Raw genomic sequence first — 56,550 nt, 5'->3', positions numbered from 1 at the left:
CGCTCATCCGCCCGGTGGCGCCCTGCCCGTGATCGTGATGACCGGCAATGCGACGGTGGAAAGCGCGATCGAAGGTTTGCGCCACGGCATCTGGGACTACCTGCTCAAGCCGGTCAACATTCCGCGTTTGCGCAGCTTGCTCGCACGCATCCCGCGCCCGTACGAACTGACCGAGGAAGTGCAGACGCTACGCGCGTCGCTGCGTCAACTCGGCCGTTTCGGCTCGATGCTTGGCCGCAGCGGTGCGATCCAGCACGTCTACGACACGATCGAACATATCGCGCCGACTGAAGCCGCCGTGCTGATTTCCGGCGAAACCGGCACCGGCAAGCAAATCGCGGCGCGCACGATGCACGACATGAGCCGGCGCCGCAAAGGTCCGTTCATCACGCTCGACTGCCGGAGCGCGAACAGCGCGGCCGCGCAACGCTCGCTCGAAAGCCAGCTGTTCGGTCACGAACGCGGTGCGTTCAACGGCGCCGAGCAGCGCGAACCGGGCCTGTTCGAACAGGCGAGCGGCGGCACGCTGTTCATCGAGGAAATCGCCGAATTGCCGCGCGCCCAGCAGGAAGCCCTGCTGCGCGCGCTCGACTCGCAGACCTTCATGCGGGTCGGCGGCACGAATCAGGTGGTGACGGACTTCCGTCTGATCGCGTCGACGCGGAAGGCGCCGCGCGCGGCGGTAGCCGACGGCAGCCTGCACGAAGACCTGTCGCTGCGCCTCGAAGCCGCCGCCGTCACGCTGCCGCCGCTGCGCGAACGCGGTGAGGATCCGGCGTTGATCGCCCAGGCGGTCGTCGACGAGTTGAATCACGAAGGCTTGACGCGCGGCACGGCGGAGGTCGCCAAGCAGGTCGCGCCGAATTTCCTGCGCGAGTGTCTCGCTTATGAATGGCCAGGCAATGTGCGTGAGCTGCAGGAGCGTGTGCGGCGCGCGTATCACGCGTCCGGCGACGTGCTGGAGTCGTTGCGCGCCGACGAGGCCGGCTCGGCGAATGGCCGCGATCTGAACGGCAGCCGCGTGCAGGTCACCGTGGGCACACCGCTCGCGGACGTCGAGGAAATGCTGATTCGCGCCACGCTCGATGCCGTCGGCGGTACGCGTCACCGGGCGGCGTCGCTGCTGGGCATCAGTCCGAAGACGCTGTACAACAAGCTGCAACGCATGCGTTTGAACTAACAGCCGCAGCGATCGTTTGCGGTTCGCTTTGAGCAAGAAAAACGGCGCCTTCAAATATGAAGGCGCCGTTTTTTTTGCGGCACTTGCCGAGTGGCTACGCTGCCCTATGCAAATGCGCTACGCAGCAGCGCCTGCGCTTGCAGATATTGCGGATCGGCGACCAGCTTGCTCCACTTCAACGCTTTGCCGCGCGGCCGCATGCGCTGCAAGCGCCGTTGCGATTCCTTCGACGGCGTGAAGCGCAGCGCATCCAGCACCTTCTCCGCTTCGGCCGGCTGATTGCAGATCAGCACCATGTCGCAACCGGCCTGCAGCGCGGCGGTGGCGCCTTCGGTCAAGGTGCCGCCCTGTCGCGCGGCTTCCATCGACAGATCATCGCTGAAAATCGCGCCTTCGAAGCGCAGCTTGCCGCGCAAAATGTCTTGCAGCCAGACACGCGAGAAACCCGCGGGTTTCGAATCGACCTGCGGATAGATCACATGCGCGGGAATCACCGCCCCCAACGACAGGCCGAGCCAGTCGTACGGCGCCACGTCGTCGCGCAGAATCGCCTCGAGCGGACGGTCGTCTACCGGCATGGCGACATGCGAATCCGCCTGTGCGAAACCGTGCCCCGGAAAATGCTTGCCGCAATTGCTCATGCCGGCCAGCGCGAGCCCGTGGTTCAGGCTCTTGGCAAGCAATGCCACCACACGCGGATCGCGGTGGAACGAGCGGTCGCCGATCACCTGCGATTGGCCGTAGTTCAGATCGAGTACCGGCGTAAAGCTCATGTCGATGCCGCACGCGCGCAGTTCCGTCGCGAGGATATAGCCGATGGCCGTCGTCACTTTGGTCGCGTGCAGCACGTCACTGTCCCACAACGTGCCGAGCTTGCCCATTGCGGGCAGCACGGTGAAACCGTCGGTGCGGAAGCGCTGCACGCGCCCGCCTTCGTGATCGACGGCGATCAGCAAATCGTCGCGAATGCCGCGGATCGAATCGGTCAGCGCAATCAGTTGCGCGCGGCTCTCATAGTGGCGCGCGAACAGGATCACGCCGCCGGTCATCGGATGGGCAAGGCGGCGTTTGTCGTCGTCGTTCAGCGTTGTGCCGACCACGTCGAGCATCACCGGTCCGGGAATGGTTTTCATCGATTAGCGTTGGAAAAAAGCTTTGGAGCAAGGAGAGACGCGGCAGACTCTCGCCGCGTTCAAGGTATTTTTTATTCGGCGGCGGTGTCGGGCGTACCCGCTTGCGCGGTTTCCGCAATCACGAACGACACCGCGTAGTCGCGTTCGTCACTGATCGTCACGCGCGCCGTGATGCCGCGCGCGTCGAGCCACTCGGCCAGTTCGCCGGACGCGACCACCATCGGCTCGCCGCTCGGCTTGTTGAGCGTTTGCAGCGCGCGCCAGGTCATCGGCCAATGCATGCCGAGGCCGATCGCTTTCGAAAACGCTTCTTTCGCCGAGAACCGCGTGGCGAGAAACGCAAGACCACGCGTCGCCGAACGCGCATGACGCGCGTGATAGACACGCAGTTCGTCCGGACCGAGCACCTTCTCGGCGAAGCGGCCGTTGGTGCGCGTCATGACCGCGGCCACGCGGCTGACCTGGACGATGTCCGTGCCGATCCCGTAGATTGCCATGGGCGGGCCGCCGTACTACGCGCGCGCGCCGAGACGCGCGGCGACCATGATCGCCTTCATCTCGCGCACTGCGTTATCCCAGCCGGCGAAGATCGCGTGCGCGACGATCGCGTGGCCAATATTCAGTTCGTCGATGCCTTCGATCGCGGCGATCTGCTGGACGTTCGTGTAGTGCAGACCGTGGCCGGCGTTGACCTTGATGCCGAGCGTCCTGCCGAATTCCACGGCGCGCACCACGCGCTCGAATTCACGCTGCTGTTCGGCGGGATCGTGGGCTTCGGCGTAGCGGCCGGTGTGCAGTTCGATCACCGGCGCGCCGGCTTCGTGCGCGGCGCGAATCTGCGTTTCGTCCGGATCGATAAAGAGCGACACGCGCGAGTTCGCGTCGGCAAGTTGCTTGCACGCGGCGCGCACGGCTTCGAACTGGCCGGCGACGTCGAGCCCGCCTTCGGTCGTCAGTTCCTGACGCTTTTCCGGCACGAGGCACACGTCGTGAGGCTGCACTTCACAGGCGATGTCGAGCATTTCCTGCGTGACCGCGCATTCGAGATTCATGCGCGTCTTCAGGAGCGGGCGCAGCTTGCGCACGTCGGCGTCGACGATATGGCGGCGATCTTCACGCAGATGCAGCGTGATGACGTCCGCGCCGGCCTCTTCGGCCATCAGCGCGGCGCGGATCGGATCGGGATACGAGGTGCCGCGCGCGTTGCGCAGCGTAGCGACGTGATCGATGTTCACGCCCAGATCAATCACATTCGGCGACGTAAGAAAGAAGCTCATAAGTTCTGCAAGTCGATCAGGATCTGGCGCGTCGCGAGCGGCGTGCCGCCAAGGTAGGTGTTGAGCAGAAAGCGCATCAGCGTTTTGCTTTGCGCCACGGTCTGCGCTCGATGGTAATCGTCCTGCTCCATGTCGAGCAAGGTTTGACCCGCGATCACCGGCCAAAGCGCTGGCAGATCGTCGGAGGCTTCGCGCACGCCGCGCTCCGGATCGAACACATAGCGGCCTTCGGCCAGCACCGCTTTGCGCGCGACGGTGCGATCCAGCGCCATCGCGTAGCCGGTTTCGCGCAGTAGCACGCGCTCGAACGAACGCAGCACCTGCACGGGCGGTTCGTCGTGCGCGAGACGAGTCATCGTGACGACGTAGTGATGGAACAGTTGCGGATGCGGATCTTCGCGCGCGCAGAACTTGACCAGCAGTTCGTTCACGTAGAAGCCGCACAGCAGCGCGTCGCCGGCCAGCGGCAACATGCCGCCGACCCATTCGGCGCCGGTCAGCGTACGCACCTCCGACTTGCCCGACCACGACAGCGCGAGCGGCTGGAACGTCTGCAGCACGCCGCGCAGCGCGGAGTGCGGACGCTTCGCGCCCTTCGCAACGAGCGCGAGACGGCCGTGATCGCGCGAGAGCACGTCGATGATCAGACTGGTCTCGCGATACGGATAGCTATGGAGAACGAAGGCGGGCTGCTCCGCGATCCGGTAGTCGGAGGCGGAGGTGCGCGGCGCGCGGCGAGTTGGCGTTTTACGTGGCTCGCCCTCGGCGCCCTGCGCGCTTTTTGTCGATGAAGATTTTCGGGTGCTACGCGCGGGTTTGGACGGCTCGCGTGCCGGCGCGGCCGGCTCCGAATCGTCCGGGTCCGCGTCGGAATTCAGCGTCATCCACGCGTCATTCGTACCCATACGCACGAAGTCCGGCTTCGTTGTCGGCCCAGCCGCTCTTCACCTTGATGAAAGTTTCCAGATACACCGGCCCGTCGAACAGCTTTTCCATATCGAGGCGCGCTTCAGTGCTGATCTGTTTCAGCTTGGCGCCCTTCTGGCCGATGATCATCGCCTTATGCGTATCGCGGTCGACCATGATGGTCGCGAAAATGCGGCGCAGACGCCCCTCGGTTTCAAACTTGTCGATCAGCACGGTGCTGGTGTACGGCAGTTCGTCGCCGGTCCAGCGAAACACTTTTTCGCGCAGGATTTCAGCGGCAAGGAAGCGCTCGCTGCGATCGGTCAGGTCGTCTTCGCCGTAGATCGGCGCGCCTTCCGGCAGGAACGGCTTGACGGTCGCCATCAGACGTTTGATGTCGTCGGGATGTTTCGCAGACAGCGGCACGATTTCGGCGAACTTGTGCAGCGCGCTCACCTGCTGCATGAACGGAAACAGCGAATCCTTATCCGTCACGCGATCGAGCTTGTTCGCGATCAGCAGCGTGGGCACCGACGGCGGAATCAGGTCGAGCACCTTCTGATCGTCCGGGCCGAAACGGCCGGCTTCGATCACGAACAGGATCGCGTCGACGGAAGTCAGCGTGGACGTGACCGCGCGATTCAGCGAACGGTTCAGCGCGCCGCTGTGCTTGGTCTGAAAACCCGGCGTGTCGACGAAAATGTATTGCGCGTCTTCGAGCGTGTGGATGCCCGTGATGCGATGGCGCGTGGTCTGCGCCTTGCGCGACGTGATACTGACTTTCTGGCCGACCAGCGCATTCATGAGCGTGGATTTGCCGACATTGGGACGGCCGACGATTGCGACCATGCCGCAGCGAAAACCAGTGGGAGTGGGAGTGTTCATATTCGGGCTACGGCAAGTTCAGCTCGACGCGCGGGAATGGCGCGCCGATGGCAATCAATGGCCCGCGTCGGCGACGCGCGTTTGCACCGCGTCGGCTACGCCGGGTTCGTGTTCGGTCGGCGCCGCCGCTGCGCTCGGCACGGGCGCGGAGGAAGCCGGGGTCGCCTCGCGGCCGCGGTGTTTATCGACGCTACGGACGGCTGCGGTTTCTGGCCTGGCGTCTGGTTTGCCTTCCGACTGCACGTCGGGTTTGGCTTCGGCAGATTTCGCCTGGGCGAGTTTGGCGTCGGCGGGCTTCGTCTCCGGCAGCCTGGCTTCACCCTTCTCGGCAGTTTTGTCTGCCGGTCTGTCGCTCGCGTCAGCGGCCGTCTTGTCTGCCTTCTCGGCACGCTCGGCTTTGTCCTGTCCGCTGTACTCCACGTGCGCGGCGCGAATCACCGCCAGCGGCGCGAGTGCGGCCGCGAACGCGGGGCGTTCTGGCACCGGTTCCGCCGCGGCAGCCTGCGCGCGCGATTCACCGCGCCCCGCTCCGCGCTCGCTCTTGCGATCCGGACTGCGCAAATCCAGCGCAGCTTGCACGCCCGTTACACCGGGCACGATCTCCGGCTCGGCGTGCTTCGCCGCGCGAGCGCCTTTCGAGCGCTTGGGCTTGGCGACCACGGCGGGCGCCGCAGCCATGACCTCGTCGAGCGCTTTCTTGGCCGCCGCCTGCTCTGCCGCGCGGCGGCTGGCGCCGGAACCAGAGACTTTCACCTCCAGCTTAGGCACCGTGCATTCGACTTCGAATTGCTGATTGTGCGCCGCACCATGCGTCGCGACGACTGTATAAGTCGGCAGCGCGATCTTGTGGCCTTGCAGATACTCCTGCAGCAGCGTCTTGGCATCCTTGCCCAGCGTGCGCGGGTCGATGTGATCCAGAATCGGCACGTAAAGGCGCTTGATGACCGTCTGGGCGGCGTCGAAGCCGCCGTCGAGGAACACTGCGCCCAGCACCGCTTCGAGCGTGTCAGCGAGGATAGAGGGCCGGCGGAAGCCGCCGCTGCGCAACTCGCCTTCGCCAAGCCGCAAGCCTTCTGAAATATTCAGGGCTTGAGCAATTTCGTAAAGCGACTGCTGTTTGACCAGATTGGCGCGGACGCGCGACAGGTCGCCCTCGTCCAGTTTGCCGAAGCGTTGGAACAAAAGCGCAGCCACCGCGCAATTTAGAACAGAATCGCCGAGAAACTCGAGCCGTTCATTATGCGTGGAACTGTGACTGCGGTGCGTTAAAGCCTGGCGCAACAATTCCGCATTGCGAAATTCGTAGCGCAGACGGCTTTCCAACGGAGATAGGGGCATGGGCAGAGTATAACGCGGGCGCCAGACCCGGCGAAAACGCGGGGCGGCCAGCGGAAAAAGCGTGGTGAAGCGACGTTACCGCGGGATCTTAAAGTAGCGTGATAACACGCCGCGGCTCACGTGGCCTGGTGAAGGCCGACTGCGAGTCAACCACGCGGCGTGTCGTGCAATCAATGCACACGAACTCAGTTGAACGAGCCGATGCGTTTCAGATTGCTGAAGTTCATCCAGATGAAAAACGCGCGGCCGACGACATTCTTGTCCGGCGCGAAACCCCAGTAGCGGCTATCCGCGCTGTTATCGCGGTTGTCGCCCATCATGAAGTAGTTGCCCGGCGGCACCTTGCAGATCACGCCGCGTGCGTTGTACGTGCAGTTGTCGCGATACGGATAATCTTCGGCGCCGACGATGAACGGCGGCACGGCGGGATTGTTCAGAATCGCGTTCTTGCGGCCGTCCAGATCCTCTTCGAACTGCTTCGCGTAACCCATGCGTTCGTCGTCGAGGTAATCGGGAAGCGGTGTCTCCGGCACCGGCTTGCCGTTGATCGTGAGCTGCTTGTCCTGATACGCGACGGTGTCGCCCGGCAAGCCGATCACACGCTTGATGTAGTCGACCGATTCGTCTTTCGGGTAACGGAACACCACCACGTCGCCGCGTTGCAGCGGACGGCCTTCGGTGATCTTCGTGTTGGTGATCGGCAGACGGATGCCGTAGTCGAATTTATTCACGAGGATGAAGTCGCCCACCAGCAGCGTCGGCACCATCGAACCCGAAGGAATCTTGAACGGCTCGACCACGAACGAGCGCACCACGAACACCACCAGAATCACCGGGAAAAAGCTCGCCGAATACTCGAGCCACCACGGTTGGCGCAGCTTGTCGTCACGCAGACGTGCGCGCGTTTGCGCCGCGTTTTCGTCGGCGAAACGCTCGCCGATGCGTGCCTGCTGGCGGTCGAACTCGGCGACCGCGGCTTCCGCCGCGCGGCGCCGTTGCGGCACGAAAACCAGTTTGTCTGCGACCCATGCGACGCCCGTCAAAATGACGAGCACAAAAAGAATCAGCGCAAAATTCATAGAGTTCCGTTGTTCGTCTTCGTTGTTCGTCTTATTTGTCTTCGACACGCAGGATCGCGAGGAAAGCCTCTTGCGGAATCTCAACCGATCCCACCTGCTTCATTCGCTTCTTGCCTGCCTTTTGCTTTTCCAGCAGCTTCTTCTTACGTGAGATATCGCCGCCGTAGCATTTTGCCAGCACGTTCTTACGCAACGCTTTAATGTTCTCGCGCGCAATAATATTCGCACCGATGGTGGCCTGAATCGCCACGTCGTACATTTGACGCGGAATCAGCTCACGCATTTTCGACGCCACTTCGCGGCCGCGGTACTGGCTTTGCGAACGGTGCACGATGACCGACAGCGCGTCGACCTTGTCGCCGTTGATCAGCATGTCGACCTTGACGACGTCTGCCGCGCGGTATTCCTTGAACTCGTAATCCATCGACGCGTAGCCGCGCGAGATCGACTTCAGACGATCGAAGAAATCGAGCACGACTTCGCCCATCGGAATTTCGTAGGTCAGTTGCACCTGGCGGCCGTGATACTGCATGTTGATCTGCGTGCCGCGCTTTTGCGTGCACAGCGTGATCACCGAGCCGACGTAGTCTTGCGGCATGTACAGGTTCACGGTGACGATCGGTTCGCGCACCTCTTCGATCTTCGACGGCTCCGGCATCTTGGCCGGATTCTCGACCATGATGGTCGTGCCGTCGCGCTGCAGGACTTCGTACACGACGGTCGGCGCCGTGGTGATCAGGTCCATGTCGAACTCGCGTTCAAGACGTTCCTGCACGATCTCCATATGCAGCAGACCGAGGAAGCCGCAACGGAAACCGAAGCCGAGCGCCTGCGACACTTCAGGCTCGTACATGAGCGAGGCGTCGTTCAGCTTCAGCTTTTCGAGCGAATCGCGCAGCGCGTCGTACTGGTTTGCTTCGACCGGATAGAGACCGGCGAACACCTGCGGCTTCACTTCCTTGAATCCCGGCAGCGGCTCGGCGGCCGGACGGTTCACGAGCGTGACGGTGTCGCCCACCTTCGCCGCAGCCAATTCCTTGATGCCGGCGATGATGAAACCCACCTGCCCGGCCGACAGCGACTCCAGATTCTTCGACTTCGGCGTGAACACGCCGACATGCTCGACCGGATACTGCGCGCCGGTCGCCATCATGCGGATCTTGTCTTTGGGACGCAGCGTACCGTTGACGATACGCACCAGCATCACAACGCCGACGTAGTTGTCGAACCACGAGTCGATGATCAGCGCCTGCAACGGCGCTTCCGGATCGCCCTTGGGCGGCGGCACTTTGGCGATCAGCGCTTCGAGCACGTCTTCGACGCCGAGGCCGGTCTTGGCGCTGCAATGCGTGGCGTCGGTTGCGTCGATGCCGATCACGTCTTCGATTTCGGCGATCGCGTTTTCAGGGTTCGCGGCCGGCAGATCGATCTTGTTGAGCACCGGAATCACGTCGACGCCGAGCTCGATCGCCGTGTAGCAGTTGGCCACGGTTTGCGCTTCCACGCCCTGGCTCGCGTCCACGACCAGCAACGCGCCTTCACATGCGGACAGCGAGCGGCTGACTTCGTACGAGAAGTCGACGTGGCCCGGCGTGTCGATCATGTTCAGGTTGTAGACTTGCCCGTCACGGGCTTTGTATGTCAGTGCGGCGGTTTGTGCCTTGATGGTGATGCCGCGCTCGCGTTCGAGATCCATCGAATCGAGCACTTGAGATTCCATCTCGCGGTCGGACAGGCCGCCGCAAATCTGGATGATGCGATCGGCGAGCGTCGACTTGCCATGGTCGATGTGCGCAATGATCGAGAAGTTACGAATATGATCCATTCAGTGCCGATCAAGCAAAAAAGGCGCGCTCGGACAATAGCGGAGCACGCCTTGTAAGTAGGTGAAAAACCTATCTATTTTAGCCGAAAAGGCTATCGCCCGGCGCATCTTGCGAAGCTCGGGCGGAAAAGACGGCTCAGCAACCAGGTTGCATGGGACCAGAGTAAGGCGCTAAAGCGACAACTCGGGTCGACAGGAGAGACGTGAAGCTCGATGTGAACGGCGCGGCGCTGGCGCTGTGTTCGAACCCTTGAGTCGAACTCAAGGCCTGGCCGCAACCCGGGCGGCGAGCGCGGCACGAACCCGCGCTTCGTCGAGGCGATAGTGACACAGTTCGACGCCGTCGCAGACCAGAACCGGCACCAGTTCGTTGTAACGGGCTTCCAGAAAGGGATCGGTGTCGACGTCGATCACCTGGACCTGTGCGCCGAATTCGGCCAGCAAGGGCTCGAGCGCGGCACGCAGGTCGTCGCAAAGGTGGCACCACGCGCGCCCGTAGAGCGTGAGCGGCGCCGCCTTCGTCATTTCTGGACGCTGCGCGGCCGGACCGGCACGAACTGCGTGTTCTCGCCGCGGCGAACCAGCAGCGCGACCATCTTCTGCGGATCGAGGTGCGAACTCACCTCGTCGAACTGCTTCGCACTGGTGATGTCCGTATCGCCCACCCGCAGGATGATGTCGCCCTTCTGCAAGCCGACACGCGCTGCGGGACCGTCCGCGGCGTCGATCTGCACGCCGTTGCGCAGCTTCAGCGCCTTCAACTGGTCGGCGGGGATATCGCTGACGGCCACACCCAGCGCGTTGGTAGCGCGCTGCTTCGGCGGCTGCGGTTTTTTCTGATCCGCCTTTGCCGATTTGTCCGGCTGCATTTCGGCGATCGTCACCGGCAGATCGCGCGTCTGGCCCTTGCGCCAGATCGTGATCGTCGACTTGGTGCCCGGTTTTGTGTCGCCAACCATGCGCGGCAGGTCCGTTGCCGTGTCGACCGAATGGCCGTTGAACTTCAGGATAATGTCGCCCGGCTGCACGCCGGCTTTGTCCGCCGGGCCGCCCGGTTCGACGCTGCTGACCAGCGCGCCCTGCGCCTTCGGCAGGCCGAGCGAGTCGGCCACGTCTTTGGTCACTTCGCCAATCGCTACCGCGATCCGCCCGCGCACGACCTTACCCGACGCCTTCAGCTGATCGGCCACGCGCATGGCTTCGTCGATCGGAATCGCGAACGAGATGCCCATGAAACCGCCCGTGCGGCTGTAGATCTGCGAGTTGATGCCGATCACCTCGCCCTGCATATTGATCAGCGGACCGCCCGAATTGCCCGGATTGACGGCCACGTCGGTCTGGATGAACGGCAGATAATCGCCCGTATCGCGCCCCTTGGCGCTGACGATGCCGGCCGTCACCGTGTTCTCGAGACCGAACGGCGAACCGATCGCCACGACCCACTCGCCCACGCGCACCTTGTTCGAGTCGCCGATTGTAATGGTCGGCAGATTGGCGGCGCTGATCTTCACGACGGCGACGTCGGTCCGATCGTCCACGCCGATCAGCTTCGCCTTGAACTCGCGCTTGTCGGTGAGTGTGACGTAAATGGTGTCCGCGTCGTCGATGACGTGCGCGTTGGTCATCACGTAGCCGTCCGCCGACAGAATGAAGCCCGAGCCGACGCCGCTGTTCTGCTCGGCATCGCTGTTATCCGGCAAGTCCTGACTGCCGCCACTGCCGCCGTTGTCACCACCACGCGGCGAACCCGGCGCACCGGGGGATTGCGGCGACTGCGGCAACGGAATGCCGAAGAAGCGCCGGAAAAACTCTGACATGTCGCCGTCGTCCATACCCGGCGGCAAACCGCCGCGAGCACCGCTGTTCGACACGCGTGTAGTCGTGCGAATGTTGACGACCGCCGGGCCGACCTTGTCGACCAGATCAGTGAAGTCGGGCAGATTGGCGGCCGGAGCCGCCGACGCCGTATGCGGTACGAGCGGCAAACAAGCCGCCACCACCGCGGCCGCGAGGAATTTGCGCACCGAGAAAGTCGTCATATCGTAGCAAGCCGAGGGATTCAGGATTCGGAGGATTACTTCGGAGCTTTGTATTCTATGGCAGACGCAAATTGCTGCAATGTGGCCTGGGGCACTTCACCAAGCAGAGTAATCCAGAAGTCGCCGCGACGCTTGACGAGCACGTGTGTGGCGCCGCTGCTGCCCGCGCCTTCCTTGCGCGTGTTGTTTTCGACCGGTTCGACGAATACCGAAATGGCTGCGAGGCCGTCGGAGAACACCGCCTGGTCCACCGGAATGGTCGGCTGACCCGGATCGCGCGCGGCCATGGGACGGCGCAGTTCACGAATCTTGCGGAAGCCCGGCACCGTCGGCGTGATTTGCCAACCTTGCGCGGCCATGTCCACCGGCTCGACCGGCGGACGCACCACGGTCCACCCCGCCGTATTACGAATACCATTGACGATGCCGGCCTTGTCGACCGGCACGCCGATGCGAATCTGGGAAAACGACAGTTGCTCGAGCACCTGACCATTCGGGTCAAGCGTCTGGGCACGCAGCAGAAGGCCGGTTTTCTTGTCGGCCCACAGCTTGTACGCAAAGCGATACGCGTCTTTCGGATCGAGTTCGATCACTTGGCTGTCGACGCCCGCGACGCGGTCGTCGCCGAGCAGCTTGGGCTCGTAAACCGACAACACCTGCTCGCCGCTCACCGCTAGCAGCGCCGGAAATGAATCCTTATTCTGACGCTTCTCGACGACGCACAAGTGCCGCTCCGGCACGAACGTGTAGAGCTCTTCGTTATGACGCAGCATTTTTCGCGGCTTGCCGTCGAGGCTTTCGAGTTGCTCGAATTCGCCGTCCGCACGGGTCGCGTAGTGCGCGATCCGCGACGTCTGAACGAAATTGCCGCGCTGGTAGACGAACGCGCCCTCGTAATTCTGCTGTTGCGCAGCCTGATGGATGCGATCGAGCAGATCCGCGGCCGTGCGACGGGCAACGAGCGGGTCGTCAGTTTGTGCAAAGACCCGCGGTGTAGCGGACAACAATACGGCTGCGCAGAACAGAAATGCCGGCAGCCGCCCCCAGATAGTCGTTTTATTCAACCGCGGAGTCTGCATCAAACTATTGGCCTTGCGTAGAAACGGCGGCAGCGCGAATCAGCGGCATCGAGCCCGGCATGACCGGTTGTTGCGCGAATTGCTGGTGAGCTTCCAGATACTGGTCGAGACTTGCGTCGCGAATGATGTTGGCGTCTTGCGCGACCGGCTGGACCGCCGCCGGCGCCATCGCCACGCGTTGCAGCGAGTCGCCATGCTGAACCGAGGCCAGCTGCGACGCACCCGGACCGCTCGGCACACCTTGCAGTTGCGGCACGACGATCCACGTCAGCGTGGCGGCCGCAGCCGCGACGGCAAACGCCGGCACGACCCGGCGACGCAACGCCAGCAAACGACGCGCAACCGGCATGGCGGCGGGCGCCAGCACGTGCGGTTCGTTGTCGAGGCGCGCGGCGAAACCGCTGAGAAACGCGCTGCTCGCCGCCGGGCTGATCGCCAGATCGTCGGAACGCAACGCGTCGCCGATCAGGTGATAGCTCGACCAGGCGGCGCGATCCTCGCCGTTCAGCCCAGAAATAAATGTGTCCAGATTCAGATGCTCTTCGCCGAACAGCTCACCGTCGACAAAAGCGGACAGACGCTCGCCGCGCGAGCTGGCTTGCGATTGCATCGAGACCGACCCCATGATGCTCCCCATCTTACAAATACCCCGTAGTGACACCACTAATCCAGATATTGCACCCGCGCCCCATCTAGCAGCGCTGGTGGTTTACCAGCGCTTGCCTTCGGGTGTGTCAAGCAACGGACGCAATTTTGCCGCAATGGCTTCGCGAGCGCGGAAAATTCGCGATCTGACTGTGCCGATTGGGCAACCCATCATCTCAGCGATTTCCTCGTAACTCAAACCTTCAATTTCACGAAGAGTAATGGCGGTGCGCAACTCTTCCGGTAAAACCGCCATCGCAGCATTGACCGTCTCAGCGATCTGCTTGCTCATCAACATCGACTCAGGCGTGTTGATATCCCTTAGTTGGTCCGCGTCCGAGAAAGTTTCAGCTTCTTCAGCATCTGCTTCGGTCGAGGTCGGCGCGCGTCGCCCTTGGGTGGCAAGGTAGTTCTTTGCCGTGTTCACGGCAATCCGGTACAACCACGTATAAAAGGCCGATTCGCCGCGAAACTGCGGCAACGCCCGGTAGGCCTTGATAAAGGCGTCCTGAGCGACGTCTTCTACCTCGGCGGGGTCCCGCACGAGACGCGAGATCAGCCGGAGAATCTTGCGGTGGTATTTGGAGACCAGTAGCTCGAACGCGGCCTTGTCGCCCTTCTGGACGCGTTCGACCAGCACCTGATCAATTTCTTTTTCGCTCACCTGATAAATCCGTTAACTATAGGGCGCATGGCGGGGCACCATTGTAGCGTTCCCATCATGAGGGCACGTTACGCCGGTAACAGCGGTTACAGTCGTTACAGTCAGGCGCCGGCGCCACGCCGGCCCAGCACCGCCAGTTCCCGGAAGATGGGCGCCGGGAGTGCGTCGGCGGCTAGCAGCAGAGTGCGTGAGCGGCCCTGCTCCGGCAGCAGCGCCAGAATCAGCAGGCGGCCGCTCCACTGTGAACAACCGGCAATACGCCCCTGCGCCAGCAGCGCACCCGTCCGGCCCCAGACAGACAGTCCGTCCGGCCCGATTTTCAACGCGACGGGCTGCGCGTGCTCATGCCGGAGCGCGCAAAGCGCGAGCCATGCCCACACGGCGAGCGTCAACGGAACGGCCTGCCACGTGCCAAGGCGCGACGCGAGACAAGCAAAGACGGCCGATGTCGCCGTCAGAACGAAAACCCCTAACGCAGCCCAGACGGCGACGGAGCGCCGCAGCGCAATCCGCTGCGGCGCTCCGTCGGGCTGGGCCGATTCAGGGGAAAGCGCCGGCACAGCCGGCGCCGTTGACTGACGCGTCACCAACTATCGGGCGATCAGGCGCGCTTGAAGACCAGCGTGCCGTTCGTGCCGCCGAACCCGAACGAGTTCTTCAGCGCGACGTCGATCTTCATCTCCCGCGCGGTGTTGGCGCAGTAATCCAGATCGCAGGCCGGATCCTGATTGAAGATGTTGATGGTCGGCGGCGACACCTGATGATGCACGGCCAGCACGGTAAACACCGACTCCAGACCGCCGGCGCCGCCCAACAGGTGACCCGTCATCGACTTGGTCGAGTTCACCACCATGTCTTTGGCGTGATCGCCGAACGCGCGCTTGATGCCGGTGGTTTCAGCCAGATCGCCGAGCGGCGTGGACGTGCCGTGCGCGTTCAGGTAATTCACCTGATCCGTGTTGACGCCCGCGTTCTTCAACGCGGCCAGCATGCAGCGGCGAGCGCCGTCGCCGTCTTCCAGCGGCGCGGTCATGTGATAGGCGTCGCCGCTCATCCCATAGCCGCTGACTTCGGCGTAAATCTTCGCGCCGCGTGCTTTCGCGTGTTCGTACTCTTCGAGCACCATCACACCCGCACCCTCGCCCAGCACGAAACCGTCGCGATCCTTGTCCCACGGACGGCTCGCGGTTGCCGGATCGTCATTGCGTTGCGACAGCGCGCGCGCCGCCGCAAAGCCGCCGATACCGAGCGGCGATACGGTCGATTCCGCGCCGCCCGCGATCATCACGTCGGCGTCGCCGTATTCGATCAGGCGCGAAGCCTCGCCGATACAGTGCAGGCCGGTGGTACACGCCGTCACGATCGCCAGATTCGGACCCTTGATGCCGAACTTGATCGACAGATGGCCAGAGATCATGTTGATGATCGACGCCGGCACGAAGAACGGCGAAATGCGGCGCGGGCCGCGATTGAGCAGTTCGGTTTGCGTCACTTCGATCATCGGCAAACCGCCGATGCCCGAACCCACCACCACACCGATACGCTCCGAATTCTCGTCGGTGACTTCGAGGCCGCTGTCCTGCATCGCCTGGATGCCTGCAGCCACGCCGTAATGGATGAACGTATCCATGTGGCGCGCTTCCTTACCGGGGATGTAGTCCTCGATATTGAAGCCCTTCACCTCGCCGGCGAAACGAGTCGAGAAGTTCGACGCATCGAACTTCGTGATATTGGCAATACCCGACTTGCCGGCGACCAGATTGGCCCAGCCGTCGGCAACATTATTGCCAACAGGCGAAATCAGCCCCAGGCCTGTAACAACAACACGACGGCGGCTCACGGTAACCCCTTTTTCATAGATGACAAAAGCAAAAGCCACAGCGGCCACAGGAACCTGCCCTGTATGCCCTGTGGCTGTTTAACTCGGCAATCGCGCGAAACTCTGCGCTGTCGACATCGCTAGCTCCTGCTTGGCAAAACGCGCGGCAAAAAGCACCAACCCTGCTGGCGTCGGCAACCGACACGGCAGGGCGTCATACGCCGCCAACGCAGAAACGCGGGCGCGAATGACCTTAGGCCTTGACGTTCGCGCGAGCGTAGTCGATCGCTTGCTGAACGGTGGTGATCTTCTCGGCTTCTTCATCCGGAATTTCCATGCCGAATTCGTCTTCGAGGGCCATCACGAGTTCAACGGTGTCGAGCGAGTCGGCGCCGAGGTCGTTCACGAACGAAGCTTCGTTCTTGATCTCAGCTTCTGCAACGCCCAGTTGTTCTGCGACGATCTTCTTGACGCGCTGTTCGATATTGTCCATTACCCCTCCAAGGGAAAAGAAGTTCAAAAATACAGGTGCGCGCATTTTATCAGGTTTGACCCGGCAAAAAAGCGGCGCATCGGGTTGCTGTCAAGGCATACGCCTTACGCATTTACAAACGCATCAAGGCGCGGATAGTAACCGAATTTGGTTACGACATGTACATTCCGCCGTTCACATGCAGTGTCGTGCCGGTGATATAGCCGGCTTGCGGCGATGCCAGAAACGCCACGGCGTGCGCGATATCTTCCGGAGTGCCGAGGCGGCCCAGCGGAATCTGCGTTTTCAGCGCCGTTTGTTGCTCTTCCGGCAGAGTCTTGGTCATGTCGGTGTCGATGAAACCCGGCGCGACGCAGTTGACCGTGATGCCGCGGCTGCCGATCTCGCGTGCGAGCGCGCGCGTCATGCCCGCCACGCCCGCTTTCGCGGCGGCGTAATTGATCTGCCCTGGGTTGCCGGCCGAGCCGACCACCGACGTGATATTGATGATGCGGCCGCCCTTCGCCTTCATCATGGGACGCAGCACCGCGCGCGACAGACGGAATACCGACTTGAGGTTGGTGTCGACCACCGCGTCCCAATCGTCGTCCTTCATGCGCATGGCGAGCTGATCCTGCGTGATGCCGGCGTTATTCACCAGCACGTGCAGCGCACCGAATTCCTTCACCGTGCCATCGATCAGCGCTTCCGCCGCAGCCGCGTCGTTGACGTTGAGCACTGCACCGCGACCGTTCACCCCGGCTGCGTTAAACGCTTCGCTGATGGCGGTCGCCCCGCTTTCGCTGGTCGCCGTGCCGATCACCGTCGCGCCCTGGCGCGCCAGTTCCATGGCGATCGCACGGCCAATGCCGCGCGAGGCGCCAGTGACGATTGCAATCTGCTTGTCGAGAGTCTTTTCCATCTGTCAGTCCGGATGCCCTTCGGAGGGCTGATTGAGTCTGATGCGAAGTCCTGCCGCCGTCGCGGAGCGTCTGCTGCCAGGCGCGGCGCGACGTTGCGTTCAGCCTGCTTTCACGAGTTTGAGCGTTTCTTCAAGCGAAGCCGGATCGAAGATCGAAGCGCCGACCAGATTGCCGTCGATACGCTTGGTCAAACCCGCAAGGACCTTGCCCGGGCCGCATTCGATCACGTGCGTGACGCCTTGAGCCGACATGGCCTGCACGCTTTCGACCCAACGCACCGCGCCGGCCGCCTGGCGCACCAACGCGTCCTTGATCTTGGCCGGCTCATTGACCACCGCGACATCGACGTTGTTGATGACCGGAATCGCCGGCACCTGCACCTCGACGCTCGCCAGATACTCGCGCAACTGATCCGAGGCGGGCTTGAGCAGCGATGAGTGGAACGGCGCCGAGACCGGCAGCGGCAACGCGCGCTTGGCGCCCTTCGCCTTCGCGACTTCGCAGGCCTTTTCAACCGCAGCCTTGTTCCCTGCGATCACGACCTGCGCCGGCGCATTGAAATTCACCGCTTCGACCACGCCCGCGACCGACGCCTCGGCGCACACCGCGCGCACTGCGTCATCGTCGAGACCGAGAATCGCGGCCATGCCGCCTTCGCCAACCGGCACCGCCGTTTGCATGGCTTGCGCGCGAAAACGCACGAGCGGCACGGCATCGCGAAACGCGATGGCGCCCGCCGCGACCAGCGCGGTGTATTCGCCGAGGCTATGGCCCGCGACGATCGCGGGCTTCGGGCCGCCTGCCTGCAGCCAGGCGCGATACATTGCGTAAGCGGCGGTCAGCATGACCGGCTGAGTGTTAGTGGTGAGGTTCAGATCTTCGACGGGGCCTTCGGCGATCAGTTTGCCGAGATCCTGGTTGAGCGCATCGGAGGCTTCCTGAACCGTCTCACGCACGATCGCGTGATCGGCGAATGCGTTGAGCATGCCGACCGACTGCGAACCTTGCCCAGGAAAAACGAACGCAAATTTCATATCGTCCCCAAAATCGATTTAGTCAGATGTGGGTGGCGCGCCCGGTTGACGGCGAGCGCGCTCATACGCAGCCGAGCGCCGCGAATAGCGCTCGCCGCAACGTCGCCGCCATTAGTAGCGGATAACCGACGCGCCCCACGTGAAGCCGCCGCCGACACCTTCGATCAGCACGTTCTGGCCGCGCTTGATGCGGCCGTCGCGCACCGCGACGTCGAATGCGAGCGGAATGGACGCAGCCGACGTATTGCCGTGCTCGCCCACCGTGACGACCATGCGTTCCTGCGGCAAACCGAGCTTGCGACAGGTGCTTTGCATGATGCGGATATTCGCCTGATGCGGAATCAGCCAGTCGATCTGTTCAGCCGACAGACTAGCCTTCTCGAGCGCTTCGACCGCGACTTTTTCCAGCACGTTGACGGCGAGTTTGAACACTGCCTGCCCGTCCATATGCAGGAACGCGCTGCCCGCCACGACACCGCCGTTCACGTTGCCCGGCGTGCAGAGAATGTTCGAGTGGCTGCCGTCGGCGTGCAATGCGCTGGCCAGCACGCCCGGTTGTTCGGACGCCTGCAGGATCACCGCGCCCGCGCCGTCGCCGAACAGCACGCAGGTAGTGCGGTCGTTGAAGTCAAGAATGCGCGAGAAGGTTTCCGCGCCGATCACGAGCGCCGTGCGATGCTGACCGCTGCGAATGAAGCTGTCCGCGGTGGCCACCGCGTAGGCAAATCCGGAACAGACGGCTTGCACGTCGAATGCCGCGCCGTGGTTCTTGATGCCGAGCTTGTTCTGCAACAGGCACGCCGTGCTCGGAAACACGAAGTCCGGCGTGGAGGTGGCGACGATGATCAGATCGATGGACTGCGGGTCGATGTCCGCTGCCTCGATCGCGCGTTGCGAAGCGATGAGCGCGAGGTCGCTAGTCGTGACATCAGGGTCCGCAAAGTGGCGCGCATGAATGCCCGTGCGGGCGACGATCCACTCGTCGCTCGTCTCGACACCTTGCTTGGCGAGACGTTCGGCCAGATCCTGATTGGTGACGCGGTTGGGCGGCAGATAGCTGCCGGTGCCCAGCACGCGGGAATAAATTGTCGATTGAGCCATTATGCCTTCGAGGATTGCGCAGCGTAGGGCTCGGCTGGCTGGCCGGCGATCGGGCTTGCGTGACCCGCACCGCTCGCGTCGCGCGCCGCCTGTTCGAGAGAACCCGCGTTCTCTTCCATCGCTCGCGCAAGGCGTTCCAGCACGCCGTTTTTGACGGCATCATACCCGCGTTTGATAGCCCACTCAAACCCGTAAGCATCCGCCGAACCGTGGCTTTTGATCACCAGCCCGCGCAGGCCGAGCAACGCAGCGCCATTGTATTGCCGATGATCGACGCGTTTCTTGAAGCGCATCAATACCGGCAAGGCGAGTACCGCCATCACCTTGGTGAGCCACGAACGGCCGAACTCTTCCTTGATGATGTTGGACAGCATTTGCGCGAGGCCTTCCGACGTCTTCAGCGCGACATTGCCGACAAAACCGTCGCAGACGATCACGTCGACCGTGCCTTTAAAGATATCGTTGCCTTCAACGTTACCGTGAAAGTTAAGTGTACTCGCGCGCAGCAATTCGCCGGCACGTTTGATGGTGTCATTGCCCTTGATGACTTCTTCGCCGATGTTGAGCAGGCCGATGGTAGGCCGATCCTTGCCCTCGAGCGCGGACACGAGCGCGTGCCCCATCTCCGCGAACTGCAGCAGATGCTGCGGCTCGCAATCGACGTTGGCGCCCAGGTCGAGCATCATCGTGTAGCCATTGGGATTGGGCAGTGCCGACGCGATGGCCGGGCGTTCGATGCCCGACAGCGTTTTCAGCACGTAACGCGAAACCGCCATCAGCGCGCCGGTATTGCCGGCGGAAACGCAGGCTTGTGCCTCGCCTTCCTTGACGCGGTTTAGCGCCACGCGCATGGAGGAATCTTTTTTCTTGCGCAGCGCGACTTCGACCGAATCGTCCATGGCGACGATCTCGGAAGCGGGTACGACGGTCAGCGCCGGCAGGTCCTGAGCCTTCAACCTCTTCAGCTGCGCACGAATCGCACTTTCGATGCCGACGAGCAGCAGCTCAGCATCGGGATGCGATCGAACGAAGTTGACGGCAGCGGGAACGGTCACGGACGGGCCGTGGTCGCCTCCCATGCAATCTATCGTGAGCTTTACTGTCATGGAGTGCGACGAATTTCAGACGCCCTGCATGGGATCATAGCAAGCGCCGGAGCGCCAACTGCGATCGACACAAAAAAGCGGCAATTGAATGCCGCCTTTTTGCCGAGCCGGGAAAATGTCAAGCGAGCCGATCGCCACGCGAAACGCCACAAGGCGCAACGCAGTGAAACGATTAGTCGTTCTTCGTCTTGACGACTTTCTTGCCGCGATAGTAGCCGTTCGGGCTAACGTGGTGACGCAGATGCACTTCGCCCGTGCTCGGTTCCACGGCCAGCGGCGCTGCCGTCAGGAAATCGTGCGAACGGTGCATGCCGCGCTTCGACGGCGACTTCTTGTTTTGTTGAACTGCCATGACTAACTCCTAAAAATTTTTCGGATTCTAACACAGCCCGACTCGGTGTCCGCCACTGGCCGAGTGGCCAATGCGCCCGCATCGCGCTCCAATGCAACTGTTCAATGCTTTTTGTCCGGCTCGCCGCGCTTGAGACTCTGGAGCGCCGCAAACGGATTGGGCCGTTCGGGCTCGCCGTCCTCACCTGCTTCGTCCAATGCGCCCTCGTCGCCCTCGCCTTCGGCACCGGCCACACCAGAGACCAGGCTCTCGTGCACTTCGGGACACATCTCGTGCTTGGGCACGAGCGGCAAGGAAAGCAGCAATTCTTCTTCGATCAAGTCGATGAGATCGAAGTGGTTCGAACCCACGATCACTTCGACTTCATCCTCGTCGAGCGGAAACTCTTCGGCTTCCGCCTCAGTGTTGACGATCCGGTAAGTTGCATCGACGTTGAATGCCTGCTGGTACGGTGTCATGCACCGCTGACATTCGAGCCATGCAGCGCCGTGAATCGCCATCCGCAAATAAGGCTGGGGACCCTCGGTGCCGTCGTCCTGCAATTCCGGCTGCGTCGCCCCCTCGGCTTGCCAGGTGAACGCGGTATCGCGGTCTGGCGCTTCTGCCGGGACTTCGTTTAACATGCGCGGCAGTTGCAAGACGCGCACGACTCCCGCGGCCTGACGCCCACTCCGCGCAAATTCGAACAGATCGATATCGTGCGGGTCGGACAGACCTGCAGGGTTGCCAGGATGTTGAGTCATGTGCGCTCCTGCGTCGGCAAGGATTTCGCCGTATATAACCGCGAGGTATAACCGATTTGCGAGACAGCCCGTAAGACTCATGTGCTTGCCCGCAGTGATCACTGCATGGCACGCACCGAGACTCGCCTAGCGCAAGCATACCGATGAAAAGCCCGAAATCATATCCGTTTTGTCTTTTCGAGTCAAACACTTAAGCCCGTACGCGCGCGAGCTTCGCGCAAGCTGGTACGCCCCGCCTCCCTAGCCGTCGATTAACCCATGTCCGATTCTCCCAATCGCCCGCCACGCCTGATTCTGGCGTCGAGTTCGCCTTATCGCCGCGAACTGCTCGGACGCCTGCGCGTGCCGTTCGATGTCGTCGTGCCCGCAATCGACGAGACGCCGCTCGCCGGCGAAACGCCGGAAGTCACTGCGCTGCGGCTTGCGCAAGCCAAAGCTCGCGCGGTTGCCGGCGGACTCGGCGCCGGCGAAGCCGCGCTCGTGATCGGCTCCGACCAAGTCGCCACGTACGACGGCCTGCAGATCGGCAAGCCGGGCTCGCACGCCAAGGCGCTCGCGCAATTGCAGGCGATGCGCGGCCGCGAGGTGCTGTTTCATAGTGCGCTGTGCCTGCTCGACAGTCGCTCCGGCACCGTGCAAGCCGTCGACGTGATCACCCGCGTGCATTTCCGCGATCTGCCGGATGCCGCTCTGCAAGCCTATTTGCTGGCCGAAACGCCGTACGACGTCGCCGGCAGCGCCAAATCCGAGGGGCTCGGCATTGCCTTGCTCGAAGCCATCCATTCCGACGATCCGACCGCGCTCGTCGGCCTGCCATTGATCGCACTGTCGCGCATGCTGCTCGCAGTGGGTTATCCGTTATTGGGGGCTCAATGAGCGGTACGCTCTATCTGATTCCAAATACATTAGGCGAAGGCGATACCGAGGCTCTCGACGCCGTCCTGCCCGCGCCGGTTCGCGCCCGCGCCGCGTCGCTTCACTATTACATTGGCGAAAACGCGAAAACCACGCGCGCTTTCCTGAAAAAAGTCGGCACGGAACGGCCGATCCAGGAAATCGAGATTCGCGAACTGAATGTGAATACGCCGGCCGGCGAGATCGACAAGCTGCTAGCGCCGCTCCTGGCGGGCACCGACGCGGGTCTGGTTTCCGAAGCCGGCTGCCCGGCCGTCGCCGATCCCGGCGCCCTGCTGGTACGCCGCGCGCATGAACGCGGCGTGAAGGTCGTGCCGTTCGTTGGCCCGAGTTCGATACTGCTGGCTTTGATGGCGTCAGGGCTCAACGGGCAGAGCTTCGCGTTCCATGGCTACCTGCCGGTTGACGCCACGGAGCGGGCCAAGCGTCTGCGAGATCTGGAGCAGCTGTCGCGCAAAGGCAAGCAAACGCAAATTTTTATCGAGACGCCGTACCGCAACCGCGCATTGCTCGACACACTGCTGGCGACCTGCGCGCCGTCCACGCTCGTTTGCGTGGCAGTGGATTTAACGCTGGAGACGGAAACGATCGCCAGCCGCACCGTGGCCGACTGGAAGAAAAAACCGGCGATCGATCTGCACAAGCGTCCGGCTATTTTCCTGATCTTGGCCGTTTGATTGGGTCGGACAATGACACGCAAAAAAGCGCCGCGCGATCGTCGAAACGGGGACCGCGCGGCGCCTCTTTAATTGTCACCAGTAATTCACCGCAAATTCATTTTCCCACCGAGTGCCATGGCGTGAACCGCGCCGCTACCAACCGCCGCACCGAACTTGCGCGCAACGCGGTCCGTAATGCTCTCTTTTACGGTGTAATCGACGATATCCGGCGCTTTGAACAGATCGCGGGCCACATAATCCGCGTCGCCCAAACCGTCGGCAAGGCCTAGTTCGACGCTCTTCTGGCCAGTCCAGAAAAGGCCAGAGAACATGTCGGGCGTTTCACGCAGGCGCTTGCCGCGCCCCTGCCGAACCGCTTCGACGAACTGCGCGTGGATCTGATCGAGCATATCCTGAGCATGTTCGTCCATCTTCGGCGTTTCAGGCGAGAACGGATCGAAAAAGCCCTTGTTCTCACCAGATGTGTGCAAGCGCCGCTGAATCCCGAGCTTATCCATCAGGCCGGTGAAGCCGAAGCTGTCCATCAGCACGCCGATCGAACCGACGATGCTCGCCTTATCGACATAAATCTTGTCGGCGGCTGCGGCCGCATAGTAGCCACCCGATGCACACATGTCGCCCACGACCGCGTAGAGCGGAATTGAAGGATATTTCGCGCGCAAACGGCGAATTTCGTTGTAAATGATGCCCGCCTGCACCGGACTGCCGCCCGGACTATTGCAGTGCAAGATCACGCCCGCCGTGCCCGCATCATCAAACGCGCTTTGCAAGGCAGTGTTGATATCTTCCGCGTTTGCGTTCGTATCCGCCGATATTTCACCGTCAAGCGTCACCATAGCCGTGTGACGGCCGGTGGCGGCGACCTTGTCGCCGGAGAAGTCGATGGCCACCCATATCGCCAGTAGCACGACGACCAGAAAAACAAAGCGGAAAAAAATCTTCCAGCGCCGCGCCGCGCGCTGCTCATTGATCGCCGCGAGCGCGATACGCTCGAGCGCGGCGCGTTCCCAGCCCGGCTCATCGGCAGGCGTGCGGGGGCGGCCATTCAGGGACGGTTCCTTCGGCTCGGGAGTCAAATTGTCGGACATGCAGTGCAGTGGAAAGATCGTAGAAGAGAAAAATCAGGGTATGGCCGGGCGCAGTTCGCCGTCCGGCAGCCAGAAAACGGCTCGGCCTTCCGGCGTATCGCGTTCGTCCACCTGAACCGGCCGCAACCTGCCGCCGCGGCACGGACCGCCGACGCATTTGCCCGTATCAGGCGCGTAAATCGCGCCATGTGTAGCGCACATCAAGTATAAACCGGACGATTCGAAGAACTGCCCTTCGGCCCAGTCCAGCTCCATCGGAACGTGCGCGCAGCGGTTCAGGTAGCCGTAAGCGCGGCCATCGTAGCGGACGAAAAATACGACGACGTCGCCGCCACCGAACTTCGCCGCACGGCGCACGCCCGCGCCGCCGTCGAGCAGTTCGTCCGATGCGCAGACGCGAACCGCCTCCTCCGGCGCTTGCGTGGCAGCGGTGCTCATGCGTTCTCCCGCAGCCAGCCGGACAGCGCACTGACGCTCGACGCAACGAATTTCGGCGACAACGCGCTCAACGAATCCGCAGGATGCGCGCCATAGGTGACGCCGATACCCGCCACGCCCGCGTTAATCGCCATTTGCAAATCGTGCGTCGTATCCCCGACCATGACCGTGCGCGCATTGTCCTGGCCCAATTCGCGCGTCAATTCGTGCAGCATCGCCGGGTGCGGCTTCGAGAACGTTTCGTCGGCGCAGCGCGTGCCGTCGAACAGGCTCGTCAGGCGCGACTGATCCAGCGCGCGGTTCAGCCCGACGCGGCTCTTGCCCGTCGCCACGGCCAGCAAATAGCCCTGATCGCGCAGTTCCTGCAACATCTCGCGCACACCGACAAACAGCTCGGTGGTCTGATCCTTCACCAGATAATGGAAGCGGTAGCGCTCGGCCAGCCGCGGATAGTCCGACGGATCGAGCGTGGGCGCGGCGATCTGCAGCGCGTCGCGCAGGCCGAGGCCGATCACATAGCTGGCCGCCTCGTCGGCGGGCACCGGCAGGCCAAGGTCGCGGCACGCCGACTGAATGCTGCGCGTGATGTGCGCGGTCGAATCCATCAACGTCCCGTCCCAGTCAAAGACGATCAGATCAAATTGCTCTCTAGCCATGCGGTGCCGTCTCCGGGTGTGACCCATTTCGTAGTTCGTTGAGTTGCGCAATGAAGCTGCGGCATTCGGCCGGCAGCGGCGCCTCGAACTGCAGCGGCGCGCCGGTTGCCGGATGCGCGAGCTTCAGCCGGTAAGCGTGCAGGAACATGCGCTTCAGGCCCGGCTTGGCGTTGGCACGCGCCAGAGCCTTGTTGAGCGCAAAGTCGCCGTACTTGGCGTCGCCGACAATGGGCAGTTCCAGATGCTGCAAGTGGACCCGGATCTGATGCGTGCGCCCGGTCTTCAGTTCCGCCTCGAGCAACGCGTATTCCGGCCAGCGGTCGATCAGATTGAACACCGTATGCGACGCGAGACCGTCCGGCTGCACGCGCACGCGGCGCTCGCCGTCGGCCGTCAAGTACTTGTGCAGCGGCTCCTTGAGCGCGCGGCGGCGGCCCCAGTCGCTCGCCCAGTCGCCGTGAACGCAAGCATAGTAGCGCTTGTCCATCTTGTTCTCGCGAATCTGCTCGTGCAGATTGACGAGTGCCGAACGCTTCTTGGCGAGCATCAGGATGCCGGACGTTTCACGATCCAGCCGATGCACCAGTTCGAGAAACTTTGCCTGCGGACGGGCCTCGCGCATCTGCTCGATCACGCCGAACGCGACACCGCTGCCGCCGTGCACCGCGACGCCGGCCGGTTTGTCGATGACCAGCATGTGGTCATCTTCAAAAATAATCTTGAAATGGGCGGCCGGGACCGGCGCCTGGGAGGCCGTTTCGCTCGGCTGAGCGACGCGGATGGGCGGCACGCGCACCAGATCTCCCAGTTCGAGACGGTACTGCGCATCTATCCGGCCCTTATTCACACGCACTTCCCCGCTGCGCAGGATGCGGTAAATATGGCTTTTCGGCACGCCTTTACAGACGCGCAACAAAAAGTTGTCGATGCGCTGTCCGGCCGCGCTGTCATCGATTTCGATCATCGAGACCTGGTCGCTTGCGACCGATTTCTGGGATATTTTGCCTAACTCTTTCATTCTGAATATAATTTGCCCAGCAGTCTGCGGCGGCCGGCGCAGTGTCCGGAATTCGGGCGGATTGCGCAGGTGCAAGCGATAAACCGTTATTTTACTTGCGCCGGGGTCTGGTTGCTCACCCTGAAAATGAGATGCAACAAGTTGCACGCACGAAGTCAGCACCCGGCAGGGACGGCGCCCACAGGCGCGTTCGGTCAAGGTCGGCTTCGACGGTAACGGAATTTTGGTAAAAAAGAATTTAACTTTCAGCTTCGGTATCGGGCGGTCTGACGCCCTGCTGTACGAAGCTGCAGGTTGCGAAAATACGGCGTGCGCCCAAGGCGTCTTGTAGAAAATACAAGACATGGCGACGTCAAAATGAGGCGAGACACCCCCAGCAGGAAAAGACGCGCCGACTGCGCGAACTTCCCGCTGCGGCACGACCGCAGCCTTCGACCCTCCGGTCACGCGCCCAGTTGGCGCACCGGCGCGAGCGGACGAAGGCTTATGAAGGTCGGCCGGCAGAACCCGCGGCGTGTCGGGTCGTTATTTGAAGCCGTGTTCGCATGTGCCCTGCGGCACCGTGCCCATTTTTATGGGCCGGGCCCTCTCAGGCAATTCTCCCACCAGCTTTCCCGCTCCAGCGTGCTTGTGAAAACACAATAAGGCGCGGCATGCCGCTGCCCGCTTCGCCCTCGCGACTGACAACCGCGCGGCGGAGGGGCAGGCTAAGCCGCTCTGGAGCCGTTCAATGAAACGAATGTTGTTCAACGCGACGCAGCAGGAAGAACTGCGCGTCGCCATCGTCGATGGGCAAAAACTCATCGATATCGACATCGAAACCGCCGGGCGCGAACAGCGCAAAGGCAATATTTACAAGGGCATCATTACCCGCATCGAGCCGTCGCTCGAAGCCTGTTTCGTCAACTACGGCGAAGACCGCCACGGCTTCCTGCCGTTCAAGGAAGTCGCCCGCCAGTATTTCCGCGACGGCGTCGACATGCGCTCCGCGCGCATCCAGGACGCGCTGCGTGAAGGCCAGGAACTGATCGTTCAGGTCGAAAAAGAAGAGCGCGGCAACAAGGGCGCGGCCCTTACCACGTTCATCTCGCTCGCCGGCCGCTATCTGGTCCTGATGCCGAACAATCCGCGCGGCGGCGGCGTGTCGCGCCGGATCGAAGGCGACGACCGGCAGGAACTGCGCGAAACCATGGCGCAGCTGCAACTGCCGGAAGGCATGAGCATCATCGCGCGCACGGCCGGCATTGGCCGCAGCGCCGAAGAACTGCAGTGGGACCTGAACTACCTGATGCAACTGTGGCGCGCGATCGAAGCCGCGTCGCAAAGCGGTTCGAGCGGTCAGCCGATGCTGATCTATCTCGAATCGAGCCTCGTGATCCGCGCAATCCGCGACTACTTCCAGCCGGACATCGGCGAAATTCTGATCGACACCACCGAAATCCATGACCAGGCCCGCGCCTTCATGGACATCGTGATGCCGGATAATGTCAGCAAGGTGAAGCGGTATCACGACGACGTGCCGCTCTTCTCGCGCTTCCAGATCGAGCACCAGATCGAGACGGCGTACTCACGCACCGTGCCGTTGCCCTCGGGCGGCGCGATCGTGATCGACCACACCGAAGCGCTGGTCGCGATCGACGTGAACTCGGCACGCGCCACCAAGGGCGCCGACATCGAGGAAACGGCCGCGCGCACCAACCTCGAAGCCGCGGACGAAGTCGCCCGCCAGCTGCGCCTGCGCGACCTGGGCGGTCTGATCGTGATCGACTTCATCGACATGGAATCGGCCAAGAGCCAGCGCGAAGTCGAACAGCGCCTGAAAGACGCGCTCAAGCACGACCGGGCGCGCGTCCAGATGGGCAAGATTTCGCGTTTCGGCCTGATGGAACTGTCGCGTCAGCGTCTGCGTCCGGCCCTCTCGGAAGGCAGCCACGTGACCTGCCCGCGCTGTAACGGCACGGGCCACATCCGCGATACCGAATCGTCCGCGCTGCAAGTGCTGCGGATTATTCAGGAAGAAGCGATGAAGGAAAACACCGCGGCAATCCATTGCCAGGTGCCGGTCGAAGTGACCGCCTTCCTGTTGAACGAAAAGCGCGCCGAGATCAACAAGATCGAATCGCGTTTCAAGGTCAACGTCGTGCTGATCCCGAACAAGCACCTCGATACGCCGCATTACAAACTCGAACGTCTGCGTCACGACGACGCGCGCCTCGACGATCCGCGCGCTTCGTGGAAGATGGCCGAAGAAGCGGCTCGTGAACTTGAATCGGAAACCGGTTACAGCAAGCGCACCGAAGAAGTGAAGCCGAAGCAGGAAGCGGCGGTCAAGGGCATCACGCCTGAAAAGCCGGCGCCGAGCGCGCCGGTTCGCCCGGTCGCCGCCCCGGCTCCGGTCGCGGTCACGCCGGCGAGCGGCGGTTTCATCGGCTGGTTGAAGAATCTGTTCGGCGTGCAACCGGCCGCTCCGGCGCCCGTCGCGCCGGCCACGACCGAAAAGCCGGCGCGTCCGCAACGCGGCGAACGCACGGAGCGTGGTGAGCGCACCGGCGAACGCGGCGGCGATCGCAACCGTAATCGCCGTACCGGCACAGGCACTCGCGACGCAGCGGGCCGTGGCGAAGGCACGAGCGGTGGCCGTCAAGGCCAAGGTCAACAGCCGTCGCAACGCCGTGAAGAGCGCGAGCCGCGTGAAGGCCGTGAGGTGCAGGCACGCGAAGGCCGCGAGCCGCGCGAAGCACGTGAAGCGCGCGAACCGCGCGGCAATCGTGAGCCGCGTGAAGGCCGTGAAGGCCGTGAACCGCGCGAGGCACGCGAGGCGCGTGAGCCACGCGAGGGTCGTGAAAACCGTGACCGCGACAATCGCGGCGCTGAGCGCGCGGAAACGGCGGAAGCCGCACCGCGTGGCGAACGTCCGGAACGCGGCGAGCGCCGTGAGCGTGGCGAGCGGGCTGAACGTGGCGAACGCCGCAAGCCGCAAGGAGAAACCGCGGACGCATTGACGCAAAGCGAAGCGCAAACGGCGGAAGACTTGGTGCAAAACCAGACCGCTCTGGGCGAAAACGGCGCGCCGATCGATCAGGAAGCAGTGGCGCGTGAAGGCGAAGAGCGCCGTCGTCGCCGTCGCGGCCGTCGCGGTGGCCGTCGTGAGCGTGAAGAGGACGTGAACGGCAATCTGGCGGCGGACGTCGCGGAAGCTGAAGGCGACAACGCGAGCGCAACCGACGAAGCGCCGGTGCGGACAGCGCATCAGCCGGTCGAACGCAAGCCGGAAGTTGTCGAGGCGAAGGACGTGACGCCGGTGGAAGTGGTGGTCGCTGCTGTCGCAACGGAAACCGTCGTGGTAACCGAGCTGCACGCCGCAAGCGAAACGCCAGCTCTGGCCGTCGAAAAGGCTGCGAAGACGGAAGCGGTGGTACCGGTCGCGGAAGCGCCGGTTGCGCCGGCCGCCGTCGAGCCGGTCGCCGAAACGCCGGTGGCGCAAGCCGCTGCGGAGCCGGTCGAAGCAGCGCAAGCTGCGCCGGCCGCTAGCGAAACGGTTTCGCTGGTCGAACCGGTCGCACATGCCCAAGCCCCGGCTCAAGCGCAGGTTGAAGCGCCGGCAGTTGCGCCGGTTGTCGAAGCGCAAGCCGCTGCTCCGGCTCCAGTCGAAACCGCGGCTCCCACTGTAGTGGTCCAAGCGCCCGCTGTTCAACCTGCACCGCAGGCTGAGATCGTCGAACCGCAGCCGGTCGCGGTAGCGGTAGCACCGGCAGCCGAATCGGCAGCGATCGAACCGGCGCCCGTTGCCGTCGCACCGCAAGCTGCGCAGCAAGCGCCGCGTCAGACCGCCGTGTCGGCGGAAGCCCTGCAGCCGGTGCTGGAACAAGCCGGCCTCGTCTGGGTGAACACCGACGCCGACAAGCTGCGCGCGGCTCAGGAAGCTGCTGCGCAGACCGCCAAGCCGGCTCGTGTGGTGCGCGAACGCAAACCGCTGCCGCCGCTCGACAGCGCGCCGATGCAACAGGTGGAAACAGGCGGCCACCCGCAGTAAGCCGCCCCGCCGCACTCAAAAAGCCCGCCCTCACCGGCGGGCTTTTTTTATGGGCGCGCGCCGCAGCCCGAACGCGCCGCGATAAGCCACTCCCCGTATACCCCGACACGGCCTGGGGTACCCCTGCCGTCTGAAGCATTTCCGATAGAATGAATATCAAGCTCTAATTTCAAGCACTAACCGACGCATTCATCGAAGCAATTCATGTCCCGACGCATCATCCCTGTTGCCGATCTCAGCGCCGTGCCGGTCATCGCCGGCCCCGTGCAGACGCCTAGTGGCGCGCTGCACGACACGCTTGCGCGGCCGCTGCGCGACCTGCGCATTTCGGTCACGGATCGCTGCAATTTCCGGTGCGTCTATTGCATGCCTCGCGCGGTGTTCGACAAGGACTACACGTTTTTGCCGCACAGCGCCTTGCTGAGCTTCGAGGAAATTGAACGGCTGGCGCGACTGTTCGTCGCACATGGCGTCGAGAAAATCCGTCTGACGGGCGGCGAACCGCTATTGCGTAAGAATCTGGAATTCCTGATCGAACGCCTCGCGCAACTGACCACGCCGGCCGGCCGGCCGCTCGATCTGACGCTGACCACCAACGGTTCGCTGCTGGAACGCAAGGCACGCAGCCTGAAAGACGCCGGTTTGAGCCGCGTCACGGTGAGCCTCGACGCGCTCGACGACACGCTGTTCCGCCGCATGAACGACGCGGACTTCGCCGTCGGCGACGTGCTGGACGGCATTGCCGCAGCGCACGCGGTGGGCCTCGCGCCGGTCAAGGTCAACATGGTCGTCAAGCGCGGCACCAACGACAGCGAAATCGTGCCGATGGCGCGTCACTTCAAAGGCTCGGGCGCGGTGCTGCGCTTCATCGAATACATGGACGTGGGCACGTCGAACGGCTGGAACATGACGGAAGTGCTGCCGTCCGCCGACGTCGTCACGCGCATTGCCGAACACTTCCCGCTCGCGCCGCTCGAAGCGCACAGCGCCGCCGAGACCGCGCAGCGCTGGGGCTACGTCGACGGCGGCGGCGAGATCGGTGTGATTTCAAGTGTGACGCGCGCGTTTTGCGGCAGTTGCACGCGAGCGCGTCTGTCGACCGAAGGCAAGCTCTACCTGTGCCTGTTCGCCTCGTCGGGGCACGACCTGCGCGCGCTGGTGCGCAACGGCGCGAGCGACGCCGACATCGCCACCGCCATCGCCGAAATCTGGCAGGAGCGCGGCGACCGCTATTCGCAACTGCGCGGCAGCAACGCCGCCGAGTCGCTCGTGCGCGATGGCCGCCGCGTCGAGATGTCGTACATCGGCGGCTGAGCGGCGACACGTGAAGCCGACGCGCGATCACATCACCGGGCTGTTGCTCGCGGGCGGCCGCGGCATGCGCATGGGCGGCGCCGATAAGGGTCTGCAAATGCTGCATGGCGAGCCGCTCGCCGTCCATGTGCTCAAGCGCCTCGCGCCGCAAACCGGCGCCCTGCTGATCAGTGCCAATCGTCACCCTGAGGCCTACCGCGCGCTCGGCGCGCCGTTCGACGCCACGGTAGTGGCGGACACTCTGGCCGACTTTCCGGGCCCGCTGGCAGGCTTGCTCGCCGGCTTACGCGCAGCCGATGGCAATTACCTACTCAGTGCCCCCTGCGACTCACCGTGGCTGCCCGCCGACCTGGCCGAACGCCTCGCGCACGCGCTGGACTCGAACGGGGCCGACATCGCCACGGTCACCACCATTGACGCGCACGGCCAAACGTCCTTGCATCCGGTCTTCGCGCTCTTGCGCACGAGTCTCGCCGACGATCTCTCGGCCTTCCTCGAAGCCGGCGAGCGCAAAGTGCGCGCGTGGTACGCGCGCCACAAGACGGTGGAAGTCGCCTTTACCGACGAGCGCGCGTTTTACAATATCAATTCGCTACAGGAACTCGCCGACCTCCAGCGTGATTGAGGCCCCGGTTGAAATCCCGCTCCGGCCGCACGGCAACCGCCGCTCCCGCCGCCGGTCGCGACGCTCAGCTCTTCATGACCACGCCTAACGAATTTTCCCGCTGCGTCGCGCAGTACGATCCTCACGCGCTGCCTGTCCCGGCCGCACAGGCAATTGTTCGCCAGTGGGCCGCGCCAGTCACGGCCATTGAACGCGTGGCCTTGCGCGACGCGCTCGACCGAGTGCTCGCGGCCGACATCGTGTCGCCAATCGACGTCCCCTCGCACGACAATTCCGCCATGGACGGCTACGCGTTCAACCGCGCGGCACTCGCCACGGGCGCGGCCACGGTCGAATTGGCGATCGTCGGCAAGGCGCTGGCCGGGCATCCGTTCGCGGGCCGCGTCGAGGCCTCGCAATGCGTGCGCGTGATGACCGGCGCCTGCATGCCGGCCGACTGCGACACGGTCGTTCCGCAAGAGCTCGTCGAGCGCGGCGCCGATTCCGTTTCAATTCGCTTTGCGGCCAATGCAGTAACGGCCGGCGCAAATCGGCGCCTCGCCGGCGAAGACCTCGCGCGCGGCCATGCGGCGCTGCGATCAGGACGCATCATGCGGGCGTCGGACCTCGGCTTGCTGGCCTCGCTCGGCATCGGCGAAGTCAATGTCAGGCGGCGTTTGCGCGTCGCCTTCTTCTCGACCGGCGACGAATTGCGCTCGCTTGGCGAGCCGCTCGATCCAGGCTGCGTCTATGACAGCAACCGCTACACGCTGTTCGCCATGCTGCGGCGCCTGAACATCGACACACTCGACCTCGGCGTAGTGCGCGACGAACCCGCCGCGATGGAAGACGCCTTGCGCAGCGCCGCGGCGAATGCCGACGTGGTGCTGACCTCGGGCGGCGTCTCGGTCGGCGAGGCGGATTTCACGAGGCAACTGCTGCAAACTTTCGGCGACGTCGCGTTCTGGAGTCTCGCCATGCGCCCGGGCCGACCACTCGCCTTCGGCCGCGTCTGGTCCGGCGAGCGGCCGGGTGTCGGGCGTCCCGCGTTATTCTTCGGTTTGCCGGGCAATCCGGTCGCCGTAATGGTGGCGTTCTATCAGATCGTGCGAGAAGTGCTGCTGCTGATGTCGGGCGCCACGCCCCAACCGCTGCCGGTCATTCACGCCATGAGCCGGCAGGCCATCCGCAAACGCGCCGGGCGCACCGAGTTCCAGCGCGGTCTGGCCGAGCAGGACGCGCGTGGACAATGGCACGTCACGCCGACCGGTTCGCAGAGCTCCGGCGTGCTGAGTTCGATGAGCGAAGCCAATTGCTTCATCGTGCTCGGGCACGATGAAGGCGAGATCGCCGAAGGTGAGCGCGTCGCCATCATGCTGTTCGACGGACTCATCTGACCACTGACGCGGGGCAGAGGCAACGCACCCGCCAGCGCTCATTTGCTGCTTTACCCATTACTACTACGACACACGGGTTTGACTTACATGAAAAAACAGATCTCGTTCATTGCACCGGGACAGACGGCCAAAGCACTCATCCTCGTGTACCTGACGTTTTCGGTGCCGATCGTGCTGCTGGGCGTGCTGGTCGCGTTCGTGCGCTATGGCTCGGTGGAACTGAGCACGGTGTTCAGCGCGCTGCTGCTGAATGCGATTCTCGGTTTTATCCTGCTGTGGATCGCATGCCACGCGTATAACTGGGTGGCGTCGCGCTTTGGTGGCATTGAAATCCATCTGACCGACGCACCGGAAGAGGCGTAATGCCCGCGACGATCCGCGCCGCCACGCCCGCGGACACCGGCGCCATCTTCGCGCTGACGTACGAACTCGCGCAGTTCGAAAGCCTCACGCACGTGTTCGTGGCGACCGAAGACGGCTTGCGCGACGCGCTATTCGGGGCGCGGCCTTCGATTGAAGCGTTGGTGGCGGAAAGCGAAGGGCGCATCGTCGGCTATGCGCTGTTCTTCCACAATTACTCGAGCTTCGTCGGCAAGCGCGGACTGTATCTCGAAGACGTCTACGTGCAACCCTCGCAACGCGGTAGCGGTCTTGGCACCGCGTTGTTGCAGCGTCTTGCCGCATTGGCGGTGGAACGACAATGCGGGCGGTTCGAATGGACCGTGCTGGACTGGAACCAGCAGGCCATCCGCTTCTATGAAAAGATGGGCGCGACTGTCATGCCGGACTGGCGTGTGGTGCGTCTGGCGGGTGAGGCGCTGGAACAGCTGGCGGCGGGCGCAGGCGCCTGAGCGAGTGTCGGACGTGTGTTGTCGTCGGTTTTCGCGGAGTCAACTTGCCGCGCCACCGCCACTACCCAACCGCTAGCAGCATCCCATCACTGCTCGTCAGGATCCACGCCCGACAGCGCATCGCCGAGCAACCCGCTCGCCTCTTCACCCGGCAACGCCTCGACGTCGCGCAATCGGCGGCTCATGACGCGCGTGCGCGTTTCCGCCGCTTCAATGGAGCGCGTCACCGTCTCCAGTTGCGCCTTCGTTTTGGCCAGCACGTCGCCGAATTTGCCGAACTCCGTTTTCACCGCGCCGAGCACCTGCCATACCTCGCTCGATCGCTTCTCGATCGCGAGCGTGCGGAAACCCATCTGCAAACTATTGAGCAAGGCGGTCAGCGTGGTCGGCCCCGCGATCGTCACGCGATAGTCGCGTTGCAACAGGTCCGTCAAGCCCGGCCGGCGCAACACTTCCGCATATAACCCTTCGGTCGGCAGAAACAGCAGCGCGAAGTCGGTGGTGTGCGGCGGCGACACGTACTTCTCCGCGATCGTGCGCGCCTCGGCACGAATCCGCGCTTCGAGCGCACGCGATGCGTCCTCCACTGCGACCGGATCGGCGCGCTCCTGCGCTTCGATCAGACGCTCGTAGTCTTCACGCGGAAATTTGGCGTCGATGGGCAGCCACACAGGTGTGGCCGCAGCACCCTGCTCCGCGCGTCCCGGCAGCTTGATCGCGAACTCGACGCGCTCCGCGCTTTTCGGCACCGTCGCAATGTTCTTCGCGTACTGGTCGGCGGTGAGCAGTTGCTCGAGCAACGCTTCGAGCTGCACTTCACCCCATGTGCCGCGCGTCTTCACATTCGTGAGAACCTTTTTCAGATCGCCGACGCCGGCGGCCAGCGTCTGCATCTCGCCCAGTCCGCGGTGCACCTGTTCGAGCCGGTCCGACACCAGCTTGAACGACTCGCCCAAACGCTGTTCGAGCGTAGCGTGCAATTTTTCGTCGACGGTGCGGCGCATTTCGTCGAGCTTGAGCGAGTTGTTCGCCTCGATATCCTTGAGCCGCTGCTCGATGGTCGCGCGCACTTCGGCAAAGCGGCGGTCGTTCGCCTCGGTGAGTTGCCCCAACTGCAGGCTCAGCGTGTCGCCGAACTGCTTGAGCGAGCGGCCCTGCTCGTCGCGCGCCTGCTGGGCCTGCGCCTGCAGACTGTGGCGCACGGCGTCGAGCTGCTGGGCGAAACCGTCGATCTTGCCGCCCTGCACCGTCGTCATGCTGCTGAACTGCGCGGCCAGCGTCTGCTGAAAATGCGCGAACCCGCTGCTCTGTTCGGTACGCGACACGCGTGCCGTCTCGGTGATGTCGTTGCGCAGTTGCCGCTCGAGCCGCTCGTAGGCGTGCGCTTGCGCGTCGGCCGTGGCGTCCATGCGTTCGTTGAGCAACTCGAACTGCTCGTTGTCCTCCGCCCGGCCATGAGCACGCATCAGCAAAACCAGAGCGATAACCAACGCGACCGCCAGCACGGCAACGGCCGCCACCAGATACATTGTCATGAACGCGCCTTGCCGATGACCTTGGGGTTGACCGGATTCGGCGGCCGCCCCGCGCGCGGACCTTCGCCCAGGCCCGCGATCAGATTGTCCGCGGCGAGATTCGCCATGGCGCGACGCGTGGCTTCAGTGGCGCTGGCAATGTGCGGCGTCAGCACGACATTCGGCACGCTGAGCAGATCCTGATTCAGGTTCGGCTCGCCTTCGAACACATCGAGACCGGCGGCGGCAATCTGCTTTGAGCGCAACGCTTCGACGAGCGCCGCGTCGTCGACGATACCGCCGCGCGCGATATTCGTAAGCGTCGCGCTCGGCTTCATCAGCGCGAGTTCTGCCGCGCCGATCGTGTGATGGTTCTCCTTCGTGTACGGCAGAACGAGCACGACGTGATCGGCGCGCCGCAGCAGATCCTGCTTCGATGCGTACTCCGCGTTCAGCTCGGCCTCGATCTCGGGCGCCACGCGCGAACGGTTGTGATAAATCACCTGCATGTTGAAACCTTTCGCACGACGCGCAAGCGCCTGGCCAATACGGCCCATGCCGATCACGCCGAGCGTCGAGCCGTGCAGATCGCTGCCGAGAAACGCGTCGTACGCCCACTTCTGCCACTGGCCCGCGCGCAGCCAGTGCTCCGATTCGGTGATGCGGCGCGCCGCCGCCATCATCAGCGCCCAGCCGAAGTCCGCGGTCGATTCGTTGAGCACGTCCGGCGTATTGGTGCCGAGCACGTTGGCCGCGTTGAAGGCTGCCATGTCGAAGTTGTTGTAGCCCACCGCCATATTCGACACCACGCGCAGACGCGGCGCCGCGGCGAGTTCGGCGGCGCCGACCGGATCGCCCGCGGTCAGCGCGCCGTCTTTATCCGCGAGACGGCGTTTCAGTTCGTCGGCGGGCAACACGTCGCCCTGATTCCAGTCGACGTCGAAATACTGTTTGAGCCGTTCGATCACATCGGGAAAAATCGGCCGGGCGACGAGGATCTTCTGCATTTCAATTCTCCGTAAAGCGCGTCGAGTTCGATTGCCTCGGCGTCAAAAAAAGAGCCAGCCGGTGACGAGGAAAAGCGGCAGCAACACGATGGCTGACCAGCCCATATACGCGAAAAAACCCGGCATGCGAACGCCGCGCGATTCCGCGATGGCCTTCACCATGAAGTTCGGCGCATTGCCGATATACGTGTTCGCGCCCATGAACACCGCGCCCGCCGAGATCGCCGCGAGCGTGGTGGCGCCGGTGGTCATGAGCGTCTGCGCGTCGCCGCCGGCCAGGTTGAAGAACACGAGGTAAGTCGGCGCGTTGTCGAGAAACGAAGATAGCAGGCCGGTCGCCCAGAAGTACATCAGATCGTGCGGCTGGCCCGAGGCGTCTTTGACCAGATGAACGATGCCGGCGAACGCGCCCGCCTCGCCGGCGCGCAGAATCGTGATGACCGGCGCGATCGTCACGAAAATGCCGGCGAACAGTTTGGCCACTTCTTCGATCGGCGCCCAATTGAAGTCGTTGCCCGCGCGAGCCGCGCGCGGCGTGAGCGCCAACGAGAGCAGAGTGACGACGATCAGCGCGGCATCGCGCACGGCACTCTGCAAAGCCACCTGCGTGCCGAACACGTCGAACTCCACGCCCGGTTTCCACAGCCCGCTCATCAGCACGAGCGCGATCACCACGGCCAGCAACACGAAATTGATTTTGCCGTCGATGCCGAGCGGCGGCGTGTCGGGTGTCGGATCGAGAAAAAGCGAACGCTCTTCCTCGCGCCGATGAAAGTAGTACGAGTCCAGCGCATAGAACGCGATCAGCAGCACACCACAGACGAACAGCATCGGCAGCGCGAGATGCATGGTGGTCCAGAAGAAACTCACGCCCTGCAGAAAGCCGAGAAAGAGCGGCGGGTCACCCAGCGGCGAAAGCGACCCTCCCGCGTTGGCCACGAGGAAGATAAAAAACACGACCACGTGAACGACGTGCTTGCGATTGTCGTTGGCGCGCAGCAGCGGGCGAATCAGCAGCATCGCCGCGCCCGTCGTGCCCATGATGCTGGCGAGCAAGGTGCCGAGCGCGAGGATCGCCGCGTTCAGGCGCGGCGTGCCATGCAGATTGCCGCGTACGCAGATGCCGCCCGCCACGGTGTAGAGCGCCGTCAGCAGCACGATGAACGGCATGTATTCTTCGAGCAGCGCATGCACGAGCGTGCCGAATGCGACGCTGCTACCGTAGTTGAGGGCGAACGGCACGAGAAACACAAGCGCCCACGCCGCCGCAATCTTGCCGAAATGGTGATGCCAGAACGCCGGCGCGATCAAGGGAAATATCGTGATCGACAGCAGCACGCCCGCGAACGGCAGCCCCCACAGCGCCGACAAAGCCGCGCCGTCGAGCGTTGCGGCAGATGCCAACTGCGGCCAGCCAGCCAGCATCAATGCAGCTGCGAACCCCATGCCCGTCAAGACGGCACGTTGTTTCATAGATTTAAAGTCCTTGTTATTGCTTAAGGCCGCACAGTGAAGCATGCGTTCTGATGCACGGGCGCGCTTGCTGCTCAGGCGCCCTGCACGACGATCACGTGCACCCGGTACGGCCCATGCGCGCCGAGCACGATGGTCTGTTCGATATCGCCGGTACGCGAAGGCCCGGCGACGAAGTTGACCGCACGCGGCAGTTCGCCGCGTTCCTTGCGGATCAGTGCGAACGCCTCTTCGTGACCTGAGACGATGCGCGAGGCCGGCACGATCGCAATGTGCGTTTCCGGCAGCAGACCGGCCGAAGCATAAGTTTCAGGCCCCGACAGCAGCACCAGCGTGCCGGTCTCGGCGGTCGCACAGAAGCAGCCGGTGACACCGACCACGTCGCCGTCTTGCGGCTTGCGAAACTCGACGGTGAGGCCGGCTTCGGCCCAATGCAGATCTTGCAGCGTTTGCCAGGCGATGGCCTGCAGCGGCAACGCATGCTGCGTGAGGTAGCGGTGCGCCGCGGCCGGCACGTCGCTCAATGCTGCAACCGAGTCCACCGTAGTCGCCATTTTTTGCGCTTCTTCAATGAAGCGCGCAACGAGGTCGGCCGGCATCTCCGGACGCGGGCCGGCAGGATGCCGCGCGAGATAGTCCGCCGCAGCCTCGCGCTCGGAAGCGGACGGCTCGGGCTCGCGCCCTTGCGCCGCGCGGATGCGCGCCAGGATGTTGCGGCGTGCAATCGATGTGTCCATGTGCGAAATCCTCGTGTCGACAGCCGTGCGATATGGCGAGAATTATACCGGCCACCCTGCGCGCGAACATCCTGGCCGAATGGTCTATTGCCGCGCATCGCACGCGCGGCATAAGCTACCGGCAGCTCGCGATGAACCGCGTTAATTCGCCGCCTCTTCCTCGGGCTGCGCAATGCCAAATACCTGGCGCAGGTAAGCGAGGTAAGCCTTGTCTTCGCACATGTTCTTACCGGGCGAGTCCGACAGCTTCGCTACCGGCTGACCATTGCAGCGAACCATCTTGATGACGATCTGCAGCGGGTTGTAGCCAAGGTCGTTGGTCAGATTCGTGCCCACGCCGAAGGCCAGCTTGCAGCGGCCGCGGAAGCGCTCGTAGAGTTGCAGGACTTTGGGAATGTCGAGCGCGTCGGAGAACACGAGGATCTTGGTGCGAGGGTCGCAGCGATTCGCTTCGTAGTGCTTGAGCAGGCGTTCGCCCCAGTCGAACGGATCGCCGGAATCGTGGCGCGCGCCGTCGAACAGCTTGCAGAAGTACATGTCGAAGTCGCGCAGGAACGCCTCCATGCCGTACACGTCGGAGAGCGCGATGCCCAGGTCGCCGCGGTATTCCTTGGCCCACATTTCGAAGCCGAAGATCTGCGAGTCGCGCAGCCGCGGGCCGAGCGCCTGGCACGCCTGCAGGTATTCGTGCGCCATCGTGCCGAGCGGCGTGAGGCTGTGCTTCATTGCGTAGAACACGTTACTGGTGCCGGCGAACTGCTCGCCGAGGCCTTCCTTGAGCTTGAGGATCACTTCCTCGTGCCATTGCTTCGAGAAGCGGCGCCGTGTGCCGTAGTCGGCGATCTTGCAGTCGGCGAATTCCGGACGCGCGCCGAGCAGTTGAATCTTGTCGACGAGACGCCCGCGGCCTTCGCTGTAGTCCGGCATTTGCTGGGTGTTGCGGAAGTAGACTTCGTTGACGATCGCGAGCATCGGAATCTCGAACAGGATCGTATGCAGCCACGGCCCTTTGATCTCGATATCGATTTCGCCATTGCCCTTCGGCGACGCTTCGATCGAAATGTATTTTTCGTTCAGATGGAACAGCGCGAGAAACTCGATGAAGTCGCCCTTGATGAAGCGCATGCGCCGCAGGTAGTCGAGCTCGTCGTCGGTGAAGCGCAGCTGGCAGAGTTTGCGCACTTCGTCGCGAATTTCGCCGATGTACGGCACGAGATCGACATTCGGCGTACGGCAGCGGAAGCGATACTCCACATTCGCCGCGGGAAAGTGATGCAACACCACTTGCATCATCGTGAACTTGTACAGATCGGTGTCGAGCAGCGAAGTAATAATCATGATGGTGCGAACTGGACTGCGGAAAACGGAAGGCCTGCCACGAAAGCCGACTCACCCATGCGCGACGGCACGCCCCGTGCGTACCGACCTGACGCATGTTACCCGAATGCGTCGGCATTCAGCGCGCCGCCAGACGCTCGCGCCGGGCGCTCAAGCGAGCCATGCGGCGCACGCCATAAACTAATCACGAAAACGTATAAACGGTGTCGCGCGATGCCGCATGCGCCTCTTGACGTTACGATACAATAGCGCTTTTGGCGTTTCCGCCTCCCCAGATACCGCATGCAGGAGCTGCCTGAATGACTCACGTTGTGACCGAAAGCTGCATCAAGTGCCGCTATACCGACTGTGTCGATGTGTGCCCGGTGGACTGCTTTCGCGAAGGTCCCAACTTCCTCGCGATCGACCCCGATGAATGCATCGACTGCGCCGTGTGCGTGGCCGAGTGCCCGGTGAACGCCATTTATGCCGAAGAAGACGTGCCGGGCGACCAGCAGAACTTCATCGAGCTGAATGCCGAACTCGCGAAGAACTGGCCGAGCATCACCAAGACCAAGGCACCGCTGCCGGAAGCCGACGAGTTCAAGGACGTGAAGGAAAAGCTCGAGCTGCTCGCACGTTGAGCCTCGCTGCCTGTCGCGTCTGCAGTTGAATTCGAATGAAATCGAGATGAACGCAGGGTATTGACAGGCGCTTAAGCTCCTCCTACAATTTCGTTTCTCTGCTGTTTGTTGTTCTGTTCCTCGATAGCTCAGTCGGTAGAGCGCCGGACTGTTAATCCGTAGGTCCCTGGTTCGAGCCCAGGTCGAGGAGCCAAGAATTGCAAAAGCCCGTTAACCAAGACGGGCTTTTTTATGTAGATCAAGCTGTAGTTAATCAAGTTGTACTGCTGTTCCTCGATAGCTCAGTCGGTAGAGCGCCGGACTGTTAATCCGTAGGTCCCTGGTTCGAGCCCAGGTCGAGGAGCCAAAAAATTTGAAAGGCCCGCATTCGTGCGGGCCTTTTCTTTTTGCGCGCCGCACGCCGCCGAACCGCGTCACCCTGACCTGGTCGATCCCCCGCTCGCGTCGCCCGAGACCGTCGGCCGTTATACGATGGCAATTCCCGGCGCACGCCCGCGCCCAACCCAGGCGCTCAATTTCCGGCAAGCACATTCCATGAAACCCACTTTGTTGCGCATCTCGCTTGCGGCGGCTGCCGCCCTCCTGCTGCCGTCGGCGCACGGCGAAGAAGTCGGCAGCGTCAATACCAATTTCCGCGTCACGGGTTCCGACCGCGTGGTCGTCGAGGCCTATGACGATCCAGCGGTTCAGGGTGTGACCTGCTACGTGTCGCGGGCACGTACCGGCGGCGTCAAGGGTACGCTCGGCATCGCCGAAGACCCCACCGAGGCGTCGATCGCCTGTCGCCAGGTCGGCGAGATTCACTTCACGGGCCCGGTGAAGAAACAGGCCGACGTGTTCTCGGTGAGCATGTCGTTCATCTTCAAGTCGCTGCATGTGGTGCGGGTGGTCGACGCGAAGCGCAACTCGCTGGTGTATCTCACCTACAGCGACCGGGTGGTCAGCGGCAGCGCGAAGAACAGCGTGAGCGCCGTGCCGATGCCGGCCGGAACGACGATCCCGGTCAAGTGAACGCCGCCCTACGGCAAAACGCAGTCGGCCGGCACGTCGGCGCGTGACGCGGCAGGGTCGCGACGCGCTACACTGACCGGCCCAGCTGGAATTTCATCGTGACATCCGCCCATCGTTTCCAGGATTCCGCCCGCTACTGGCGCACGCCGCTTCTACCCGGCGCGGACCTGCTCACGGCCGAATATCACGATCACGAGTTCACGCCGCATTGGCACGATGCGTACACGATCCCGGTGATCGTGGCGGGCGCCGAGGGGTATCGCTATCTCGGCTCCGACTATGTCGCCGAAGCCGGCAGCGTACCGATCATCAACCCCGGTGAGTTGCACACCGGCTCGAAGGCGGTCGAGGCGGGTTGGCGGTATCGCGTGATGTATGCGCCGGTGGATTTCATCCACGCCCTTGCCAATGAGGTCAGCGGCAGGCCTCAGGCGTTGCCGTGGTTTGCGCCGGGTGTGATCCGCGATCCGGATCTGGCCGCCCGGCTGGCGCATGCGCATCGGCTGCTGGAGGCGGGCGACGACGCGCTTGCCGCCGAAGCCGCCATGCTCGACGCCTTGTCCACGCTGCTGGTGCGTTACGCGCAAACCCAACCGGCGCGTTCGCGCCTCCCCACCGACGACGCTCGCGTGACGCTCATGCAGGAGCGCCTGACAGGCGACCTCGTCGAGCCCGTCACGCTCGCTGAAGTGGCCCAGGTAGCGGGACTCTCGCCGTTCCACGCGGCGCGTCTTTTCACCCAGACGACCGGCCTGCCGCCCCACGCGTGGCGCAATCAGGTGCGCTTGCAGCGCGCGCTCGCGCCACTGCGCGCGGGGGTTTCCGTCACGGAGGTCGCCGCCGCCAGCGGTTTCACGGACCAGAGCCACTTCACGCGACACTTCCGGCGCATGTTCGGCGTACCTCCCGGGCGCTGGCAAGGCGTCTGACACGGCGCGGGTGCGTGCGTTGCCGGCGAGTTGCGCGTCCTGCTGCCTCAAGCACTCCAGCCGCACCGCAAGACGCAAGACACAAGTGCGTGCTCTTGCCCACGGCCTGCCTGCCCGGCTGCCTCGACCACCCCATGTGCTCGCCAGTACGCGAACGATTGCCGCCTACGCACTGCGGCCTGACCAATCCAACCGCAAGACACGATGTCAGCGTCTACATTACTGGCGACCCGGCGTGCCATCTCATTTGCTCATTCCGGCGGCATGACATGCCCTGGCGCGCGCGCCGCCGCATCGAACCCTTGCCCATCCGCAAGAACGTACAAGCCCCGTCCAGCCACCGCCGCTATGCTTCCCGAATCAAGGAGGCCAGATTGACCCATCCCACCGCAGGCCGGCCCACAAACCCAGGCCATTTCAAAGAGTTCACCGCCGGCGCGCGCGACATCATCCCGATGATGGTCGGCGCGGCGCCTTTTGGCGTCATTTTCGGCACGCTCGTCGCATCCGGCCCGCTGCATCTATGGCATGGCCAGTTGATGTCGCTCGTCGTGTTCGCCGGCTCCGCGCAGTTCATCGCGCTCGGCCTGATTGCCGGACATGCGAGTTTTGCCGTCGTGTGGGCGACCACGCTCGTCGTCAATCTGCGCCATGTGCTGTACAGCGCCACGCTCGCGCCGCACGTCGCGCATCTGCCGGCACGCTGGCGCTGGGCGCTCGGTGCGCTGCTCACGGACGAAGTCTTCGCCGTCGCGTGGGAACACTACCGGCATCGGGAGCCCGGCACGGTCGGCCCGCACTACTTCTTCGGCGCCGGCCTGGCCATGTATCTGAACTGGCAGCTCTGGACCGTAGGCGGCCTGCTGTTCGGCGCGGCGTTCCCGGGCCTGCAATCGCTCGGCCTCGATTTCGCGATGGTGGCCACGTTCATCGCGATCGTCGTGCCGCAACTCGCCGCGCTGCGCTATATCGCGGCGGCCATCACCTCGGGCATGCTGGCCTTCTTCTGGCAGGCGTGGCCGTACAAGCTCGGTTTGCTTGGCGCGGTGTTCGCGGGCGTGGCGATCGGCGTCCTGCTGTCGACGTCGCGGCCCAACCTGCGCGGCAACGGCAAAACCGCGGAGGCATCGCGATGAACTACGTCGTCCTGATTCTCGGCATGGCGGCGATCACGTGGGTGATCCGCGCCGCCGTCTTCGTGCTCGGCGACCGGCTGGTATTTCCGCCGCTGGTGCGCACGGCGCTCGGCTTCGTGCCGGTCACCGTGCTGACTGCGATCATCGTGCCGATGACGGTTGCACCGCACGGCGGCGACGCCGAGCTGACCTGGCGTAATCCGCAACTGGTCGGCGCGCTGGCCGCGGTGCTCGTCAGCGCGTTGACGCGGCGGCCGCTGCTGACCATCGCCGTCGGGCTGACGGTCTTTTTTGTCTGGCAATGCGTCGTGCTGAAATAGACCCACGCCGCTTTCAAGGCAGCGACAGCGTCGGCCGGCCCGCGCCACGCCCGCGCAAGCCAGGCGACGCTTCCCTCTATAGCGGACGCTCCCACCCCGCGCTCCCTTAAGTTTCCCGCCGATCCGCCGTTATGCAGTCGAGGTCCGCTCGTCGGGATACGTCCCGCTGGTTGTGCGGCATCAGGCAGGAATCAAGCGCGCCGGCATCGAACGCCGCGTCTCTCAGGGCCCGCGCGGCCCGGCGGCGTGGCGAGGCCGCGCGGCAGGACCAAACGGGATAACACATGGGTCAAATCACCCTCACGCTCAAAGACGAGACCATCGCGACGCTGCGCAAGGATTTCGATGCTTTCCTGCGGGTATCGCTCAAGCTCGATCCGCAGTTCGCGACGCCGTCGTTTGAGGATTTTTTGCGCGCCAAGCTGCTCGACAACATGGTGCCGCTGACCGAACACGCGGTTCAGCGGATGTTGCAGGGCGGCCAGTACGCCTGGGCGAAACGCACACTGGACAAGGAGTTTCCGGATGTCGTCGCGATTCTGATGCGGCAGGCGGGCGAGTTCGGCTTCGGCTTCGCGGCCCGCTCGGAATGGACGCCGGAGGAACTCGCCAAGCAGTGTCGCGACTGGGCGGCGGCCATCGTCAAGGAAGCGGAAGGCGACGCCGTGCTGATCGACCCGCTCGCGGCGCAGATCAAGAGCGCGGCGCAGGACATCCAGGCGCTCGAGGAAGTCATGCAGACGCCGGCGTGGCGGCTGGTGGAATCGCTGCGTCAGCGTGTCTACGAGGCCAAGGTGGCGTGCGAAACGAGCGTGGGCGGCACCGCACGTGAAAAGCTCGGCGAACTGCGCGGGCTGCTGCGGCTGGGTATTTCGCACGGTTCGTTCCAGAAGCAGGAAGCGCAGCAGATCATGGAGTTCCTGCGCCTGCTCAAGCCGGAAATCTTCGTGGAGGAGCCGTACGACGTGTTTTCGCGGATGGCAGCCTGGCTGCGTAATTTCTTCGTGCCGCCGCGTCCGGCGCCGCAGCAACAGCAGCGGCAGTCGCAGCCGCGCTGAGCCTAAAGAGCCCCAGGAAGCTACCGGTGAGTCGCCGGTAGCCGACGGCGGCGTCAGACGCGCGGCATTAAAGAGCGCGTCGTCGCGCTCTCAATCCCACATCTTCCTGAGTTTCGCGCCGATCTCGATCTTCGCCTGCGCCGCCGCGGCCAGCCCGGCCGCCGTGGGCGCGCTCGGAACCGGGACGCGCGGCCATGCATAGGCATCGAACAATGGCATCAGATGCGCGGGAATGAAGCGCGTGCGCGAGGCCCACACGTGACGGTCGCCCATGTGCGTCTGGTTGTGCACGTAAAAGCGCTGCGGCACGACGATATGCAGGTCCTCTTTCGCGCGCGTCATCGCCACATAGAGCAGGCGGCGCTCCTCGTCGATTTCCTCCTCGCTGCCGGTGCCGAGATCGGACGGAATGCAACCGTCCACGCCGTTCAGCACGAACACGTTGCGCCACTCCTGCCCTTTCGCCGAATGGATGGTGGACAGGATCAGATAATCCTCGTCGATCAGCGGCACGCCGGATTCGTCGCTGGTGGCGTCGGGCGGGTCGAGCGTCAACTCGGTCAGAAACCGTTCACGCGACGGATACGTGCCCGCGATGCTCTCCATCTGCAACACGTCCGCGTGACGGATCGCCGCGTCCTCGTGATTGCGCTCGAGATGCGGCTCATACCAGCGGCGCACCATTTCGAACTCGGCGGGCCACGGTGTCTGGCGCCCGTAGACGCTCGACATCAGCTTGACGAACGGATGCCAGTCTTCCTGCGCCCGAGCCGGCGCGGCGAAGGCGGCCAGCGCGCCGCCGGCGGTGTCGGCGGGGTTGCCGCTGCCCGCGCGCGCGACGACCTCGTCGAGCACTTTTGCCGCGGTCGCGGGTCCCACGCCCGGCAGTAACTGCACGACGCGAAACCCGGCCACGCGATCACGCGGATTTTCGGCCCAACGCAGCACGGCCAGCACGTCTTTCACGTGCACCGAATCGAGAAACTTCAGCCCGCCGAACTTCACGAACGGAATGTTGCGCCGGGTCAGTTCGATCTCCAGCGCGGCGCTGTGGTGCGCGGCGCGGAACAGTACCGCTTGCGACTTGAGCTTCATGCCCTGCTCGCGCGCTTCCAGCACCTGCTCGACGATGTAGCGCGCCTGGTCCGCCTCATCGGCGACGGTCACGAGACGCGGGCGCTGCGCGGAGGCCTTGTCGGTCCACAGATTCTTGGTGTAGCGCTCGCTGGCCAATTCGATCACCGCGTTAGACGCCGCCAGGATCGGCGCGCTCGAGCGGTAATTGCGCTCCAGCGTGACCTGTTTGGCCGGCGGATCGAAATGCGCGGGGAAATCGAGAATGTTGCGCACGGTCGCGCCGCGAAACGAATAGATCGACTGGGCGTCGTCGCCGACCACGGTCAGGCCGCGGCCGTCCGGTTTCAACGCGAGCAGGATCGAAGCCTGCAGACGATTGGTGTCCTGGTATTCGTCGACCAGTACATGATCGAAGCGTCCCGACAGGTCGGCGGCGATGGCCGGCTCGGCGGCCATGTGCGACCAGTACAGCAGCAAATCGTCGTAGTCGAGCACGCTCTGCTTCTGCTTCGCTTCGACGTAAGACGCGAACAGCATGCGTAGATCGGCCTCCCATTCGCGGCACCACGGGAATGCCTTGTCCAGCACCTGGCCGAGCGACGCGCCGGTGTTCACGACGCGCGAGTAAATGGCAAAGCACGTGCCCTTGGCCGGGAAACGCCGCTCTTTCGCCGACAGGCCGAGTTCGTGGCGCACGAGGTTCATGAGATCGGCGGAATCCTCGCGGTCGTTGATCGTGAAGGCTGGCGCAAGACCGATCAGATCCGCGTATTCGCGCAACAACCGCGCGCCGACGCTATGGAACGTACCCGACCACGTCAGCCCTTGCGCGAGCGCGGCTCGTGAACCGAGCGCCGCGCCGGCGATGCGCGTGACGCGCCGGGTCATTTCGAGCGCCGCACGGCGCGAAAAGGTCAGCAGCAGGATGCGGCGCGGATCGGCGCCCTTTACCACCAGATTGGCGACCCGGTGCGCAAGCGTATTGGTCTTGCCGGAGCCGGCGCCGGCAATCACCAGCAGCGCGCCGGGCGGTGCGGCTGGCGTGTCGGCGCCGTAGTCGACGGCTTCGCGCTGCGCGTCGTTGAGCTTCGCCAGCCAGGCGGCAGTGTCGGACGTCGGGGACGGCGAGGAAGGCGCGGGTTCGGCGACTGGGAGCACGATTGTTTAGGCGTTGGGTGGATTCAGAGCGGCGACGCATACTGTATATCCATACAACCCACGCCGACAAGCGACCCTTTTTTAGCCGGATGCGAGATCTGCATGTCATGTGGGCCGCGCGGGCGAACGCGAGCACAAAAAATGGCCCGTCGCACGAGTGCACACGGGCCATTTTTCGCAGGCACGACATCGAGACGTCCGCGCGCCCCGCGTCGGCCGGAGGCGCGAAGTCTGCTATTGCTTCTTCGCGTCCTTGACGTTTGCGTCGGCGGCGGCCTTATCGGCGTCGGCCTGCGCATCCGTCTTCTTCTGGTCGGCCTTGGCCTGCGCGACGGACGCTTTCTTGTCCGCCTTCGATTGTTCCTTGGCCGCCTTCTTGTCGGCGTGGGTAGCCGGCGCCGCAGCCGGATCGCTAGCCTGCGCGAATGCAGCGGACGACACGCAGCCCGCGATCAACGCGGCGACAAGCGTGGTCTTCGTGGAATTGGCGATGCTCATACGGTACCTCCGTTGAATCGAGATGCCCGGACTCAACAGTCCGGTAACGCAGCGGCCGCGGCGGCAAACCGCGCCGCCCCGCCGCTCGCTCGAAACTCAGCCTCAATGCTTGACGTCGGTGCCGTCCGACTGGTCGCCCGTCTGCCCTTGCATGTTCATCTTCATTTCGTTGTTTGCGGTCTGCTTATCCGCCTTCTGATTGATCTTGGCGTCGCGCACCTGCTCCTTGTACTGGAGCTTGGCGGCCTTCTGCTGATCCTTCAACTCCGCCTTGGATGCCTTCTTCGAGGCGCGATATTCGGCGTTAGCCTTCGCGTTGGCGTCGCGCTTCTGCACCAGCGGGTCGGTCGAGCCCGACGCCGTCAGACGCGTCGGCGCCGGCGTCACCGGCTGCACGCCCTGCGCGGCGGGCGCCGCGTCATTGCCTTGCATCTGAACCTGCGGCTGGCCTTGCGCGCCCGCTGCCGGTTGCGCGGTCTGTGCGAACGCGGCTGTGGAAGCAAGGGCCGTAATGGCAGTACCGATCAGAAGCGTACGAATCTGGGTCATGGCTAATCCTCTCCAAGGTTGTTGTGACGCGGGCAACCGGTCCGGCTCTGCGCATTTCAGCGCTTATGGAGCGCGGTCTGCGTGCCTCGCCCGGTCTGCTCGCTGCCAGATAAAAATCCAGCAGGCTTTCCCTACTGACCTGCACTTTACGAGTGGAGTTTGTGTTTTACGACCACCGTTACGGAACGTTTCACTTTCTGACAAACGCATAACATCTGCTTGCAGATGCTCACATGACGGCGGCGCGCACCGCGAACTTCATCCAGGGCAAGCTTCTGGCTTATGATGCGAACCCTTTGCCTGAAGGTGCAAACGCCATGCCCAACCTCGATTTCACGCTTACCGGCGACTACGTCGAACTGCACAATCTCCTGAAGATAACGGGACTGGCGGACAGCGGCGGCTCGGCAAAAATGATGGTGGCGGACGGTGCGGTTACCGTCGACGGGCGGGTCGAAACGCGTAAAACGTGCAAGATCCGCGCGGGTCAGGTCGTCCTGCTCGGCGACACGCGGATTGCGGTCCACGAGGCCTGATACACCGGCTAACCGGCGGAGCTAATAAGCGGAGCTAAAACACGGGCCTGCCACCCCGCGGTCCGAAAACTCGGAGGAACGTGCGCACCAAAATCGTGCCTCTTCCATCGACATCGCCGCGCCTAAGCAATAAGCTGTCAGTTTCAACAGACCAACAATCGGCTGACACACCGGCCGGCGGCTGCCTCGAGCGTCCGCCGAGGCTCATCGAGCCGCTGCCCTCGCCACCGCCCGCGCGCTCGTCGCGCCCGCCGTCGCGCTGTCGCCACTTCCGCCGCCAGGCGCTCCATGACTCAATCCGGCATCACCCGGGTGGCCGCCCGGCTGCCGACCCTGACCCGCCACGCTGCGGACACCGCGCGGCTGGCCGCGCCGCTCGCCATCGCGCAACTTTCGCAAATGGCGATGGGCGTCACCGACACGATCCTGCTCGGCTCGCTCGGCCCCGACGCGCTCGCGGCCGGCGGCCTCGGCGCGAATCTGTTTTTCGTGGTGGTCACGCTGCTGCAGGGCGTGTTGACCTCGGTCAGCGTGAGCGTGTCGCACGCACGCGGCGCCCAGGACGAAGGCCGCGTGCCGCACATCTACTGGACCGGCCTGGTGCTGTCGGTGCTGCTGTCGGTGCCGGCGTTCTTCCTGCTCTCGTTCGCCACACCGGTCCTGCTCGCCTTCGGCGAACCCGCGCTGCTTGCGCACAACGTCGGCGAATATGCGGCGGTGCTGCGCTGGGGCGCGCTCGGCAGCCTGATCGGCGTGGGCCTGATGCGCTCGTTCCTGCCGGCGATCGGCGCGGCCAAACGGCTCTTGTGGGTGTCGCTGGCGAGCGTCGGCGTGAACGGTTTTCTCAATTACGGCCTGATCCACGGCGCCTATGGCCTGCCGCAGCTCGGCTTTCTCGGTTCGGCGGCCGCGACCTCGATCACCGTCTGGCTGAGCGCGCTCGTGTTGATGGCGCTGTTGCACCTGCGCCCGCGTTATCGCCATTTCGTCGTCGCTACCCGGCCGAACGTGCCGCTGATGGGCGAACTGTTCGGCATCGGCTGGCCGGTCGCGATTACCTACGGCGTCGAGTCGACGCTCTTTCTCGCCACCGGCCTGATGGTCGGCCTGCTCGGCGAGTCGCAACTGGCCGCGCATCAGATCGCGCTGAATGTGGCCTCGGTGGCCTTCATGGTACCGCTCGCGATCGGCCAGGCGGCCAACGTGCGCGTCGGCTTCTGGTCCGGAGCCGGCCAGCCGCTCGCCGCGCGCCACGCCGGTTTCGTCGCGCTCGCGCTCGGCGTCGCCTTCATGACGCTGTCGGGCCTCGTGCTGATCGCCGCGCCGCACTGGATCGTCGGCCTCTATTTGCACCTCGACGACCCGGCCAATGCGGCCACGGTCAAACTCGCGAGCTCGCTGCTCGGCGTGGCGGCAATCTTCCAGATTGTCGATGGCATGCAGACGGTCGGCTCCGGCTGTCTGCGCGGCTTGAAGGACACACGTGTGCCGATGATCGCCGCCGCCTTCGGTTACTGGGTGATCGGTTTTCCGACCGGCTACACGCTGGCGTTTCACTTCGGCCTCGGCGCGCGCGGGTTGTGGTGGGGGCTAGCGGCCGGCCTCGCCAGCGTCGCGCTGCTGATGACGCTGCGCTTCCACAAACTGAGCCTGCGGCGCATGCCGGCAACGTCCGGCGGGTCGCCGGTGAAACCCGTTTGACGTTGGGTTGGAAGCGCGTGCTGGCCGCGCCAGGTGGATCGCAGGGGCAAGCAGGCGCGAAACTGTGCCCGTAACGCGGTCCGGCAACGCGGGGTTCGTCGTCGGCCAAATCCACGTGAAGCCTAACCTGCAACGCGGTACTGCCACGCTCGGCGCGCCGCCGCCCGACTCCGGTGGAACGATGCGCACGTGGTTGCGCGTGCAACCATAGACGCACGTGCAATGCGCCGCGAACGGTAAAATATCGTGTTCCGGCTGAGAGACGCGCACCCGCGCCCCACGCCAGAAACTCGCTCGCGCGCCTCAAAAAGGCCAGCGCCGCCCGAAGGCCCATCATCCGCCGACAAGGCTTGCCGCGTTCACGCGGCAGACTCCCGCAAGCGCGCCACCGCCGGTGGCGCGCCGCTCGACCAACCCTGCTTCTCGCCATAAAACATAATCAAGGACCACCCGTCATGCTCGCCCGCGTCACCCGTCTTTTCCCGCTCTGGGCCGTGCTCGTTTCGATTGCCGCGTACTTCTCGCCCGCCTCGTTCGCCGGCGTCGCGCCACACGTCACCACGCTGCTGACGATCATCATGCTGGCGATGGGCGTCACGCTCTCCGTGGCCGATTTCCAGCGCGTCTTCACGCGGCCCGCGCCGGTGATCGCCGGCATCGTGCTGCACTATCTCGTCATGCCGCTTGCGGCCTGGGTGATCGCCAAGGCGCTGCGCATGCCGCCCGATCTCACCGCCGGCATGGTGCTGGTGGGCAGCGTGGCAAGCGGCACGGCGTCGAACGTGATGATCTATCTGGCGCGCGGCGACGTCGCGTTGTCGGTCACGATCAGCGCGCTGTCGACACTCGTCGGCGTCTTCGCGACGCCGCTGCTCACGCGTCTGTATGTGGACGCGTCGATCGCCGTCGACGTGCACGGCATGCTGATGAGCATTCTGCAAATCGTCGCGTTGCCGATCGTGGTTGGCCTGATCGTCAATCATCTGTTCGGCAAGTTCGTGCGCAAGATCGAACCGATCCTGCCGCTGATCTCCATGGTCGCGATCGTGCTGATCATCGGCGCGGTGGTGGGCGGCACGCAAAAGAGCATCGCGTCGGTCGGCCTCGTGGTGATGCTGGGCGTGGTGATGCATAACGGGATCGGTTTGCTCGGCGGCTACTGGGGCGGCCGTCTGCTTGGTTTTGACGAAGCCGTGTGCCGCACGCTCGCAATCGAAGTGGGCATGCAGAACTCGGGCCTCGCCGCGACGCTCGGCAAGCTCTATTTCACGCCGATCGCGGCCTTGCCCGGCGCGCTGTTTTCGGTGTGGCACAACCTGTCGGGCTCGCTGCTCGCGGGGTACTGGGCAGGACGTCCCGCGAAAGGTTCGACGCATGTGGACGGCGGAGAAGTGTTGAACGCCGAACGCGGATAACAGGCGAGCCGCGCGCGTCGCACCTGTCACGGCCCGATGCGCGCGGCCTGCACGATCGTCGTTCAATCACAGTTTCTGCGGTTGTCTCCATGACGTAACCGCAAAGCCCGCAACGCGCGTGCTTCAAGGCGAAAACGCGCCGCCGCGCCCATCTGCAAGATCAAAAGCCCATCAGCCTGATTCCCCTTAGAATGCATTTCTCGGCAGCGTGAGCCGTTCGCCCGCTGCCGCCATGACAAGTCTGCAAACTAGGGGAAAAGCGTGCCGTCGCATCAAGATCAAAGCCGGGCCGCACTGCAACGCATGGGCGAGTCCGGCATGCCTCAAAGAAAATCCGCCTTGGGGACAACGAGACATTTCTTCCTTCTGTGCTGCGCAACGGCATTTTTGACTGCCTGCGCGAGCCGACCGCCCGCCACCGCATTCGACCGTCAGGTCACCCACGCACTCGCCGCCACGGAAACGACACCGCTGCGCACGGCGCTCGCGCCGCTCGAAGCCGCGCATCCGGATCAATCCGGTTTCCGTGTGCTCGCAAGCGGCACCGACGCCTTGCAGATGCGCATCGCGCTCGCACGCGCCGCGACCAAAACCCTCGACATGCAGTACTACATCGCCAACGAGGACACCACCGGCAAGCTGCTGCTCGGTGCCGCGCTTTATGCGGCCGACCACGGCGTGCGGGTGCGCATGCTGGTCGACGATCTGAACTTCAAGGACATCGACCGCATGATGGCGGGCCTGAACTCGCACGACAACATCGAGATTCGCGTGTTCAACCCGTTCGGCAGCGCGCAACAAGGCGTATTCGAACGCACGACCAACGTGTTCACGCAGATCGGCCATTTCACGCGCCGCATGCATAACAAGGCGATGATCGCGGACAACCAGATCGCGATCGTGGGCGGCCGCAATCTCGGCGACGAATATTTCAGCGCGAGCGAAACACTGCAGTTCCGCGATCTCGACGTGCTGGCCGCCGGCCCGATCACCGCCGACATCTCCGCCAGTTTCGACGACTACTGGAACAGCAGCATTGCCTATCCGTTGCGCGTGCTGAACAAGCAGAAGTTCGACGCGAAGGAACTGGACCAGACGCGCGACGACTTGCGTCAGCACTGGCGCACCAACGCCGATCCGTACAACGCCAAGCCGCTGAACGCGACGCCGCTCGCCGCGCAGATCGCCAACAATCAGCTCGGCTTGACTTGGGCGCCGGCCGAGTTCAAAGCGGACTTGCCGGAGAAGATCGTGCATCCGTCGCCGGATTATGTGAGTCCGCCCATGCAGCGGCTCGGCGAATTGATGCGCGACGCGCAGAAGGACTTTCTGATCATTTCGCCCTACTTCGTGCCACACGATTCGGGCGTCAAGGCGGCCGGCGAACTGACGCATCGCGGCGTTCGCATCGCCGTGCTGACCAATTCGCTCGCCGCCACCGACGCGGTCGCCGTGCAGGCGGGCTATAGCCCGTTTCGCGTGCCGCTGCTGAAACAGGGCATCGAGTTATACGAATTCAAGCCGCAGCAGGACACGCCGACCGCGGGCGTTGCCGGCTCGCGTTCGCGCGCCAGTCTGCACGCGAAAACCTATGTGATCGACCGCAAGATTCTGGTGATCGGTTCGATGAATCTCGACCCGCGTTCGGCCAATCTGAACACCGAACTGGCGCTGGTGATTCACAGTCCGCCGCTCGCCGAACAGGTCGCGGGAATTTTCGAGCGCGCCACCGGGCCTGAGGAAAGCTATCGCGTCACGCTCGCGGACGACGCGCAACTCGCCTACTTGCGCTCGATCGGCGCGCCGCTCTCGCCGCTCGTGTGGACCGACGTCGAAAACGGCGCGCGCCGCACCTACATTTTCGATCCGCAGGCCGGCTTGTACCGGAATGCGCTAACAGGTCTATTCTCCTTATTGCCCGTCAACGCAGAACTTTGATCAGCGGAGTGGAACATGACTGAAGACGTACGAATGGAGCGCGACACGTTCGGCGAAATCGCCGTGCCGAAAGCGCGTCTATGGGGCGCGCAGACCCAGCGCTCGCTGCAGAATTTCCGCATTTCGACCGAGAAGCAATCGCCTGAACTGATCACCGCGCTGGCCGTGATCAAGCGTGCCGCCGCCGAAGTCAACCTGGGCCTCGGTGTGCTCGACGAAAGCAAGGCGAAGGCGATCATGCAGGCCGCCGACGAGATCATCGAGGGCAAGCATCCGGATGAATTTCCGCTCGCCGTGTGGCAGACCGGCTCCGGCACGCAGACCAACATGAACCTCAACGAGGTGATCGCGAATCGCGCCAGCGAGCTGCTCGGCGGCGAACGCGGCGAAGCGCGCAAAGTGCATCCGAACGACGACGTGAATCGCGGGCAATCGTCGAACGACGTGTTTCCGACCGCCATGCACGTGGCCGCGGCGTATGCGATCGTCAAACATCTGCTGCCGGCGCTGAAGACGCTGCGCGATACGCTCGACGGCAAGGCGAAGGCGTTCGCCGACATCGTCAAGATTGGCCGCACGCACTTGCAGGACGCCACACCGCTCACGCTCGGTCAGGAGTTTTCCGGCTACGTCGCGCAACTCGACCATGGCAGCCGGCACGTGGAATCGGCGCTGCCGCATCTTTACGAACTGGCGCAGGGGGGCACCGCGGTCGGCACCGGTTTGAACGCGCATCCGCAGTTCGCCGACAAGGTGGCGGCCGCGATCGGCAAGCTGACCGGTTTGCCGTTCGTGTCGGCGCCGAACAAATTCGAAGTGATGGCCGCGGCTGATGCGCTGGTGTTCGCGCACGGCGGGCTGAAGACTGTGGCGGCGAGTCTGAACAAGATCGCCAACGACGTCCGCTGGCTGGCAAGCGGCCCGCGCTGCGGCCTCGGCGAACTGTCGATTCCGGAGAACGAGCCGGGCAGCTCGATCATGCCGGGCAAGGTCAATCCAACCCAGTCAGAAGCGCTGACGATGCTGTGCGCGCAGGTGTTCGGCAACGACGTCGCGGTGAATATCGGCGGCGCGAGCGGCAATTTCGAACTGAACGTGTTCCGGCCGATGATCGCGCACAACGTGCTGCAATCGGTGCGTCTGCTCGCCGATGGCGCGCGCAGTTTCAACGACAACTGCGCGGTCGGCATCGAACCGAATCACGAACGCATCGAGACCTTGCTCAACGAATCGCTGATGCTGGTGACGGCGCTCAATCCGCACATCGGCTACGACAAGGCCGCGAAGATCGCCAAGAAGGCGCACAAGGAAGGCACCACGCTGAAGGCCGCGGCGTTGGCGCTCGGTTTCGTCACCGAGCAGCAATTCGATGAATGGGTGCAGCCGAAGGATATGGTCGGCAATTCGGCGAGTTAAGCGAATGCCTGTGATCACGCGCGGGGCGGCTGGCCGCGCCGGTCGCGTGCTTCGCGTGCTTCGCGTGCTTCGCCGAGCAGCGTGATTCAAAACGACAGCAGGCCGCGCGCATTTCAGCTTCGCGCGGCCCGCGAGCGGCGCCTTCGGGCGTCGCTTAAACCTTCCCCTGCGCCACCTCTTCCGGCTTCAGTTCGACGATCGCGTCGAGCGCTTCCTTCACGTCCATCGCGTACCTGGCGAGGCGCTTCTGTTCATCCGTCTCCGGTACGAAGGCCGGCACGGGCACCGGCTGACCGTTCTCGTTGACGGCGACCATCACGATCAGGCAATCCGTGGTTTGCAGCAGTTCGCCGCCTTTCGGGTCGCCCGCGTGCACCGAAACATGAATGTGCATGCTGGTGCGGCCCGTGGCCACCACCCGGGCGCGCAGCTCGACCAGGTTACCGACGAGAATCGGCCGCCGAAAGCGGATATTGCCCACGCTGACCGTCACGCAATAGCGACCGGACCACACCGCCGAGC

The 56,550-nt window shown here is 63.6% G+C and carries 55 protein-coding genes and 2 tRNA genes (2 of these 57 cut by a window edge); 22 read left to right on the top strand and 35 right to left on the bottom strand.

What is annotated here, in order from left to right:
• Positions 1-1,180: the 3' portion of a sigma-54 dependent transcriptional regulator gene (locus tag B0G82_RS11400; protein ID WP_121308660.1), read on the top strand. 203 nt of this gene lie to the left of the window's left edge; the window shows 1,180 of its 1,383 coding nt (coding positions 204-1,383); the start codon falls outside the window, past its left edge; it ends in the stop codon at positions 1,178-1,180.
• Positions 1,181-1,284: 104 nt separating this feature from the next.
• Here B0G82_RS11400 and nagZ read toward each other — a convergent pair whose 3' ends face one another.
• From nagZ to B0G82_RS11285, 22 genes are all read right to left on the bottom strand, one after another.
• On the bottom strand, positions 1,285-2,313 hold the full coding sequence (gene nagZ, locus B0G82_RS11395; RefSeq protein ID WP_121307421.1) for a beta-N-acetylhexosaminidase: 1,029 nt from the start codon (positions 2,311-2,313) through the stop codon (positions 1,285-1,287).
• Between the two features lie 71 nt (positions 2,314-2,384).
• A complete protein-coding gene (gene acpS, locus B0G82_RS11390) occupies positions 2,385-2,810 on the bottom strand; it encodes a holo-ACP synthase (protein WP_121307420.1) in 426 nt (141 codons plus the stop codon).
• A 15-nt stretch (positions 2,811-2,825) separates the two neighbouring features.
• Entirely contained in the window at positions 2,826-3,590 is a 765-nt protein-coding gene (gene pdxJ / locus B0G82_RS11385; RefSeq protein WP_106283753.1) for a pyridoxine 5'-phosphate synthase, read from the bottom strand.
• Entirely contained in the window at positions 3,587-4,495 is a 909-nt protein-coding gene (gene recO, locus B0G82_RS11380) for a DNA repair protein RecO (RefSeq protein WP_121307419.1), read from the bottom strand. The genes pdxJ and recO overlap by 4 nt, the downstream gene beginning before the upstream one ends.
• Positions 4,482-5,381: a GTPase Era gene (era, locus tag B0G82_RS11375; protein ID WP_116117972.1), complete on the bottom strand. Its 900-nt coding sequence runs from the start codon at positions 5,379-5,381 to the stop codon at positions 4,482-4,484. The genes recO and era overlap by 14 nt, the downstream gene beginning before the upstream one ends.
• Positions 5,382-5,435: 54 nt before the next feature.
• Complete coding sequence (rnc, locus tag B0G82_RS11370; protein ID WP_121307418.1) at positions 5,436-6,719, bottom strand: ribonuclease III; 1,284 nt, start codon at positions 6,717-6,719, stop codon at positions 5,436-5,438.
• Between the two features lie 185 nt (positions 6,720-6,904).
• Entirely contained in the window at positions 6,905-7,798 is an 894-nt protein-coding gene (lepB, locus tag B0G82_RS11365) for a signal peptidase I (protein ID WP_121307417.1), read from the bottom strand.
• A gap of 31 nt (positions 7,799-7,829) precedes the next feature.
• Positions 7,830-9,623, bottom strand: coding sequence for a translation elongation factor 4 (gene lepA / locus B0G82_RS11360; protein ID WP_106283758.1), 1,794 nt, complete (start codon positions 9,621-9,623; stop codon positions 7,830-7,832).
• A 261-nt stretch (positions 9,624-9,884) separates the two neighbouring features.
• Complete coding sequence (locus B0G82_RS11355; protein ID WP_121307416.1) at positions 9,885-10,148, bottom strand: glutaredoxin family protein; 264 nt, start codon at positions 10,146-10,148, stop codon at positions 9,885-9,887.
• Positions 10,145-11,662 carry a DegQ family serine endoprotease gene (locus B0G82_RS11350; RefSeq protein WP_106283760.1) on the bottom strand — a complete coding sequence of 506 codons (1,518 nt, stop codon included), beginning with the start codon at positions 11,660-11,662 and terminating at the stop codon, positions 10,145-10,147. Before B0G82_RS11350 ends, B0G82_RS11355 begins: the two co-directional genes overlap by 4 nt.
• A gap of 35 nt (positions 11,663-11,697) precedes the next feature.
• A complete protein-coding gene (locus tag B0G82_RS11345) occupies positions 11,698-12,741 on the bottom strand; it encodes a MucB/RseB C-terminal domain-containing protein (RefSeq protein ID WP_121308659.1) in 1,044 nt (347 codons plus the stop codon).
• A 4-nt stretch (positions 12,742-12,745) separates the two neighbouring features.
• Positions 12,746-13,366: a sigma-E factor negative regulatory protein gene (locus B0G82_RS11340; protein WP_121307415.1), complete on the bottom strand. Its 621-nt coding sequence runs from the start codon at positions 13,364-13,366 to the stop codon at positions 12,746-12,748.
• Positions 13,367-13,450: 84 nt separating this feature from the next.
• Positions 13,451-14,050, bottom strand: a complete 600-nt coding sequence (gene rpoE, locus B0G82_RS11335; protein WP_006051939.1) for an RNA polymerase sigma factor RpoE — start codon at positions 14,048-14,050, stop codon at positions 13,451-13,453.
• Between the two features lie 101 nt (positions 14,051-14,151).
• On the bottom strand, positions 14,152-14,637 hold the full coding sequence (locus B0G82_RS11330; RefSeq protein WP_347237067.1) for a hypothetical protein: 486 nt from the start codon (positions 14,635-14,637) through the stop codon (positions 14,152-14,154).
• Positions 14,638-14,651: 14 nt separating this feature from the next.
• Positions 14,652-15,890 (bottom strand): beta-ketoacyl-ACP synthase II, encoded by a 1,239-nt coding sequence (gene fabF, locus B0G82_RS11325; protein WP_106310111.1) that lies wholly within the window; start codon positions 15,888-15,890, stop codon positions 14,652-14,654.
• 232 nt (positions 15,891-16,122) lie between these two features.
• Positions 16,123-16,362 carry an acyl carrier protein gene (gene acpP / locus B0G82_RS11320; protein WP_004197638.1) on the bottom strand — a complete coding sequence of 80 codons (240 nt, stop codon included), beginning with the start codon at positions 16,360-16,362 and terminating at the stop codon, positions 16,123-16,125.
• A 151-nt stretch (positions 16,363-16,513) separates the two neighbouring features.
• Positions 16,514-17,263 (bottom strand): 3-oxoacyl-ACP reductase FabG, encoded by a 750-nt coding sequence (fabG, locus tag B0G82_RS11315; RefSeq protein ID WP_121307414.1) that lies wholly within the window; start codon positions 17,261-17,263, stop codon positions 16,514-16,516.
• Between the two features lie 99 nt (positions 17,264-17,362).
• Positions 17,363-18,298, bottom strand: coding sequence for an ACP S-malonyltransferase (gene fabD / locus B0G82_RS11310; protein ID WP_121307413.1), 936 nt, complete (start codon positions 18,296-18,298; stop codon positions 17,363-17,365).
• A gap of 111 nt (positions 18,299-18,409) precedes the next feature.
• The gene (locus B0G82_RS11305; protein WP_121307412.1) at positions 18,410-19,399 is read right to left on the bottom strand and encodes a beta-ketoacyl-ACP synthase III; all 990 of its coding nucleotides are present in this window, start codon (positions 19,397-19,399) and stop codon (positions 18,410-18,412) included.
• On the bottom strand, positions 19,399-20,505 hold the full coding sequence (gene plsX, locus B0G82_RS11300) for a phosphate acyltransferase PlsX (RefSeq protein WP_121307411.1): 1,107 nt from the start codon (positions 20,503-20,505) through the stop codon (positions 19,399-19,401). The genes B0G82_RS11305 and plsX overlap by 1 nt, the downstream gene beginning before the upstream one ends.
• A 172-nt stretch (positions 20,506-20,677) precedes the next feature.
• Positions 20,678-20,857 (bottom strand): 50S ribosomal protein L32, encoded by a 180-nt coding sequence (rpmF, locus tag B0G82_RS11290; protein WP_006051932.1) that lies wholly within the window; start codon positions 20,855-20,857, stop codon positions 20,678-20,680.
• Between the two features lie 101 nt (positions 20,858-20,958).
• The gene (locus B0G82_RS11285) at positions 20,959-21,600 is read right to left on the bottom strand and encodes a YceD family protein (protein WP_121307410.1); all 642 of its coding nucleotides are present in this window, start codon (positions 21,598-21,600) and stop codon (positions 20,959-20,961) included.
• Between the two features lie 258 nt (positions 21,601-21,858).
• On the opposite strand from B0G82_RS11285, the gene B0G82_RS11280 reads away from it, so the two are divergent.
• A complete protein-coding gene (locus B0G82_RS11280) occupies positions 21,859-22,476 on the top strand; it encodes a Maf-like protein (RefSeq protein ID WP_121307409.1) in 618 nt (205 codons plus the stop codon).
• Complete coding sequence (locus B0G82_RS11275) at positions 22,473-23,192, top strand: SAM-dependent methyltransferase (protein WP_116139690.1); 720 nt, start codon at positions 22,473-22,475, stop codon at positions 23,190-23,192. The genes B0G82_RS11280 and B0G82_RS11275 overlap by 4 nt, the downstream gene beginning before the upstream one ends.
• 86 nt (positions 23,193-23,278) lie before the next feature.
• Here B0G82_RS11275 and B0G82_RS11270 read toward each other — a convergent pair whose 3' ends face one another.
• The 4 genes from B0G82_RS11270 to B0G82_RS11255 are packed head-to-tail and all read right to left on the bottom strand — an operon-like array spanning position 23,279 to position 26,395.
• Complete coding sequence (locus B0G82_RS11270; RefSeq protein WP_121307408.1) at positions 23,279-24,283, bottom strand: S49 family peptidase; 1,005 nt, start codon at positions 24,281-24,283, stop codon at positions 23,279-23,281.
• Between the two features lie 33 nt (positions 24,284-24,316).
• Entirely contained in the window at positions 24,317-24,721 is a 405-nt protein-coding gene (locus B0G82_RS11265; protein ID WP_121307407.1) for a Rieske 2Fe-2S domain-containing protein, read from the bottom strand.
• Positions 24,718-25,377 carry an HAD-IA family hydrolase gene (locus B0G82_RS11260; protein WP_116139685.1) on the bottom strand — a complete coding sequence of 220 codons (660 nt, stop codon included), beginning with the start codon at positions 25,375-25,377 and terminating at the stop codon, positions 24,718-24,720. The genes B0G82_RS11265 and B0G82_RS11260 overlap by 4 nt, the downstream gene beginning before the upstream one ends.
• The gene (locus tag B0G82_RS11255) at positions 25,370-26,395 is read right to left on the bottom strand and encodes an RluA family pseudouridine synthase (RefSeq protein WP_121307406.1); all 1,026 of its coding nucleotides are present in this window, start codon (positions 26,393-26,395) and stop codon (positions 25,370-25,372) included. Before B0G82_RS11255 ends, B0G82_RS11260 begins: the two co-directional genes overlap by 8 nt.
• A 730-nt stretch (positions 26,396-27,125) precedes the next feature.
• On the opposite strand from B0G82_RS11255, the gene B0G82_RS11250 reads away from it, so the two are divergent.
• From B0G82_RS11250 to B0G82_RS11225, 6 genes are all read left to right on the top strand, one after another.
• Positions 27,126-30,428, top strand: a complete 3,303-nt coding sequence (locus tag B0G82_RS11250; RefSeq protein WP_121307405.1) for an Rne/Rng family ribonuclease — start codon at positions 27,126-27,128, stop codon at positions 30,426-30,428.
• A gap of 204 nt (positions 30,429-30,632) precedes the next feature.
• A complete protein-coding gene (gene moaA / locus B0G82_RS11245) occupies positions 30,633-31,742 on the top strand; it encodes a GTP 3',8-cyclase MoaA (protein WP_121307404.1) in 1,110 nt (369 codons plus the stop codon).
• A 10-nt stretch (positions 31,743-31,752) separates the two neighbouring features.
• On the top strand, positions 31,753-32,367 hold the full coding sequence (gene mobA, locus B0G82_RS11240; protein WP_121307403.1) for a molybdenum cofactor guanylyltransferase MobA: 615 nt from the start codon (positions 31,753-31,755) through the stop codon (positions 32,365-32,367).
• 74 nt (positions 32,368-32,441) lie between these two features.
• Positions 32,442-33,743 (top strand): gephyrin-like molybdotransferase Glp, encoded by a 1,302-nt coding sequence (glp, locus tag B0G82_RS11235; RefSeq protein ID WP_121308657.1) that lies wholly within the window; start codon positions 32,442-32,444, stop codon positions 33,741-33,743.
• An 87-nt stretch (positions 33,744-33,830) separates the two neighbouring features.
• Complete coding sequence (locus tag B0G82_RS11230; RefSeq protein WP_106283775.1) at positions 33,831-34,106, top strand: hypothetical protein; 276 nt, start codon at positions 33,831-33,833, stop codon at positions 34,104-34,106.
• Positions 34,106-34,594 (top strand): GNAT family N-acetyltransferase, encoded by a 489-nt coding sequence (locus B0G82_RS11225; protein WP_121307402.1) that lies wholly within the window; start codon positions 34,106-34,108, stop codon positions 34,592-34,594. Before B0G82_RS11230 ends, B0G82_RS11225 begins: the two co-directional genes overlap by 1 nt.
• An 86-nt stretch (positions 34,595-34,680) precedes the next feature.
• Here the strand turns inward: B0G82_RS11225 and rmuC are convergent, their stop codons facing one another.
• From rmuC to pncB, 5 genes are all read right to left on the bottom strand, one after another.
• On the bottom strand, positions 34,681-36,129 hold the full coding sequence (gene rmuC, locus B0G82_RS11220; RefSeq protein ID WP_121307401.1) for a DNA recombination protein RmuC: 1,449 nt from the start codon (positions 36,127-36,129) through the stop codon (positions 34,681-34,683).
• Positions 36,126-37,115, bottom strand: coding sequence for a D-glycerate dehydrogenase (locus B0G82_RS11215; RefSeq protein ID WP_121307400.1), 990 nt, complete (start codon positions 37,113-37,115; stop codon positions 36,126-36,128). The genes rmuC and B0G82_RS11215 overlap by 4 nt, the downstream gene beginning before the upstream one ends.
• Before the next feature lie 42 nt (positions 37,116-37,157).
• Positions 37,158-38,561 carry a sodium:proton antiporter gene (locus B0G82_RS11210; protein ID WP_241974680.1) on the bottom strand — a complete coding sequence of 468 codons (1,404 nt, stop codon included), beginning with the start codon at positions 38,559-38,561 and terminating at the stop codon, positions 37,158-37,160.
• A 101-nt stretch (positions 38,562-38,662) separates the two neighbouring features.
• Positions 38,663-39,325: a lactate utilization protein C gene (locus B0G82_RS11205; protein WP_121307398.1), complete on the bottom strand. Its 663-nt coding sequence runs from the start codon at positions 39,323-39,325 to the stop codon at positions 38,663-38,665.
• Positions 39,326-39,466: 141 nt separating this feature from the next.
• Positions 39,467-40,663 carry a nicotinate phosphoribosyltransferase gene (gene pncB / locus B0G82_RS11200; RefSeq protein ID WP_121307397.1) on the bottom strand — a complete coding sequence of 399 codons (1,197 nt, stop codon included), beginning with the start codon at positions 40,661-40,663 and terminating at the stop codon, positions 39,467-39,469.
• A gap of 299 nt (positions 40,664-40,962) precedes the next feature.
• On the opposite strand from pncB, the gene fdxA reads away from it, so the two are divergent.
• From fdxA to B0G82_RS11160, 8 genes are all read left to right on the top strand, one after another.
• A complete protein-coding gene (gene fdxA / locus B0G82_RS11195; RefSeq protein ID WP_012433908.1) occupies positions 40,963-41,286 on the top strand; it encodes a ferredoxin FdxA in 324 nt (107 codons plus the stop codon).
• A gap of 117 nt (positions 41,287-41,403) precedes the next feature.
• Positions 41,404-41,479: transfer RNA gene (locus tag B0G82_RS11190), tRNA-Asn, on the top strand.
• 77 nt (positions 41,480-41,556) lie between these two features.
• A tRNA-Asn gene (locus B0G82_RS11185) sits at positions 41,557-41,632 on the top strand.
• A gap of 188 nt (positions 41,633-41,820) precedes the next feature.
• Positions 41,821-42,297 (top strand): CreA family protein, encoded by a 477-nt coding sequence (locus B0G82_RS11180; protein WP_116148296.1) that lies wholly within the window; start codon positions 41,821-41,823, stop codon positions 42,295-42,297.
• 98 nt (positions 42,298-42,395) lie between these two features.
• Positions 42,396-43,226, top strand: a complete 831-nt coding sequence (locus tag B0G82_RS11175; protein ID WP_116139669.1) for an AraC family transcriptional regulator — start codon at positions 42,396-42,398, stop codon at positions 43,224-43,226.
• Positions 43,227-43,600: 374 nt separating this feature from the next.
• Positions 43,601-44,362 carry an AzlC family ABC transporter permease gene (locus tag B0G82_RS11170; protein ID WP_121307396.1) on the top strand — a complete coding sequence of 254 codons (762 nt, stop codon included), beginning with the start codon at positions 43,601-43,603 and terminating at the stop codon, positions 44,360-44,362.
• Positions 44,359-44,682 carry an AzlD domain-containing protein gene (locus B0G82_RS11165; RefSeq protein WP_121307395.1) on the top strand — a complete coding sequence of 108 codons (324 nt, stop codon included), beginning with the start codon at positions 44,359-44,361 and terminating at the stop codon, positions 44,680-44,682. Before B0G82_RS11170 ends, B0G82_RS11165 begins: the two co-directional genes overlap by 4 nt.
• 284 nt (positions 44,683-44,966) lie before the next feature.
• Positions 44,967-45,740, top strand: coding sequence for a DUF4088 family protein (locus B0G82_RS11160; protein ID WP_121307394.1), 774 nt, complete (start codon positions 44,967-44,969; stop codon positions 45,738-45,740).
• A 90-nt stretch (positions 45,741-45,830) separates the two neighbouring features.
• Here B0G82_RS11160 and B0G82_RS11155 read toward each other — a convergent pair whose 3' ends face one another.
• The 3 genes from B0G82_RS11155 to B0G82_RS11145 all read right to left on the bottom strand — a co-directional run bounded on the left by B0G82_RS11155 (position 45,831) and on the right by B0G82_RS11145 (position 49,022).
• Positions 45,831-47,975: an ATP-dependent helicase gene (locus tag B0G82_RS11155; protein WP_121307393.1), complete on the bottom strand. Its 2,145-nt coding sequence runs from the start codon at positions 47,973-47,975 to the stop codon at positions 45,831-45,833.
• A 234-nt stretch (positions 47,976-48,209) separates the two neighbouring features.
• Positions 48,210-48,473 (bottom strand): hypothetical protein, encoded by a 264-nt coding sequence (locus B0G82_RS11150; protein WP_121307392.1) that lies wholly within the window; start codon positions 48,471-48,473, stop codon positions 48,210-48,212.
• Between the two features lie 102 nt (positions 48,474-48,575).
• A complete protein-coding gene (locus B0G82_RS11145) occupies positions 48,576-49,022 on the bottom strand; it encodes a hypothetical protein (RefSeq protein ID WP_116139661.1) in 447 nt (148 codons plus the stop codon).
• 317 nt (positions 49,023-49,339) lie between these two features.
• On the opposite strand from B0G82_RS11145, the gene B0G82_RS11140 reads away from it, so the two are divergent.
• The 5 genes from B0G82_RS11140 to fumC all read left to right on the top strand — a co-directional run bounded on the left by B0G82_RS11140 (position 49,340) and on the right by fumC (position 56,028).
• Positions 49,340-49,558 carry an RNA-binding S4 domain-containing protein gene (locus tag B0G82_RS11140; RefSeq protein ID WP_011489423.1) on the top strand — a complete coding sequence of 73 codons (219 nt, stop codon included), beginning with the start codon at positions 49,340-49,342 and terminating at the stop codon, positions 49,556-49,558.
• A 288-nt stretch (positions 49,559-49,846) separates the two neighbouring features.
• On the top strand, positions 49,847-51,259 hold the full coding sequence (locus tag B0G82_RS11135) for an MATE family efflux transporter (RefSeq protein ID WP_121307391.1): 1,413 nt from the start codon (positions 49,847-49,849) through the stop codon (positions 51,257-51,259).
• A 455-nt stretch (positions 51,260-51,714) separates the two neighbouring features.
• Positions 51,715-52,674: a bile acid:sodium symporter family protein gene (locus B0G82_RS11130; RefSeq protein ID WP_116139657.1), complete on the top strand. Its 960-nt coding sequence runs from the start codon at positions 51,715-51,717 to the stop codon at positions 52,672-52,674.
• A 303-nt stretch (positions 52,675-52,977) separates the two neighbouring features.
• Positions 52,978-54,612 (top strand): phospholipase D family protein, encoded by a 1,635-nt coding sequence (locus tag B0G82_RS11125; protein WP_199730130.1) that lies wholly within the window; start codon positions 52,978-52,980, stop codon positions 54,610-54,612.
• A 15-nt stretch (positions 54,613-54,627) separates the two neighbouring features.
• Positions 54,628-56,028 (top strand): class II fumarate hydratase, encoded by a 1,401-nt coding sequence (fumC, locus tag B0G82_RS11120; RefSeq protein ID WP_121307390.1) that lies wholly within the window; start codon positions 54,628-54,630, stop codon positions 56,026-56,028.
• Between the two features lie 154 nt (positions 56,029-56,182).
• Here the strand turns inward: fumC and B0G82_RS11115 are convergent, their stop codons facing one another.
• Positions 56,183-56,550: the 3' portion of an acyl-CoA thioesterase gene (locus tag B0G82_RS11115; RefSeq protein ID WP_116139653.1), read on the bottom strand. Its footprint extends 139 nt past the window's final position; 368 of the gene's 507 nt are visible here — the last part of the coding sequence; the start codon falls outside the window, past its right edge — the gene reads right to left on this strand; it ends in the stop codon at positions 56,183-56,185.

It is taken from the genome of Paraburkholderia sp. BL17N1 (assembly GCF_003634175.1).
Taxonomy (GTDB): domain Bacteria; phylum Pseudomonadota; class Gammaproteobacteria; order Burkholderiales; family Burkholderiaceae; genus Paraburkholderia.
The sequence above is the reverse complement of the archived record's forward strand: the minus strand, read 5'-3'. Positions and strand labels throughout refer to the sequence as shown.

What these genes read in the sequence shown, in the direction of transcription:
- recO (WP_121307419.1), bottom strand. Translation starts at nt 4,495, where the DNA reads ATGGGTACGAATGACGCGTGGATGACGCTGAATTCCGACGCGGACCCG.
- B0G82_RS11215 (WP_121307400.1), bottom strand. Translation starts at nt 37,115, where the DNA reads ATGCAGAAGATCCTCGTCGCCCGGCCGATTTTTCCCGATGTGATCGAA.
- B0G82_RS11345 (WP_121308659.1), bottom strand. Translation starts at nt 12,741, where the DNA reads ATGCAGACTCCGCGGTTGAATAAAACGACTATCTGGGGGCGGCTGCCG.
- lepB (WP_121307417.1), bottom strand. Translation starts at nt 7,798, where the DNA reads ATGAATTTTGCGCTGATTCTTTTTGTGCTCGTCATTTTGACGGGCGTC.
- fabD (WP_121307413.1), bottom strand. Translation starts at nt 18,298, where the DNA reads ATGAAATTTGCGTTCGTTTTTCCTGGGCAAGGTTCGCAGTCGGTCGGC.
- glp (WP_121308657.1), top strand. Translation starts at nt 32,442, where the DNA reads ATGACCACGCCTAACGAATTTTCCCGCTGCGTCGCGCAGTACGATCCT.
- B0G82_RS11255 (WP_121307406.1), bottom strand. Translation starts at nt 26,395, where the DNA reads ATGAAAGAGTTAGGCAAAATATCCCAGAAATCGGTCGCAAGCGACCAG.
- B0G82_RS11165 (WP_121307395.1), top strand. Translation starts at nt 44,359, where the DNA reads ATGAACTACGTCGTCCTGATTCTCGGCATGGCGGCGATCACGTGGGTG.
- rnc (WP_121307418.1), bottom strand. Translation starts at nt 6,719, where the DNA reads ATGCCCCTATCTCCGTTGGAAAGCCGTCTGCGCTACGAATTTCGCAAT.
- B0G82_RS11230 (WP_106283775.1), top strand. Translation starts at nt 33,831, where the DNA reads ATGAAAAAACAGATCTCGTTCATTGCACCGGGACAGACGGCCAAAGCA.
- fumC (WP_121307390.1), top strand. Translation starts at nt 54,628, where the DNA reads ATGACTGAAGACGTACGAATGGAGCGCGACACGTTCGGCGAAATCGCC.
- B0G82_RS11275 (WP_116139690.1), top strand. Translation starts at nt 22,473, where the DNA reads ATGAGCGGTACGCTCTATCTGATTCCAAATACATTAGGCGAAGGCGAT.
- moaA (WP_121307404.1), top strand. Translation starts at nt 30,633, where the DNA reads ATGTCCCGACGCATCATCCCTGTTGCCGATCTCAGCGCCGTGCCGGTC.
- B0G82_RS11280 (WP_121307409.1), top strand. Translation starts at nt 21,859, where the DNA reads ATGTCCGATTCTCCCAATCGCCCGCCACGCCTGATTCTGGCGTCGAGT.
- lepA (WP_106283758.1), bottom strand. Translation starts at nt 9,623, where the DNA reads ATGGATCATATTCGTAACTTCTCGATCATTGCGCACATCGACCATGGC.
- B0G82_RS11285 (WP_121307410.1), bottom strand. Translation starts at nt 21,600, where the DNA reads ATGACTCAACATCCTGGCAACCCTGCAGGTCTGTCCGACCCGCACGAT.
- B0G82_RS11250 (WP_121307405.1), top strand. Translation starts at nt 27,126, where the DNA reads ATGAAACGAATGTTGTTCAACGCGACGCAGCAGGAAGAACTGCGCGTC.
- acpP (WP_004197638.1), bottom strand. Translation starts at nt 16,362, where the DNA reads ATGGACAATATCGAACAGCGCGTCAAGAAGATCGTCGCAGAACAACTG.
- B0G82_RS11205 (WP_121307398.1), bottom strand. Translation starts at nt 39,325, where the DNA reads ATGGACACATCGATTGCACGCCGCAACATCCTGGCGCGCATCCGCGCG.
- B0G82_RS11150 (WP_121307392.1), bottom strand. Translation starts at nt 48,473, where the DNA reads ATGAGCATCGCCAATTCCACGAAGACCACGCTTGTCGCCGCGTTGATC.
- pdxJ (WP_106283753.1), bottom strand. Translation starts at nt 3,590, where the DNA reads ATGAGCTTCTTTCTTACGTCGCCGAATGTGATTGATCTGGGCGTGAAC.
- fabG (WP_121307414.1), bottom strand. Translation starts at nt 17,263, where the DNA reads ATGGAAAAGACTCTCGACAAGCAGATTGCAATCGTCACTGGCGCCTCG.
- B0G82_RS11145 (WP_116139661.1), bottom strand. Translation starts at nt 49,022, where the DNA reads ATGACCCAGATTCGTACGCTTCTGATCGGTACTGCCATTACGGCCCTT.
- era (WP_116117972.1), bottom strand. Translation starts at nt 5,381, where the DNA reads ATGAACACTCCCACTCCCACTGGTTTTCGCTGCGGCATGGTCGCAATC.
- B0G82_RS11160 (WP_121307394.1), top strand. Translation starts at nt 44,967, where the DNA reads ATGGGTCAAATCACCCTCACGCTCAAAGACGAGACCATCGCGACGCTG.
- B0G82_RS11135 (WP_121307391.1), top strand. Translation starts at nt 49,847, where the DNA reads ATGACTCAATCCGGCATCACCCGGGTGGCCGCCCGGCTGCCGACCCTG.
- acpS (WP_121307420.1), bottom strand. Translation starts at nt 2,810, where the DNA reads ATGGCAATCTACGGGATCGGCACGGACATCGTCCAGGTCAGCCGCGTG.
- B0G82_RS11340 (WP_121307415.1), bottom strand. Translation starts at nt 13,366, where the DNA reads ATGGGGTCGGTCTCGATGCAATCGCAAGCCAGCTCGCGCGGCGAGCGT.
- B0G82_RS11225 (WP_121307402.1), top strand. Translation starts at nt 34,106, where the DNA reads ATGCCCGCGACGATCCGCGCCGCCACGCCCGCGGACACCGGCGCCATC.
- B0G82_RS11265 (WP_121307407.1), bottom strand. Translation starts at nt 24,721, where the DNA reads ATGAGCACCGCTGCCACGCAAGCGCCGGAGGAGGCGGTTCGCGTCTGC.
- B0G82_RS11260 (WP_116139685.1), bottom strand. Translation starts at nt 25,377, where the DNA reads ATGGCTAGAGAGCAATTTGATCTGATCGTCTTTGACTGGGACGGGACG.
- B0G82_RS11180 (WP_116148296.1), top strand. Translation starts at nt 41,821, where the DNA reads ATGAAACCCACTTTGTTGCGCATCTCGCTTGCGGCGGCTGCCGCCCTC.
- B0G82_RS11305 (WP_121307412.1), bottom strand. Translation starts at nt 19,399, where the DNA reads ATGGCTCAATCGACAATTTATTCCCGCGTGCTGGGCACCGGCAGCTAT.
- nagZ (WP_121307421.1), bottom strand. Translation starts at nt 2,313, where the DNA reads ATGAAAACCATTCCCGGACCGGTGATGCTCGACGTGGTCGGCACAACG.
- pncB (WP_121307397.1), bottom strand. Translation starts at nt 40,663, where the DNA reads ATGATTATTACTTCGCTGCTCGACACCGATCTGTACAAGTTCACGATG.
- B0G82_RS11140 (WP_011489423.1), top strand. Translation starts at nt 49,340, where the DNA reads ATGCCCAACCTCGATTTCACGCTTACCGGCGACTACGTCGAACTGCAC.
- B0G82_RS11350 (WP_106283760.1), bottom strand. Translation starts at nt 11,662, where the DNA reads ATGACGACTTTCTCGGTGCGCAAATTCCTCGCGGCCGCGGTGGTGGCG.
- B0G82_RS11210 (WP_241974680.1), bottom strand. Translation starts at nt 38,561, where the DNA reads ATGGGGTTCGCAGCTGCATTGATGCTGGCTGGCTGGCCGCAGTTGGCA.
- plsX (WP_121307411.1), bottom strand. Translation starts at nt 20,505, where the DNA reads ATGACAGTAAAGCTCACGATAGATTGCATGGGAGGCGACCACGGCCCG.
- rmuC (WP_121307401.1), bottom strand. Translation starts at nt 36,129, where the DNA reads ATGACAATGTATCTGGTGGCGGCCGTTGCCGTGCTGGCGGTCGCGTTG.
- rpmF (WP_006051932.1), bottom strand. Translation starts at nt 20,857, where the DNA reads ATGGCAGTTCAACAAAACAAGAAGTCGCCGTCGAAGCGCGGCATGCAC.
- B0G82_RS11270 (WP_121307408.1), bottom strand. Translation starts at nt 24,283, where the DNA reads ATGTCCGACAATTTGACTCCCGAGCCGAAGGAACCGTCCCTGAATGGC.
- fdxA (WP_012433908.1), top strand. Translation starts at nt 40,963, where the DNA reads ATGACTCACGTTGTGACCGAAAGCTGCATCAAGTGCCGCTATACCGAC.
- B0G82_RS11125 (WP_199730130.1), top strand. Translation starts at nt 52,978, where the DNA reads ATGGGCGAGTCCGGCATGCCTCAAAGAAAATCCGCCTTGGGGACAACG.
- B0G82_RS11355 (WP_121307416.1), bottom strand. Translation starts at nt 10,148, where the DNA reads ATGACGAAGGCGGCGCCGCTCACGCTCTACGGGCGCGCGTGGTGCCAC.
- B0G82_RS11130 (WP_116139657.1), top strand. Translation starts at nt 51,715, where the DNA reads ATGCTCGCCCGCGTCACCCGTCTTTTCCCGCTCTGGGCCGTGCTCGTT.